Here is a 54,967-nt window from a genome sequence, read left to right on the forward strand (position 1 = left end):
ACGAGCAGGAGAAAGGGCGAGTCCACGGCAGCTCCGCAAAAGAACGAAGCGTGAACCTAAAGCATGGCCGGCGCTATGACAACCGGGCCGGGCCAGTTCTCCGCCGTCACGCCGCCTTGCGCAGCTTTTCCAGCTTCTTGAGCGCCATCTGCCGCTTGAGGCGGGAGAGGTGGTCGATGAACAGGATGCCTTCGAGGTGGTCCATCTCGTGCTGGAGACAGGTGGCGAGCAGGCCTTCCATGTCCTCTTCGTGCACCGTGCCGTCCTCGTCCTGCCAGCGGGCGCGGATGCGCGCGGGGCGTTCGACTTCGGCGTAGATCTCCGGCACCGAGAGGCAGCCTTCGTTGTAGATGGCGTGCTCTTCCGAAGGATCGAGAATTTCGGGATTGATGAAGACCCGCGGTTCCCGCTTGGTCGGCTGGTGCGTGTGGTGGTGGCCGCCGTGCGCGGTGCACACTTCCGGCTCCGCGTCCTCGTCATCGGGCTGGAGATCGATCACCAGCACGCGCAGCGGCACGCCCACCTGGATCGCGGCGAGACCGATGCCGGGGGCATCGTACATCGTCTCGAACATATCGGCGACGAGCGTCTTCAACTCGTCGTCGAACGTCGTGACGGGTGCGGACACCTGCTTGAGGCGCGGATCGGGAACTTCGATGATTTCGCGGATAGCCATGGAGCGCAGATAAGCGCGTTGTGGCGGAGTCGCAAGGGACGCTGCGGTTAGGGGGCGAGGCTTGGGACGACGCGGCTTCGTCCGGCCGCAGTTCGTCGCGAATCCCCGCTATCCCACCGGCCGCCGGGCGCGCAGGGCCTGGGCGAGCGTGCCTTCGTCGAGATAATCGAGTTCGCCGCCGACGGGCAGGCCGTGGGCGAGCTGGGTAACGCGGACAGGAAACGCTTCCAGCCTCTCGGCGATGTAGTGCGCGGTGGTCTGGCCTTCGAGCGTGGCGTTCATCGCCAGCACCACTTCGTCGATCCCGCCTGCCGCCACGCGATCAAGCAGGCTGGCAATGGCAAGGTCTTCGGGGCGCACGCCGTCCAGCGCGGACAGGCGGCCGCCGAGAACATGGTAGCGGCCGGTGAACAGGTGTGCGCGATCGAGCGCCCACAGGTCGGCCACTTCCTCCACCACGCAGATCGCGCGCGAATCGCGGCGGGGATCGGCGCAGATGCCGCAGGGGTTGCTGGTATCCACGTTGCCGCAGGTGTCGCACTCGACGAGCCGGTCGCGCACGGTGACGAGCGCATCGACAAGCTGCGTCAGCGCGGTTTCACGGCGCTTGATCAGCCACAGCACGGCGCGCCGCGCCGAGCGCGGGCCAAGTCCGGGAAGGCGGGCGAGCGCGCCGGCCAGCGCCTCGATCTCTTGCGATGCCATGGCCGCACAGATAGGGCCACCGCAGGCAAACGGAAGGCTTTTCGCACACCATGCGCATCATCTTCATGGGCACGCCCGATTTCGCGGTGCCGACGCTGCGCGCGCTGGTGGCGGCGGGGCATACGGTCGTCGCGGCCTACAGCCAGCCGCCACGGCCCGCCGGGCGCGGCAAGAAGCTCCAGCCTTCGCCGGTGCATCTGGCGGCCGAGGCGCTGGGGATCGCGGTGCGCACGCCGGCCAGCCTGAAAGGCGCGGAGGAACAGGCGGCGCTGGCCGCACTGGATGCCGATGTCGCGGTGGTGGCCGCCTATGGCCTGATTCTGCCGCAGGCGGTGCTCGATGCGCCGCGCTGGGGCTGCCTCAACGTCCACGGCTCGATCCTGCCCCGATGGCGCGGCGCCGCGCCGGTGCAGCGCGCGATCCTGGCGGGGGACGAGGAAACCGGCGTGACGATCATGCGGATGGAGCGCGGGCTGGACACCGGGCCGATGCTGGCGAACGTGTCGACGCCGGTGGACGGGAAGACGGCGGGCGCGTTGACGGAGGAACTGGCCGCACGCGGCGCGGCGCTTATGGTAGAGGTGCTGGCGGACCTGCCGGGGCACCCGCCGGTGACCCAGCCGGAGGATGGCGTGACCTATGCCCACAAGATCGACAAGGCGGAAAGCCGGCTCGATTTCACCCGGGCGGCGGTGGACGTGGAGCGGCAGGTGCGCGCTTTCGCGCCGGCGCCGGGCGCGTTCTTCGAACTGGATGGCGAACGCTATCGCGTGCTGGCGGCGGAGGTCGTGGCTGGCGCGGGAGTGCCCGGAACCGCGCTGGACGATGCGCTGACGATTGCGTGCGGCATCGGCGCGCTTCGTCCATTGATTGTCCAGCGCGCTGGGCGGCCCGCGATGGACACGGCGGCGCTGTTGCGCGGGCGGGCGGTGTCGGCTGGCACGGTGCTGGGCTGATGGCGGCTTGCTGCCGGTCGGGGAGCCATCCCGCATGACTCGTTTCGCGCTCACGCTCGAATGGAACGGCCAGCCCTACATGGGCTTCCAGCGGCAGGCGCACGGGCCTTCGGTGCAGCAGGCGGTGGAGGAAGCGGCGTTCGCGGTCACCGGGCAGGCGGTGACGCTCCACGCCGCGGGGCGGACCGATACCGGCGTCCACGCTCTTGCCATGCGCGCGCATTTCGATCTGGCGCGCGATTTCGACGCATTCCGCCTGTCCGAAGCGCTCAACGCGCGGTTGCGGCTGGCCCGGCACGCGGTGGCGGTGCTGGACGTGCGGGTGGTCGATGCGGACTGGCACGCGCGCTTTTCGTGCCTGGGGCGGGCCTATGAATACCGCATCGCCAACCGCCGCGCGCCGCTGACGCTGGAGGCGGGGCTGGCTTGGCGCATCGCCCGGCCGCTCGATGCCGCCGCGATGCACGCGGCGGCACAGGAACTGGTCGGTCACCACGATTTCACCACGTTCCGGTCGGTTCATTGCCAGGCGGCGAGTCCGCTCAAGACGCTCGACCGGCTGGACGTGCGGCGCGAAGGCGATCACGTGATCGTCGAGGCGGCGGCGCGCAGCTTCCTGCACCACCAGGTGCGCTCGATGGTGGGTTGCCTGGCGCTGGTGGGGCAGGGGATGTGGACCCGCGCCGACCTCGCCGCCGCGCTCGCCGCGAAAGACCGTTGCAAATTAGGACTTAACGCGCCCCCGGAAGGGCTCTACTTCGTGAAGGCGATCTATCCGGGAGAATGAAGATGTCCGATGTCAAAGGCCTGCAACTGCTGTCCACCCTGGGCGAGGATGGCTTGCTGACGGTGGAACTGGTCGAACAGACCGTATCGGCCCCCAAGGGGCGCGAAGTGCTGATTCGCATGGAAGCGGCGCCGATCAATCCGTCGGACCTGGGGCTGCTGTTCGGCCCGGCCGATGTCGAGAACGCGGAATATTCCGAAGGCCGGCTCGTCGCGCGGATGCCTGAAGGCGCGGTGCGCGCGATGAAGGCGCGGATCGGCGAGGCGATGCCGGTGGGTAACGAAGGCGCGGGCACGGTGATCGCCGCCGGCGATGCGCCCGAGGCACAGGCGCTGCTGAACCGGCGCGTGACCTGCCTGCCGGGTGGCGCCTATGCGCAGTATCGCGTGGTCGATGCGGGGGCCTGCATCGCGCTGCCCGATCACGTCTCGGCCGAGCAGGGCGCATCCGCCTTCGTCAATCCGCTGACCTCGCTGGGCTTTACCGAGACGATGAAGCTGGAGGGCTTCACCGGGCTGGTCCACACGGCCGCCGCTTCGAACCTGGGGCAGATGCTGGTGAAGATCTGCCAGGAGGACGGCATTCCGCTGGTCAACATCGTGCGCAGCGCGGCGCAGGAGAAGATCCTGCGCGATCTGGGCGCGCAATATGTGCTGGATTCCACAGCCGCCGATTTCCTGCCGAAGCTGATCGACGCCATTGCCGAAACCGGGGCGATGCTGGGCTTCGACGCGATCGGCGGCGGCACGCTGGCCGGGCAGATCCTGACCGCGATGGAAGCGGCGGCAAGCCGGGGCGCTGCCTATAGCCGCTATGGTTCGTCCACGCCCAAGAAAGTCTATATCTACGGCGCGCTTGATCTGGGGCCGACGGTGCTGAACCGCGCGTTCGGGCTGACCTGGGATCTTGCCGGCTGGCTGCTGACCCCGTTCATGGCCAAGGCCGGGCCGGAGATCGTGGGGCGGATGCGCGCGCGGGTGATGGACAACATCACCACCACGTTCGCCAGCCACTACAAGGCGCGGGTGCCGCTCAAGGACATCCTCAGCCGCGGGGCCGTGCTGGAATACAACGCGCGGCGGACGGGCGAAAAGTACCTGATCCTGCCCAACGGCTGAAGCGGGGCTGATTTCGGCACGCAACTGGAAAGGATGAGAAGCGTCACCCCGGCGAAAGCCGGGGTCTCAGGCGCTTGCGGGAAAATCCCGGCACAGTGCCGCCGAGCCGCACGAGACCCCGGCTTTCGCCGGGGTGACGGGGCGGGCAGGGGTGACGGGACAGGGGGAGCAGGGGCCAAAGGCTCCCGCCCGTCTTACGCCTTGTGGGCAACGCTTTCGGGCAGGTCCTTGCCGAACACGCGCTGGTAGTATTCGGCCACCAGCACGCGCTCCGCTTCGTCGCACTTGTTGAGGAACGAGAGGCGGAAGGCGAAGCCAACGTCGCGGAAGATCTGGCTGTTGTGCGCCCAGGCGATGACGGTGCGCGGGCTCATCACCGTGGAGATGTCGCCGTTGACGAAGCCCTTGCGCGTCAGGTCGGCGACGCGGACCATGTCGGCGATGGTCTGCTTGTCCAGCCCTTCCACCTTGTTGGCCACGACCGCGATCTCGGTCTCGGCCGGCAGGTAGTTGAGCGCGACGACGAGGCTCCAGCGGTCCATCTGGCCCTGGTTGATCGCCTGCGTGCCGTGGTAAAGACCGCTGGTATCGCCCAGGCCCACCGTGTTGGCGGTGGCGAACAGGCGGAACCACGGGTTCGGGCGAATCACCCGGTTCTGGTCGAGCAGCGTGAGCTTGCCTTCGGTTTCCAGCACGCGCTGGATCACGAACATCACGTCCGGCCGGCCGGCGTCGTATTCGTCGAACACCAGAGCGGTGGGCGTCTGCAGCGCCCAGGGCAGCAGGCCTTCGCGGAATTCGGTGACCTGCAGGCCATCGCGCAGCACGATCGCGTCACGCCCGATCAGGTCGATACGGCTGATGTGCGCGTCCAGGTTGATGCGGATGCAGGGCCACTTCAGCCGCGCCGCGATCTGTTCGATATGCGTGGACTTGCCCGTGCCGTGATAGCCCTGGACCATCACGCGGCGGTTGTAGGCAAAGCCCGCCAGGATCGCCAGCGTGGTGTCCGGATCGAAGACGTAGCCTTCGTCCAGATCGGGCACGCGCTCGTCCGCTTCGGAGAAGGCGGGCACCTTCATGTCGATATCGATGCCAAAGACTTCGCGCGCGTCGATCGTGGTGTCCGGCGCGGGAAGCACGGTGGTGGCTCGGCTGTCGGGCTGGATGTTCGGAATATCGGTCATCGCGACATCGCCTATACGCCCGCGCGCGCGGCTGCAACTAGGTTTGCCACTTGGCGCGATTGCGGCATCATCGGGCAACGATTCAGGGAGAGGTCGAATGCAGGTCTATGGTTTTCCGCTGTCGCCGTTCGTGCGCAAGGTGCTGCTGGTGGCGGCGGTGAAGGGGATCGCGGTGGAATCGGTGATCGGCCGTCCGGGAGCGCCATCGCCTGAATTTCTGGAGGCGAGTCCGTTCCGCAAGATCCCGGCGCTGCGTGACGGCGATTTCACTCTGTCCGATTCGACGGCGATCGCCACCTACATGGACGCCTTGCACCCCGAGCCGGCTATCTTTCCGGCGGAGGCGCGGGCACGCGGCAAGGCGATCTGGTTCGAGGAGTTCGCCGATACGATCATCGTGCCGGCCGGCGCCAAGATCGTGTTCAACCGCTTCGTCGCGCCGCGCGTGCTGGGGCGGCCCGGCGACGAGGCGGCGGCCGAGCAGGGCATGGCCGAGATCGCACCCATGCTCGACTATCTGGAAGGCGCGGTTCCGGCGGAAGGCTGGCTGACCGGCGATACGTTCAGCATCGGCGACATCGCGGTGGCGAGCGTCTTGCGCACGTTGGCTTATGCGATGCCATCGCCCGATCCGGACAGGCATCCGGCAACGGCGGCATGGTACGCGCGCGTCGGCGAGCAGCCGTGCTGGCGCGCCGTGGCGGAGCGCGAGGCGGCAGCGGTCGCGACGCTCGGATAGGGCGGAACTGGGGCGGTCGCCTGCAACGACGGCCGCCCAGACCGGAAGCCTCTGCGGTTTTTGTCCAGAGAGGACGGATATTCGTTTGCGCCATACCAACTGGTCGGTATGGTTGGGTCATGGTTCCGAATCGCCCCTTCCGACAGACGCCCACCAACGCGAAGGGGAAGCTGCTGGAAGCGGCAGTGCAGCTGGTGCGCGGCAACGGCTTCGCGGCGACGTCCGTGGATCAGCTTTGCGCGCACGCAGGGGTGACCAAGGGTGCGTTCTTCCATCACTTCGCCTCCAAGGAAGCGCTGGGCGTGGCTGCGGCGGATTACTGGAGCGAATGCACCGGCGCGTTCTTCGCGGAAGCGCCGTTCCATCATCATGCCGATCCGGTTGACCGGGTGCTGGGCTATATCGACTTGCGGCTGTCGCTGATCGGCGGGCCGGTGGAATCGTTCAGTTGCGTGGCGGGAACGATGGTGCAGGAAGCGTTCCGCTCCAGCGCGGCGATCCGCATCGCCTGCGAGGCCAGCATCATGGGCAACGCCAGGGCGCTGGAGGCCGACATCGCCGAGGCCATGGTCCAGCGCGGCGTGACGGGAACGACCGCCGAAAGCCTGTCGCGCCACGTGCAGGTAGTGATCCAGGGCGCGTTTGTCGTGGCCAAGACGCAGGAGGAAAGCGCCGCACCGGACATGGCGCGCGATGCGCTGCGGCACTTGCGGCGCTATTTCGAGTTCCTGTTCCGGGTCCCGCAAGAGAGGAGCGCAGACCAGTGACACGCATGATATTCGTCAACCTGCCCGTGGCCGATCTCGGCCGCGCGCGCCGCTTCTACGAGGCGGTCGGTTTCACCAACGAACCCCGCTTCACCGACGAGACCGCCGCCGCGATGGTGTGGAGCGAGGCGATCTACGTGATGCTGCTGACGCACCAGAAATGGTCATCGTTCACCGACCGTCCGATCCCCGCCGCCGGATCGAGCGAGGTGGCGCTCGCGCTGGCGCTCGATGGGCGTGATGCGGTGGACGCCTTTGTCGAGCTGGCGGGCGCCAATGGCGGCCTGGTCGATGTCAATCCGGTGCAGGACCACGGCTTCATGTACGGGCGCGACGTGACCGATCCGGACGGGCACGTCTGGGGGCCGTTCTGGATGGACCCGATGGTTGCCAGCGGAGACACGCCGCCAATCTGAAACGACGCACGACAAAAGGCCTCAAGCCGGCCGAAATGGGAGAGAGATATGGCCTATGTCGATGGTTTCGTGATCGCGGTGCCTACGGGCAATCGCGAACGCTTTATCGAACATGCCCGCAAGGCGGACGCGCTGTTCATCAAACACGGCGCGACACGAATCTGGGAATGCTGGGGCGATGACGTTCCCGACGGGAAGGTCACGGATTTCCGCCGCGCTGTGCAGGCCACGGAAGACGAGACGGTCGTGTTCAGCTGGATCGAATGGCCCGACAAGGAAACACGCGACAGCGTGTTCGCGCGGATGGAAGACCTGATGCGCGACGATGCCTGGAACCCCGAACTCAACCCGGTGCCCTTCGACGGCAAGCGGATGATTTACGGCGGCTTCACGCCGGTGGTGCGGATGGGAGAATGACGATGGCTGGCGGATTTATCTGGTATGAGCTTATGACCCCCGATGCCGATGCGGCCAGCGCGTTCTACCGCGCGGTGATCGGCTGGACCGTGCAAGGCGGCGGAGAGGCGGCCGGGCCGGTCGATTACCGTCACATTCTCCGGGCTGATGGCGGCAGCGCCGGCGGAATGCTTGCCTTGTCGGCCGACATGGCCTCGCACGGGGCCAAGCCGGCGTGGCTGCCCTATCTCCACGTGACCGATCTCGATGCCTCGCTGGCCGCCGTGACGGCCGAAGGCGGCAAGGTGCTGATGCCGGTGTCGGAACTGCCGGTCGGCCGTATCGCGATGGTCGCGGACCCGCAGGGCGTTCCGGTGTACCTGATGACGCCCGTGCCCCCGCCGGGCCAGGAAAACGCGAAGAGCGACGTGTTCTCGCCAACGGCGGAACAGCGCGTGGGATGGAACGAGCTGGCCAGCCCCGATCTGGAAGCGTCCAAGGCGTTCTACGCCCGGCACTTCGGCTTCCAGTTCAACGAGAAGATGCCGATGGGCGAGATGGGCGACTACTGCTTCATCGATCAGGACGGCCAGCGCGTGGGCGCGATGCTGCCGCTGTTCGAGCCAGGGCGCGCCGCGCTGTGGCGGCTCTATTTCCGCGTTCCCTCCGTCACGGCAGCCAAGGCCGCGATCGAGAACGCCGGCGGCAAGGTGATGCACGGCCCGCATCAGGTTCCGGGCGACGACTGGATCGTGATCGCCACGGACCCGCAAGGGGCGGAGTTCGGCATCGTCGGCGCGCTGGGAGGCTGACCATGACCGGAGCAACGATCTGCCTGTGGTATGACAAGGAAGCGGAAGCCGCGGCGCGGTTCTATGCCGAAACCTTTCCCGACAGCCGCGTGACCGCCGTTCATCGCGCGCCGACGGACTATCCGGCGGGCAAGGCGGGCGATGTGCTGACCGTGGAGTTCACGGTGCTGGGCATCCCCTGCATGGGGCTGAACGGTGGACCGAACGTGACGCACAGCTGGGCGTTCTCGTTCCAGGTGGCGACCGAGACGCAGGATGAGACCGACCGCTACTGGAACGCCATCGTCGGCAACGGCGGGGCGGAAAGCGCCTGCGGCTGGTGCAGCGATCGCTGGGGCCTGTCGTGGCAGATCACGCCGCGCCAGTTGACGGAGGCGCTGGCCAATCCCGATGCGGGCGTGCGCGAGCGGGCGTTCCAGGCGATGATGACCATGGGCAAGATCGACATCGCGGCGATCGAAGCGGCGGTGCGAGGGTAGCATGGCGCTGGAACTCTACGGCCACGTGTTCTCCTCCTATACGTGGAAGGCGTTGATCGCGCTTTACGCCAACGGCACGCCGTTCACCTTCCGGGGCGTGGACGGGGAGCATCCCGAAAACGCCGAGCGGGTTCAGGCGGCCAGCCCGGCGGGCAAGTTTCCTCTGCTGGTCGATGACGGAGTGGAAATCTTCGAATCCACCGCGATCATCGAATGGCTGGCGCTGCGCCATCCCGGCCCCGCGCCGCTGCTGCCGACCGACCCGGCGGAAGCGGTGCGGACGCGGATGCTCGATCGCGTGTTCGACAACTACGTGATGAACGTAATGCAGGAGAGCGTGGCCGAAGTGCTGCGCGACGGTGCCCTTTCGCCCGCGACCCGCGCGCGGGTGGAGGCCCAGCTGGACCGCAGCTATCGCTGGATCGATGCCTGGCTGGAAACCTATGCGGCCAGTGACCCAGCCAGCGATGCGGTCTCGCTGATCGAATGCGCGGCCGCGCCTTCGCTGTTCTATGCCGACTGGGTCTATCCGATTCCTGACCCCTGCCAGCGCCTGCAGGCCTGGCGCGCGCACCTGCTGGCGCTGCCGGCGGTGGCGCGCTGCGTGGAAGATGCGCGGCCGTTTCGCGCCTATTTCCCGTTGGGCGCGCCGGATCGCGATTGAGGAGAAAGAGGATGCACGAACTGTCGATCACCCGCCATATCGCCGCACCGGTGGAGCGGGTGTGGGATGTGCTGGCCAACCGCCAGGAGGAATGGTGGTGTCCGAAGCCGTGGTACGCCAAGATCGTGGAGCAGGATCGCCGGCCGGGCGGGCGGTGCGCGATGGTGATGTACGGCCCCGACGGCGAGGAAATGCCGCAGGAAGGCGTGTTCCTGGCCTGGGATGAGGGGCGGCGCTTCGTTTCGACGGATGCGGTGACGGTGGATTTCCAGCCGGCCGGGCCGTTCATGATCGGCATCTGGGAAGTCGCGCCCGAGGGCGATGGCACGCGCTATACCGCTTCGGCGCGGCATTGGACCGAGGAAGCCATGCGCCAGCATGCGGAGATGGGCTTCGAGGCGGGCTGGAACGCTTGCACCGATCAGTTGCAGGCGTTGTGCGAAAGCGCGTGAGGCGTTGACGGCCGCCGGCGGGCTGCGCATCCTGTCCCGAGAGGGAGAGGATCATGACCGTCTTTGCTGAAGGCCGCTGTGCATGCGGCGATGTCCGTTACCGGCTGCTGGATGCGCCGATCGTCACGCATTGCTGCCATTGCCGCTGGTGCCAGCGCGAATCGGGCAGCGCCTTCGCTCTGAACACGGTGATCGAGACCGATCGCGTGGAAGTGGCGCAGGGCGCGCCCGAACACGTCATGACGCCATCGCAGAGCGGGCGTGGTCAGGAAATCGTGCGGTGTCCGGCGTGCAAGGTGGCGCTGTGGAGCCACTATGGCGGGGCGGGCGACAAGGCCGCCTTTGTGCGCGTCGGAACGCTGGACAATCCCGACCTGTGCCCGCCGGACGTGCACATCTTCACCGAAAGCAAGCAGCCGTGGGTGCTGTTGCCTGACGACGCGGAAGTGTTCGCGCAGTTTTATCGCGGGCCAGACGTGCCGCGCCTCTATGGCGAAGATGGCGCGGCCCGCTGGGGCGCGTTGCGCGGACGATAAGGCAAAGGCGGATCGTCCGCGTTCGAGTGTGGCGGCGCTATTTTCCGGCCGTGCGGATATATTCGTCGATGTTGAGCCCCAGCACGTCGAGCGGAACGTTGCCGCCGCCGACCACCGCATCGTCGAAATCGCGCAGGTCGAAGCGTGCGCCCAATGCCGCCTTTGCGCGGGCGCGCTGGCGCAGGATCTCGCTATGGCCGATCTTGTAGCCGCAGGCTTGCCCCGGCCAGCTGCAATAGCGATCCACCTCGCTCGTCACCTCGTCGATCCCCGATCCGTTGGTCTCCGCGAACCAGCGGATCGCCTGCTCGCGCGACCAGCGGCGGGAATGCAGCCCGGTATCGACCACCAGGCGGCAAGCGCGGAAGGCGATTGACTGGAGATAGCCGAGCTGGCCGACCGGATCGCCATCGTAGGCGCCCAGTTCGTCGCCCAGCGTTTCGGCATAGAGCGCCCAGCCTTCGGTGTAGGCGTTGAATGCCAGAATCGCGCGGATCACCGGCAGTTGCTGCGCGTATTCGCCCTGCCAGACATGGCCGGGCAGGGCCTCGTGATGAACCAGCGTGGGCAGGCTGTACTTGCTGTGCAGGCGCGTGGTGTGAAGATTGATCCACATGCGACCGGGCACCGAGCCGTCGATCGATCCGGGGCCGCCATAGGCGCCTGGCGCGCCCGGTTCCTCGGCCAGCGGCAGCCGGCGGACTTCGACATTGCCGCGCGCCAGCTTGCGGAAGGCCAGCGGCAGCTTCCCGCGGATGAAGTCCAGCCGCTTCTGGATGAACGCGACGATCTGGGCGCGTCCTTCGTCGTTGTCGGGAAACTGGAAGCGCGGGTCGTTGCCCAGCGCGGTCATGCGTTCGCCAACAGTGCCCTTGGTGTACCCGAGCCCGCGCAGGATCGGGTCCATCCGCGCCTGCAGCGCCTTCAGTTCCTCCTGTCCGAGCTGGTGGATCTCGTCCGGCGTCATGCGCGTGGTGGTGCTGGCGCGCAGCGCCCAGGCGTACCACGCTTCGCCGTCGGGCCGGGTGCTCATGCCCGCGTCGGAGGTCGCGCTGGCGCGCTGGCGTCGCAGTTCGGCGATCTGGCGTTCGAGCGCCGGGACGACCTTGCCGGTGGCGATGGAGCGCGCCCGCCCGGCCCAGTCGCCCGCGATGCCTTTCGCCTTCGTGCGCCGGTCGATCGAATCGACCAGTCCGCCACCCTGGCGCGCGTCGGCCAGCGAAGCTTCGAGCTGCGCCAGCGCCTTGTCGAGCAGGAAATCGGGCGCGATCACTCTCTGCGCTGCCGTATCGCGCAGGCGGTCCGTTTCGGCGTCGAGCGTTCCGGGATAGGCGGCGAGGCGCGCGAGATAGGCTTCGGCATCCGCCGCATCGGCGATGGGATGATCCGAATCGAGAAACTTCGGCACGTCGAGATAGGCGCCGACGTTCTGGATCACGACATAGGGCGTGTTGCGGTAATTGCCGACGGTGATGTCGCCATAGGGCAGGGCGAACCCGTCGAGCGCGGTCTGGTAGGCGCTTTTGACCACGGCCAGGCTGGTGCGCGTGGAATGGTCGAGGCCGGAAGCATCGGTGGCGGCGATCCGGGCCAGATCGGCGCGCAGCAGGGCGGCGATGGCACGTTGCGCGGCCGCCGACTTGTCCCCCAGCTTCGCACGCAGCGCGGCGTGCGCGCCCGTGTCGATGCCAAGGCTTGTGGCGGTTTCGGGGAAGAAATCCAGCAGCCGCCACGCGATGCCGTCGAGCAGGGCGTTGGCGTCCGCCGCCGAGGCGGGGGCTGCGCGGGCCGGGATCGCGAAGGCGGCGGCGGTGGCGCCCAGGCCGCCCAAGGCGGCGCGGCGGGTGATTCCGTTCGTTTCGTGCGTAACCATGCCGCAACCCTGTCCGCGCGGCGGTGGGAAGTCAAACAGGGCTTGCCGGCTCCGGCTTTTTGGCTTTGTCCAGCACAACTTACGCTGCGCTGGCGAATGTTGCACTGGAACTGTCGCGTGGTGCCGCTAGGCTGTGGTTCGGAGCCCAATCGCAGGAGTCTTCCCCATGAGCATTTTCGATTCGATTCTCGGCCAGATCAGCAGCAACGTTGATGTGAAGAACCTTGCCGCGAAGGTTGGCATCGATCCCGCGACGGCCGAAACCGCCATCGCTGCATTGGCCGCCGGCCACCAGGCCAAGGGTGACACGATCGAGACCGCCGCTGCCAATTCGGGCGTCGACGCTGGCGTGCTTCAGCAGATCGTGGGCCATATCGGTGGCGAAGGTTCGCTCGGTCAGTTCGCCTCGATGATCGGCAGCCATCCGGAAGCGCTGGGCAAGGTTACCAGCTTTCTCGACAAGGATCAGGATGGCAGCGTGATCGATGATATCGCGGGGATGGCGCAGGGCTTCCTCAAGAGCTAACGCCTATCGATGCTCGATGCTGTCCTGTCCCTGCTCATGCTCGCCGCCATCGCGTTGGCAGGCGGCGCGTTCGTCCTGTTCCGGCGCGGGGAGCGCAAGCGCCCCGTGCTGATGCTGGTGCTGGCGGCTGTGATGCTGGTGAACCTCGGCATCTGGACGCTGCCCGATGCCGGGGGCAATACGCTGGCGCAGAATACGCAGCCGCAATAGGGCTTTGCCCAGCGGACCGGCGGGCCGTGCCTAAGCAGGCCCACCGGTTCCGGTCACTTGATCGGGCAGTCCGGCGAAAGCCGCATGTCCAGATAATTGTCGACCGACTTCATCAGATCGTCGAGTTCGTTCTCGAAGAAGTGATTGGCGCGCGGAATCTCGTCATGGTGGATCGTGATGTGCTTCTGCGTGCGCAGCTTGTCGACCAGCTTCTGCACCGCGTTGGGCGTCACCACCGTATCGGCGTTGCCCTGCACGATGATGCCCGAGGCGGGGCAGGGGGCGAGGAAGCTGAAGTCATACATGTTGGCCGGCGGCGCGACCGAGATGAAGCCCCGGATTTCCGGACGGCGCATCAGCAACTGCATGCCGATCAGCGCGCCGAAGCTGTAGCCGGCGATCCACGTGGTCGAGGCTTCGGGGTGGATGGACTGCACCCAGTCGAGCGCGGCGGCCGCGTCCGACAGTTCGCCGATGCCGTTGTCGAAGCTGCCCTGGCTGCGCCCGACGCCGCGGAAGTTGAAGCGCAGCGTCGCGAAACCGCGCGCCACGAAGGTCTTGTACAGAGCCTGCGTGATGCGATCGTTCATCGTGCCGCCGGCTTGCGGGTGCGGATGCAGGATCATGGCCACTGGCGCGCGCGGCCGGGTGGCGGGCTGGAAGCGGCCTTCAAGGCGGCCTTCGGGACCGGGGAAGATGACTGCGGGCATCGTGTGACCTGGTTATCCTGCTTGCAAAGCCGCGCCGGCGAAAAATGCCGGGGCTGGGAATTGGAACGAAGGGCTATATAGAAACGCCGCCCCCGAAAGCAATGTTTCCGGCGCGATCATAACGGGACACGTGATTCCTTGCCTGCCGAACCGCTCTATCTCGATCATGCCGCCACCACCCCGCTGCTGCCACAGGCGCGCGCCGCGCTGGAGCAGGGCTTCGATGCCTGGGCCAACCCGTCCAGCCCGCACAAACCCGGCCGCGCCGCGCGCGCCTTGCTGGAAAGCGCGCGGGCGCGGGTGAAAGCCGCGCTGGCGTGGGAGCGGGAGGCGGTGTTCACCAGCGGGGCGAGCGAGGCGCTGGCCCTGGCAATCGGCCGCGTCAAAGTGAGGCGAGTTGTTGTCGCGGCGGTGGAGCACGAGGCGGTGCTGCGTCCTGCCGGGGCGGATGCGGAGCGCCTGCCGGTCGATGCGGACGGGCGGGTGGATCTTGCCGTGCTGCAAGCGCTGCTGGCCGATGGTCCACGCGCGCTGGTCTGCGTGCAACAGGTCAACAGCGAGACCGGCGTGATCCAGCCGCTGGCGGAGATTGCCACGCTGGTGCGCCACGCGGGCGGCATCCTGCTGGCGGACGCGGCGCAGGGCGCGGGCAAGATCGCCTTGCCCCAGGCGGACCTGATCGCGCTTTCGGCACACAAGTTCGGCGGGCCGATCGGCATCGGCGCGCTGCTCATTCGCGATTTCTCGCTGCTGGAAGCGCCCGGCGGGCAGGAACGCGGCTATCGCGGCGGCACCGAGAACCTGCCCGGAGCGCTGGCCATGGCGGCGGCGCTGGAAGCCGGCGATGGCTGGATGGCCGAAGCGGGCCGGCTGCGCGGCCTGCTGGACGCCCAGTTGCAGGCGGCGGGGGCGGAGATCGTCGCGTCCGCCGCGCCGCGCTGTCCCACGATCGGCGGCTACCGAATGCCCGGCATTTCATCGGCCGCGCAGCTGATTCGCTTCGACAGCATGGGGATCGCGGTATCGGCCGGCAGCGCCTGTTCCTCGGGCAGCCTGCGGCCCAGCCATGTGCTGTCCGCGATGGGCCTCGATGCGAAGGCGGCCGGCGAGGTGCTGCGCGTGAGCATCGGGCGCGAGACGGACGAGGCCGCGATCGCGCGCTTCGTCGCGGCATGGCGCGACATCGCCGGAAGCATGCGGGCGTGATCTATCTCGACTATCAGGCGACCACGCCCCTCGCGCCCGAGGCGCGCGAGGCGATGATGCCCTGGCTGGCGGGGCCTGAAGCGATGGGCTTCGCCAATCCGCACAGCCCGCACCGCGCCGGGCGCGCCGCTGCGGCGGCCGTGGAGGTGGCGCGTGAGCAGGTGGCGGCCTTGCTGCCGGCGGGCGGGCGCGTGATCTTCACCTCGGGCGCGACCGAAGCGCTCAACCTTGCCATTTTCGGCAGCGGCGCGCGGCGGCTGGCGGTTTCCGCAATCGAACATGCGGCGGTGCTGGATACGGCGCGTGCCGCCGATCCCGGCGTGGCGCTCTTGCCGGTCGATCCGCAGGGGCTGGTCGCTGCCGACGTGCCGTTGCCGGCCGGGGCCGAACTGGTTGCGGTGATGCAGGTCAACAATGAGATCGGCACGATCCAGCCGGTCGCCGAACTGGCGCGGCGCGCCCATGCGCAAGGCGCGCTGTTCCTGTGCGATGCGGTGCAGGGCGCGGGCAAGATCGCACCGCCGCAGGACGCGGACCTGATCGCCATCTCGGCGCACAAGCTTTACGGCCCCAAGGGCATCGGCGCGCTGTGGGTGCGCGACGGGATCGACCTGAAGCCGCTGATCCACGGCGGCGGGCAGGAAGGCGGGCTGCGATCCGGCACGCTTTCGCCTGCGCTCTGCGCCGGCTTCGGCGCGGCGGCGGCCCTGTGCGCAACGCTGCGGGAAAGCGATGCGGCGCATGTGGACAACTTGTGGAAAAGGGCGCGCTCTGCGCTGGCCGGCTGGACGCTGAACGGTAGCGCGACGGCGCGCTGGCACGGCAACCTGAACCTGCGGCTGGCCGGGCTGGATGTGGCGCGGCTGTTGTCGGAATGCCGGAACGTGGCGTTTTCGGCGGGTTCGGCCTGCGCCAGCGGTTCCGGCAGGCCAAGCCATGTCTTGCGCGCGATCGGACTTTCGGACAGGGATACCAAAACCGCGATCCGGCTAGGCTTCGGGCGCTATACGAGGGAAGAGGATCTGGATGAGGGTTTCGCGGCGATCATCGCCGCGGCTGGGTCGCAGGGAGTTGCATTGCCATGGTCCGAGTCACCTTCGTAACGCCCGAAAACGAGCGCGTCGTGGTCGACGGCGCGGAAGGACAGCGCCTGCTGGAACTGGGCCAGAACGCCGGAATGCCGCTGGAAGGCACGTGCGAGGGGCAGATGGCCTGTTCCACCTGCCACGTGATCGTCGCGCCGGACTGGTTCGACCGGTTGCCCGCCGCCGTGGACGACGAGGAAGACATGCTCGATCTGGCCGCCGGCGTCAGCCGCACCAGCCGGCTGTCGTGCCAGATCCTGCTGACCGCCGATCTCGATGGGCTGGAAGTGCGTATCCCGGCCGAGGCGCGGGACATGCAGCGCGTCTGAAACCGCCCGGAAAGCGGGGGATTTCGGCATCCACAGAGTTCCCCTGTCCGCTTCGCGTTGCTAGGACGTTCACATGGCGACCGATACCACCGATACTGGCGAGCCCGATCCGTTCGACGCGATCGTCGATGCGCCTTTCGATTCCGCTCTTTCCGAACGCTATCTCGTCTATGCCCTGTCGACGATCACGGCGCGGTCGCTGCCGGATCTGCGCGACGGGCTAAAACCGGTCCACCGTCGCCTGCTGTGGGCCATGCGGCAGTTGAAGCTCGATCCCACCGGCGCGTTCAAGAAATCGGCGCGCGTGGTGGGCGACGTCATCGGCAAGTATCACCCGCACGGCGATGCCTCGGTCTATGACGCCATGGTCCGTCTCGCCCAGGATTTCGCTCTGCGCTATCCGCTGGTCGAAGGGCAGGGCAATTTCGGCAATATCGATGGCGATAACGCCGCCGCCTATCGCTACACCGAAGCGCGATTGACGCGCACGGCGATCCGCCTGATGGCGGGGCTGGACGAAGGCACCGTCGATTTCGTGCCGACCTACAACGGGGAAGAGGAAGAGCCGGAAATCTTCCCCGGCCTGTTCCCCAACCTTCTTGCCAACGGCGCCAGCGGCATTGCCGTGGGCATGGCCACCAACATCCCTAGCCACAACGTGGCCGAGATTGTCGACGCCACTCTGCTGCTGATCGACAACCCGCATGTCGAACACGCGCAGTTGATGGAAGTGTTCCACGGGCCGGACTTCCCCACCGGCGGTGTGGTGGTGGACAGCGCGGCCGCTATTTCCGCCGCCTATGAAACCGGGCGGGGACCGATCCGTGTGCGCGGGCGCTTTTCCACCGGGCGCGGGGAGGACGGCGCGTGGGAGGAAACCGGCGTGGAGAAGCTGGGCAGCGGGCAATGGCAGCTCGTGGTCAGCGAAATCCCCTACATGGTGCAGAAGGGCAAGCTGATCGAGCAGATCGCCCAGCTGATTGCCGACAAGAAGCTGCCCATTCTGGAAGATGTGCGCGACGAGAGCGACGAGCATATCCGGCTCGTGCTCGTGCCCAAGAGCCGCAACGTCGATCCGGAGCTGCTCAAGGAGTCGCTCTACCGGCTGACCGACCTCGAAACGCGCTTCGGTCTGAACCTCAACGTACTGGATTCACGGCGAACGCCGGGCGTGCTGGGACTCAAGCTGATCCTCCAGGAATGGGTCATCAGCCAGATCGACATCCTGCTGCGCCGCACCACGCACCGGCTGGAAAAGATCGCGGCGCGGCTGGAGCTGCTCGAAGGCTACATCATTGCCTATCTCAACCTCGACCGGATCATCGAGATCATCCGGACCGAGGATGAGCCCAAGCCGGTGATGATGGCGGAATTCGGCCTGACCGACCGGCAGGCCGAGGCGATCCTCAACATGCGGCTGCGCAGCTTGCGCAAGCTGGAGGAAATGGAACTGCGCAAGGAGCGCGACGAACTGCTGGCCGAGCAGGACGATCTCGAGAAGCTGCTCGACAGCCCGGCGCGCCAGCGCACGCGGCTGAAGCGCGATCTGGCCGCGCTGCGCAAGGAATATGGCGAGGATACCCCGCTGGGCCGCCGCCGTACCACCATCGCCGAGGCCGCGCCGACGCGCGAATTCAGCATGGACGCGATGATCGAGAAGGAGCCGGTGACGGTGATCCTTTCGCAGCGCGGCTGGATCCGGGCGGCGAAGGGGCATCTCCCGCTCGATGGCGATTTCAAGTTCAAGGAAGGCGATGGCCCCGCCTTCGCGCTCCACGCGCAGACCACCGACAAGCTGCTGTTCGCGGTGGACAACGGCCGGTTCTATACGCTGGGCGCGGACAAGCTGCCCGGGGCGCGCGGCTTTGGCGAGCCGATCCGGACGATGGTCGATATCGATCCCGACGCGCACATCATTGCCGTCCTGCCCTATCGCGCCAAGGGGCAGCTCCTGCTGGCGGCGAACAGCGGGCGCGGCTTCGCGGCGGAGATGGATGAACTGCTGGCCGAAACGCGCAAGGGGCGCGGCGTGGTCACCACCAAGCCCGGCGTGAAGCTGATCGTGGTGCGCGAAATCGCGCCCGAACACGATCACGTCGCCGTGGTGGGCGACAACCGCAAGCTGGTGGTGTTCGCGCTCAGCGAAGTGCCGATCCTGGCCAAGGGGCAGGGCGTGGCGCTCCAGCGCTATCGCGATGGCGGCCTCTCCGATGCGATCACGCTGCGGCTGGAGGACGGCCTCTCGTGGTCCATGGGCGGCGAAAGCGGGCGGACGCGGACCGAGCGCGACCTGATGCTGTGGAAGGTGGCGCGTGGCGCGGCGGGCCGGATGCCGCCGACGGGCTTCCCGCGCGACAACAAGTTCTGAAGCGGGCGGCTGATACAGCGCATTTCGGATTCGCGGCGGCTCCGCCGATGTGTTAACCGGCCGGTTAAATCATCGGCCTGATGATACATCGGAAGGAGAGGACGTTGGACAAGCCCCGCTATTCGCTCGAAGGCCGTATCGCGCTGGTCACCGGTGCGTCGTCCGGGCTGGGCGCGCATCTGGCGCGGCTCTATGCCACCGCCGGCGCGGCGGTGGTGCTGGGCGCGCGGAGAGTGGAGCGCACGCAGGCGCTGGCCGATGCCATCAAAGAGGCGGGCGGCCGCGCGTTGTCGGTGGCGATGGACGTGACCGACGAAGGCTCCATCGTGGCCGCGTTCGATGCGGCCGAGGCCGCCTTCGGCGCGCCCGACGTGGTGCTGGCAAATGCCGGTCTGGCCGAAGCGGGTCGTTCGATCGATCTTGAACTTGATCGCGTAAACCGCGTGATCGAAACGAATTTCACCGGAGTTTACCTGACCGCGCGCGAAGGCGCCCGGCGCATGATCGCGGCGGGATCGAAACAGAGCGAGCGCGGGCGGATCATCCTGACCGGATCGATCACGGCGGACATGACCGGGCAGGGCGATTCCGCCTATGCCGCAACCAAGGCGGCGGTTGCCCATCTCGGCCGCCAGTTCGCGCGCGAATGGGCGCGGCTGGGGATCAACGTCAACGTGATCCAGCCGGGCTATATCCGCACCGAGATCGATGGCGACTGGTTCGACAGCGAAGGCGGCAAGGCCCAGATTGCCAGCTGGCCGCGCCGCCGGCTGGCCGATGCCACGGTGCTGGACGACATGGCGCTGTTCTTCGCCTCGGACGCTTCCCGCCAGGTGACGGGCGCGCATATCTCACTGGATGACGGGCAGTCGCTTTAGGGCGGCGTTGGGGCAGGTCTACCGCGGTCTGTTCCGCTTTAGCGGAGCCGGGCTCCTGCCAGAACGCGAACCGGATCGCCGTTTTCGCGGAACGACAGAAACAGGAGGTAGGGCAACAGAAAACCGGCCCCGCCAAAGAATGCCACGAGCGCAAGAAACAGCCCCCCTGCCGAAAATCCGTTTCGCCACGCGGTCCAGAGAGCGGAGAGAACGAGAAAGCACAGGAAATCGAGGTTGAACTGGCCGGGCCAGGAAACCGTTGCGATGTCGCCGAAGAAAATAGGCAACAAGCCCATGCCATGGCGCGCAATCACGAATACGGTGTAGCCCGCGAGTGTGACCCAGAGGCCCAGCAGGATAGTGCGGAACGCCTTCATGCCGCCAGCTTGCCATTGGGTGCGGCAGTCCGCAATCCCGCCGTGGCGGTAAGCGCCGATCCGGCGCTACTTCCCCGCCGGCAGCCCGGCGAGCAAATCAGGTGTCAGCACTTGCGGCAACGGACGGGGTTCTCCGCCGCCGGCCGGATACCACAGGTATAGCGGTACGCCAGCCGCGCCCTGCGCGGTGAGGAAGCGGCTGATGGCGGGGTCGCGACGGGTCCAGTCGCCCACCAGCACCACAACGCCGGCCTTGCGGAAGGCATCGCGCGTGGTTTCGCGTTCGATCGCCACGCTCTCGTTGACCTTGCACGAGAGGCACCAGTCGGCGGTGAAATAGGCGAACACGGGCTTGCCCGCCTTGCGCGCCTGCGCGAGCGCGGCTTCGCTGAACGGCTGGGCGTCCAGCAGCCCGGCTTCCGCGCCGCCGCCTGTGGCGCTAACCGTGCGGGGCAACAGGACCACCGCTGCCGCGGTCAGAGCGATCGCGGCCAGGGTGCCGGCGAGCGGGCGGCGTCCGTCCCGTTGCTCGCGCCGCACGAGATAGAGCGCGCCGACCAGCGCCACGGCGAGGGCGATAGCGAGCAGGCCGAAGGTGCCGCCGCCCAGCCGCCAGGCCAGCCAGAACAGCGCGAGCAGGGTAAGGCCCATCGGCACCGCCATGGCGCGGCGGAACGTCTCCATCCAGCCGCCGGGCCTGGGCAGCAGGCGGCGCAACGCGGGAACGAAGCCGATGGCTAGGAACGGCAGGCCAAGGCCCAGACCCAGCGCGGCGAAGACCGCAAGCGCCGCCCACCACGGCAGGACCAAGGCCGCGCCGACCGCCGCCGCCATGAACGGGCCGGTGCAGGGCGTGGCGACGAACGCGGCGAGCAAACCGGTGCCGAACGCGCCTTTGGCGCCGGAGGAACCGGCACCGGGCGCACTTTCGAGCGAGAGGCCCGGCATCTCGTAAAGCCCGGCGAAATTGGCGGTGATCGCGGTGGCGAGCAGGACCAGCAGCGCGACGACCCACGGTTCCTGCAATTGGAACGCCCAGCCCACTTCCTCACCCGCTGCACGCAGGGCGAGCATCACGCCGCCCAGCGCCATGCAGGCGAGCATGACGCCGGCGGTATAGGCCATGCCTTCGACATGGGCCTGATGGTTGTTGCCGCGCGCCAGGGCCAGCGCCTTGAGGCTGAGGATCGGGAAGACGCAAGGCATCACGTTGAGCACGAGGCCGCCCGCCAGCGCGCCGAGAATCGCGGTGAGCAGCGTTGCCAGCGAGAAACCGGCGGCCGCCGTCCCGCCGACCGGCGTGCCGCCTTCGGGCACTGGCCCCGCGCGCGCGACCAGCGCGATGCCGCCCGCGTCTCCGCCCAGTGCCAGAACGCCTGAAAGCGTGGTCGGCTGTTCGGCGGATGGCCCCTTGGCGCGGCCGAGTTCGGCGATCAGCGTATCGCCGTGCCGGTAGAATTTCTGCGGCGCGGCGTAGTCGGCCACCCCTTCTGAGGCGACGAAGAAATGCGGCTGGCCGATCCGCGCGCTGGCCGGGAACGGGATTGCGATGCGCAGCGCCTTGCCGGTGAAGGCAAACGTGCCGGCGCGGTCGAGCGGGGCGGGCAGCGCGGCACGCCAGCCGGCGAAGCGGGTGTCGGCCGTGCCGGCGGTCCCCACGGTCACCGTGCCTTGCAGGTCGGCCTCTTCGGGCACGCAGATCTGGTCGGTGCAGGCCAGCCAGCGCGCCTTGGCGGCGATGGGCAGCGTGGTGCCGGGCTTTGCGTCCCGGGGCAGCGTCAGCGGCACGAGCACGGCATAGTCATGCTCGTAGACGTGGTTCATCAGGCCGGAAAGCAACAGCGTCTGCGGCACGGGGAATTCGGGCGCCTCGGCCTTCGCGCCGGCGGGCAGCGTCCAGTCGAGCGAGAGGCCGAAGCCGGCATCGCCCGGATTGGACCAGTATCCGTGCCAGCCTTTTTCGGGCTGCATCAGCAGCGCGAGCGTGACCGTCTCCCCCGGAGCGGCTGGCTTTTCCGCCAGTAGCGAAGCCTGGATGTGGTTGGCCAGCGCCGCAGAGGGCGCGCCCAGCAGGGCAAGACATACCGCCGTCACAAAAGCGGTTATGGTACGCAGGGTTAGCAACGAAGCCACGGGACGCATGGACCGACCGGACAAGAGGGAACGAGCATGTCTCAGCCCCCTTGCGCCGCAGCCGGCGTGGGGCCTAGACGGGGGTCTAGGGTCAGTGCCTGTCCAAGTCCAGTGCGCCCCCTTCTGGAGTTCCTGAGTGCCCATGATCCGCTGCAACAAGATCGCCCTGCTGCTCGCTGCCGCCGCGCTGCCGTTCTCGCCCGCCGCCATGGCCCGGCCGGCCAAGGCGCCCAGGCCTGCTTCGGCCCCGGCCCCGGCCCCGGTCGAAGCGCCGGCGCCGGCCCCGAAAGGCCCGCCGCGCCTGCTGGTGGCGATCGCGGTGGACCAGTTCTCGGCCGACCTGTTCGCGCAGAACCGGCAGACCTTCACCGGCGGGCTGGCGCGGCTCGAACGCGGCATGGTGTTCCCCGCCGGATACCAGTCGCACGCGGCGACCGAGACGTGCCCCGGCCATTCCACGATCCTGACCGGCAATCGCCCGGCGCACACCGGGATCATCGCCAACAACTGGATCGACCTGTCCGCCGCGCGCGACAACAAGGTGATCTATTGCGCCGAGGACGAGACCAGGACGGCGGCGAATCCCAAGGACTACGTCGCCTCGGTGGGGCACCTGATGGTGCCGACGCTGGGCGAGCGGATGAAGCAGGCCAACCCCGCCAGCCGCAACGTCGCGGTTTCGGGCAAGGACCGCGCCGCGCTGATGATGGGCGGCCATGTGATCGATCAGGTCTATTGGTGGAAGGGCAACGCCTTCACCACGCTGGAAGGCCGTTCGCTCGGCCCGACGGCGGTGGCGGAGAACGCGGCGGTGGCCAAGGTGCTGGCCGCCGGCGCGCCGGCGTTCGATCTGCCGGCATGGTGCGTGGCGAAGGACCGCGCGATCACCGCCGGCACCGCCACGGTCGGCACCGGCCGCTTCCCGCTGGCGAAGGACGATGCCACCGGCTTTCGCGTCTCGCCGCGCCTCGATCGCGCAACGCTCGATCTGGCGACGAAGCTGGTCGACGAACAGAAGCTGGGGCAGGGCAGCGCGCCCGACATGCTGGCGGTGAGCCTTTCCGCCACCGACTACATTGGCCACGGCACCGGCACGCAGGGCGCGGAAATGTGCATCCAGGTCCACCAGCTCGATCTGGCGCTGGGCGATTTCTTCGCCGGGCTGGACAAGCGCGGGATCGACTATGCCGTGGTGCTGACCGCCGATCATGGTGGGTTCGATATGCCCGAGCGGCAGGATGAACAGGCCATGCCGCAGGTGACGCGCGTTGATGCCGCGCTCCAGCCCGATGCCATCGGCAAGGCGGTCGCGGAAAAGCTGGGGCTCGATCCCAAGGGGCTGATCCGTTCCGACGGGCCGGCGGGCGACATCTGGTTGCGCCGGGATCTGACGGCGGAGCAGAAGGCCCGCGTTACCGAGGAAGCCAGGGCGATGTTCGCCGCGCATCCGCAGGTGGCCGCCGTGTTCACCGCCGCCGAAATCGCTGCGACGCCGATGCCATCCGGCTCGCCCGAGACGTGGTCGCTGATCCAGCGTGCCCGCGCCTCTTACTATGCGCCGCGGTCGGGCGATCTGCTGGTCCTGCTGAAGCGCGGCGTGGTGCCGATCGCCAAGCCGGGGCCGGGATATGTGGCGACGCACGGATCGCCGTGGGACTATGACCGGCGCGTGCCGATCCTGTTCTGGCGCAAAGGCATGACGCCGTTCGAGCAGCCGGGGCCGGTCGAGACGGTCGATATCGCGCCGACTCTCGCCGGTTTGATCGCGCTCAAGGCGCCCGAGGGGGCATTTGACGGAAGGTGCCTCGATCTCGATGCTGGACCGGGTGACACATGCGGAGCGAATCGTTGAGCGCAAGCGAATCTGAAATGGCCCCAATGACGGCCCCGGAGATGCCACCGGTGACGGCTGATGTCGTGATACTGGGCGGAGGCCTTGTCGGCATGACGCTGGCGATCGGGCTGGCGCAGGCCGGCATCGCCAGCGTGGTGGTGGACAGCTCCGACCCGGCGGCGCAGACCGCCGACGGATTCGACGGCCGCGCCTCCGCCATCTCCACGGCAAGCTGGAACCTCTACACCAACCTCGGCATGGGTGAGGAACTCGCGGCCAAGGGCTGCCCCATCGACGCCATTGCGGTGACCGACGCAATGAAGCCGGGCCGGATCGATTTCCGCCCCGGCGCTGCCGATGGCTCGCTGGGCCGGATGTACGCCAACCGCGATCTGCGCATCGCGATGTACGCCGCCGCCGCGCGCGAGAAGGCGATCACGTTCCTGCCCAACGCCCATGTCGCCACGCGTGAACGCGGCGAACACGGCGTGGCGGTGACGCTGACCGACGGGCGCGTGCTGAAGGGGCAGTTGCTGGTCGCCGCCGAGGGCCGCCGTTCGCCCACGCGCGACGAGGCGGGGTTCACGCCCGCACGCTGGGACTATGGCCACCGCGCGATCATCACCGGGCTCTATCACGAAAAACCGCACGAGAACGTGGCCTGGGAAGTGTTCTATCCGGCAGGTCCGTTCGCGCTGCTGCCGCTGCTGGACGAAGCGGACGGCACGCACCGTTCCGCGCTGGTCTGGACCGTGGCGGAAAAGGATGCGGCGGGCGTGCTGGCTCTGCCCGAAAGCGCGTTCCTGTCCGAAGTGGAAAAGCGGATGCACGGCATCTTCGGGAAGATCCGCCTCGCTTCGCCGCGATCGTCGTACCCGCTGAACTTCCACCACACCGCGCGGATCGTGGACACGCGGCTGGCGCTGGTGGGCGATGCGGCGCACGGGATGCACCCGATCGCGGGGCAGGGCCTCAACGTTGGCCTGCGCGACGTGGCGGCGCTGGTGGAAGTGCTGTCCGATGGTATGCGGCTGGGGCTGGACGCGGGCGACGCGCAGCTTCTGGCGCGCTACGAACGCTGGCGCGCGGCAGATACCTTCATGGTGGCGGCGGCGACCGATGTGCTGACCCGCTTGTTCGGCATTCCTGGGCGCATTCCCAGCGCGATCCGCCGCTTCGGCATGGCGGGCGTGCAGCGCGCCGCGCCGCTCAAGCGCTGGTTCATGGACGAAGCGCGCGGGATGAGCGGGGCCTTGCCGGCACTGCTGCGCGGCTGAGGTCTAGCCCGCGGTTCCGGTAGAGGCTGTCGCCGCCGGTTGCGGCGCGGACGGCGGCAGGATCGGCCGTGACGGAACGATCGTGGCGGGCGGTGGCGGAGTGGGCGTGACCAGCGCGGCGGTTTCCAGCTGGTCGAGCGCGTGCTGGGTCATCACATAGTCGCGCGCGTGCGCCAGCCATTCGGTTGCCGCATCGTGGCCCGGCATCCGCTCCACTTCGATGATCGCCATGTCCACGCGGTTGCCGGCCAGGAAGCTGCGCACGCGGTCCACCCGCCGTTCGGGAGAGGGCGAGGGCATGTCGTCATGCCGGATCACGAACAGGTTGCCCATCTCGCGCTTGAACCACTGCCAGCCGCCTTCATCGGGCGAACCGCCGGTCAACTGGGGGCGCAGGCGTTCGAAGTCTTCGGACAGCGATCCCAGCGTCACGGGCTTGCCCGCCGCCGAGATCACACGGTCCACCGCATTGGGCTGGCTATCGCCGAAGCGGATGCGCAACTGGGTTTCCAGATAGCCAAGCTGCTGGCCGCGTTCGATGGCGCGGCGGGCAGCGAAGGCCGCCAGCAGCGCTTCCGCATGCGTCGCCTGCCCCGATGCGGCAGAGGCTTGCTGGTTGAGTTCGGCCAGCCGCTGTTCCAGCGCGGCAAGCTTGGCGGTTGCTCCGGCCACGGCGGCATCGTTTGCGGCTCTTTCACCGGCGCTGACGAGCGGCAGCGGTGTTGGCGGCGTGGCAGGCGCTGCGGGGGAAGGGCCGAAATTCACGCCGTTGGCGCCGAGCGTCAGCAGCCCGTTTTTCCAGGCCAGCCAGCCGACGGCCACGGAAACAGCGACGAGTAACAGCAGCCCGACCAGAACGGTTGTCCAGCCACGCCGTCCGCGGCGCGGAATGCTTCCCGGCTGCATGGTTGTCGTATCCTGCATTTTACTTTTTCGTTTGTCCGTTGCCCCGATGTCACACGGTCTGGCACATTTGCAAGGCCAGCGCCAGCAGCGCGTGATCGGTTCTTTCCGGCGCTATTCCGGTCTTGAGCCAACCTTTCCCCGCCATTTCGCCGATTCGTGGTGCAAGGCAGGCAATCGCGATGGCGCGATGGTTTATATTCGATTCGGTTGTTTCTTTCGCGAAATGCCCCGCCGCTTCGCCGGAATGCAGCGCAACGATCGCGCCTTCCCGCAGGATCGCCTGCAAGGCCGGGGGCAAGGGGAGCGCGCGGACGGCATAGACCACCCGCGTTTCCAGCAAGACTCCGGCCGGCTGCAGCAGCGGCACGCGCTCCTCTCCGGCAAGGCGCAGATACCGGCCGGCGGCAAGGCGCTCCACCACGGGTTGCAGCCCCCCGGAGCCGGTTTGGGCGACTTCAAAGCCGGCGGCGCGCGCCGCGTCCGCCGTGGCGGCGCCCACGGCATGGACGGGCAGGATGCGCAATGGCTCCAGTGTTGGCCCGCCGTGCCGGAAGACGTTGGCGCTCCCGGCGAGCAATCCCGTGAAACCATCGGGTGATGGCGCATCCCATGACAGCGGCGCGACCTCGAACAGGGGAAAGCCGCGCGCGTCGATGCCCATGGCGCGTGCGCGGTCCACGGTTTCGCGGTTACCCGGTTCGGGGCGGATCACGATGAGCGGCAAGCCGGCCATGCCTTGTCCGTCCCGTTCAGTGCAGCGCCGTGCCATGGAAGTGGGCGCGGATGCCTTCGGGCGCTTCGGCTAGCAGGCGGTCGGCAAGGCGGGCGGGGGCGGTTTCGTCGCCGACGGAGAAGCGCTCCGTCGCCTCCACGCGTAGCGCGCCGTCTGGACTGAACAGCGCCGCGCGCAGCGTCAGCCCATCGCCATCGGCCTGCGTATGAAGTGCGATGGGGCTGTGGCAGTTGCCGCCCAGCGCCAGCAGCAGCGCGCGTTCGGCGCGGACGGCGGCATGGGTCGGCGCGTGATCGATCGCGGCCAGCCAGCCGCGCAGATCGGCTCGCGCGGTCAGGCATTCGATGCCGATCGCGCCTTGCGCCGGAGCCGGAAGCCAGTGATCGGTGGGCAGCGGATGGCCCACGCCCGTCTGGTTCAGCCGCGCGAGCCCGGCGGCGGCCAGCAGCGTGACGTCGGCTTCGCCGGCCTGCAACTTGGCGAGCCGGGTGGCGACGTTGCCGCGGAACGGCACGATGGAAAGGTCGGGCCGGGCGTGGAGCATCTGCGCTGCCCGGCGCGGCGCGCTGGTGCCCACCCGCGCGCCGGGGGGGATCGCCGCGACGCTTTCCGCGCCCACCAGCACGTCGCGCACGTCGGCGCGGGGCAGCACGGCGGCGATCGTCAGTTCCGCCGGGCGGATGGTTTCCACGTCCTTCATCGAATGGACGGCGAAATCGATCTCGCCCGAAGCCAGCCAGCCATCGAGTTCCTTGGTCCACAATGCCTTGCCGCCGATCTCGGCCAGCGGCCGGTCCTGGATGCGATCCCCGCTGGCGATGACGGGCACGATTTCCACCGTTTCCGTGGGCCATCCATGCGCCGCGCACAGCCGGTCGCGCGCCTCGTGCGCCTGCGCCATGGCTAGCGGAGACTGGCGCGTGCCCAGCCGGAGTGCGGTTGCCGGAGCCTGCGCGGGGCTGTCTTGGAGGAAAGTCTGGATCATGCGCCGCTTGCCGTACCTGCGTTTATCTCTAAGGGAAAGCTCCCCATGGCCCTGATCCTCGGTATCGAATCTTCCTGCGATGAAACCGCCGTCGCCATCATCGATGGCAGCGCCGGTTCGCTGGAGGCGCGCATCGTCGCGCAGCGCATTGCCTCGCAGGACGCCGAACACGCGCCCTATGGCGGCGTGGTGCCCGAGATCGCCGCGCGCGCGCATGCCGAAGTGATCGCGCCGATGGTGGGCGCGGTACTCGCCGACGCGGGCCTGACGCTGGAGGACATGGACGCCATCGCCGCGACCGCCGGGCCGGGCCTGATCGGCGGCGTGATGGTGGGGCTGGTCACCGGCAAGGCGCTGGCCATGGCGGCGGACAAGCCGCTGATCGGCGTGAATCATCTGGAAGGGCACGCGCTGTCGCCGCGCCTGGCCGATCCCGATCTGGCCTATCCCTATCTGCTGCTGCTCGTTTCGGGCGGGCATTGCCAGATCCTGGAAGTGCGCGGACTGGGCGATTATCGCCGGCTGGCCACGACGATCGACGATGCGCTGGGCGAAGCCTTCGACAAGACGGCCAAGATATTGGGCCTCGGCTATCCGGGCGGACCGGCGGTGGAGCGCCTGGCGCGCGAGGGCGATCCGCGCGCAGTGCTGCTGCCGCGCCCGCTGGTGGGCAGCGGGGAGCCGCATTTCTCGTTCGCCGGCCTGAAGAGCGCGGTGATGCGCGCAAAGGATTCGGGCCTTCATGCCGATGCCGATATCGCCGCCTCGTTCCAGCAGGCCGCGATCGATTGCGTGATCGACCGGACCCGGCTGGCGCTGGAGTCGGTGCGGGATTCCGGAGCGGCGGGCATGAGCGCGCTGGTGGTGGCGGGGGGCGTGGCGGCCAACGCCGCGTTGCGCGGGGCGCTGGAAACGCTGGCCGCCGGTTTCGGCCTGCGGCTGGTGGCGCCGCCGGGCAAGCTGTGCACAGATAATGCCGCGATGATCGGCTGGGCTGGCGCGGAACGCTTCGCTTTGGGATATACGGACCCGCTCGATCTGCCGGCGCGCCCGCGTTGGCCGCTCGATGCCAATGCCGCGCCGGTGCGCGGCGCGGGGGTGAAGGCATGAGCCAGGGAGTGGGGGCCGGGGACAGCGCCGCGATCGGCGTCGTCGGCGCAGGGGCATGGGGCACCGCGCTGGCGCAGACTCTGGCCAGCGACGGGCGCGCTGTGCTGCTTTGGGCGCGCGAGGCCGAACTGGTCGATCAGATCAACACCGAACGGCGCAACGCGCTGTTCCTGCCTTCGGCGACGCTGCATCCCACCATCCGCGCCACCGGCGATCTGGCGGAACTGGCGGCACTTCCCGTGCTGCTGGTGGTGACGCCGGCACAGCATCTGGCGTCGGTGCTGGGCGCGATGGCGCGCAAGGGCGGCGATCTGGTGCTCTGCGCCAAGGGGATCGAGGCGGGCACGGGGCGGCTGATGGCCGACGTGGCGCGCGATGTGGCGCCCGATGCCGAGATCGCCGTGCTGTCCGGGCCGACTTTCGCGCACGAGGTGGCGGCGGGCCTGCCCACTGCGGTCACGCTGGCCTGTGCGGGCGGCGAGGCGCAGTGGCAGCGGCTGTCCGCCGCCATCGCCCGGCCGACGTTCCGGCCTTACTATTCGGACGACGTGACCGGAGCGGAGATCGGCGGCGCGGTCAAGAACGTGCTGGCCATCGCCTGCGGCGTGGTCGATGGGCTGCAACTGGGCCAGAATGCCCGCGCCGCGCTGATCAGCCGGGGCTTTGCCGAAATGCAGCGCTTCGGCATGGCGATGGGCGCGCAGGCGGAAACGCTCTCGGGCTTGTCGGGCCTTGGCGATCTGGTGCTGACCTGTTCGTCCACCTCCAGCCGCAACTTTTCGCTGGGCAAGGCGCTGGGCGAAGGAACCAGCGCGGCGGCGGCGCTGGCGGACCGCGCCACGGTGGCCGAAGGCGCGTTCACCGCGCCGGTGCTGGCGGACCTTGCCCGAAGCAAGGGCATTTCAATGCCGATCGTGGAAGCCGTGGCGGCGCTGCTCGATGGCCGGATGCCGGCGCGCGAGGTGGTCGCACACCTGCTGTCTCGCCCCCTGCGCGCGGAAAACCCGCTTGGCTGACGACAACGAACAAAACGATATTGCCGCGCTGGCCAAGGGCGGGAGGACGAATTTCTTCGGCTTCCTGCTGCGACTGGCGGCGCGCATCCCGTTCCTGTTCATCGCCGGACGCCTCTATGGCGCGGACGAGCTGGGGCGCTTCGCCTCGGCCACGATCGCGGTGGAACTGGCCGCGCAACTGGCGACGCTGGGGCAGAAGCGCGGGCTGGCGCAGCAACTGGCCAAGGACGATCGGCCCGCCGCGGCGGTGGTGGCCGATGCCCTGCTGCTTTCCGGCCTGGTTTCCGCGGTGCTGGCGGTGCTGCTTTATGTTTTCCCGGCGCCGATGTTCCCCAGCGGCGAATTCACGCCGCTGCAACGGCTGCTGCCGTTGACGATCCTGCCGCTGGCGCTGGGCGATATCGCGCTGGCGGCGCTGGCCTATCGCTTCGACGTGGGCACCACGGTCCGCGCGCGGGCGGTGGTGGAGCCGTGGACGCTGTCGATCGCGGCGGGCGGGCTTTGGCTGGCGGGCACCTATTACTTCCCGCTGCGCGAAAGCGGGCTGATCCTGTCCTATGTCGCGTCGATCTTCGGGGCGACGCTGACGGCCTTCGTGCCGCTGCTGCGCAGCTATGGCCTGCCGCGCGTGTGGTCGCCGCGCCCCGGCGATCTCCTGCGGTTGGCGGGGCGCAACCTGCCGCTGGCCGGTGCGGACGCGGTGGAATGGGGCACCCGCAAGCTCGACATCTTCATCCTGGGCACGTTCGCGCCGCCGGCGGCGGTGGGCGTGTACTATGTGGCGCAACAGGTCGCCTCGCTGCCACAGAAGCTCAAGACCAGCTTCGAGCCGATTCTAGGCCCGGTCATCACCCGCAATCTGCGCGAAGGCAATTATGCCGCGATCGCCCGGCAGGTGTGCCAGGCCGGATTCTGGATCACCGCCGCGCAGGCCGGCATCGCGCTGGCGCTGGGCATTCCGGGGACCGGCGTGATGGGGCTGGTGGGGCCGCATTTCGTGGCCGGCACCGGCGCGCTGGCATTGCTGCTGACCGCCGAGGTCGTCGCGGCGACCGCGGTGGTGAGCGAGGCCGCGCTGATCTACGTCGCGCGGGTGCGCAACCTGTGGATCAGCCTGGGCACGATCGGTCTGCAGGCCGCGCTGACTGTGGGCTTGATCCTGCTGGCGAAGAACATGGGCTTCAACACGCTGGTGCAGGCCGCGGCCGCGGCCGCCGCGCTCGCCCTGTCGCTTGCGCTGTCATCCCTGCTCAAGGCGCGGCTGCTTTCGCGCATTCTGGGCGAGAGCATCAACAACTGGCGCTGGGCGCTGGTGTGGGCGGCGGTGCCGGCGGTGCTGGTCGGCTGGTTCGTCAAGATGCTGCCGGAATGGGCGGAACTCGCCTTCGGCATCCCGGCCATCCTGGGCGTCTATTGCCTTGTCATCTGGAAGCGCGGATTCGGGCCGGAAGACCGCGTGCTGTTCCGCAAGCAGACGGCCTGAGCCCACCAGTAACGGCCCGGCAACGTCCCGCAACGTTCAGTCACCATTCACGGCGCGGACGGTGTTCTTCCCTTCGAGGATCGGATGGAGAAGGGGACCGTAGCATGAGAGGATTCAAGGCCGCCGTGGCGCTTTCGACCGCCGTTGCCCTGCTGGCCGGGTGCGCCGCGAAGCAAGCCGCGCCGGAGAAGGCCGTGGGCGCCGCGCAGGGTGTGGACGAGACGGTGAACGACGTCGTGGTAACCGCGCAGCGCGCCGGTCCCGTAGCCAACCTCCAGTCACCGCCAGCATCACCGCCGCCGCCTCCGCCGCCGATGTATGCGCCAGCGCCGGCCATTGCCCGCGCCGAAGCGGTGCGGGGCAAGGGATTCGTCCCGCCGGTGGTGGTGCCGTCCGATCCGGGCAACGAGCGCTATGACGGCAAGGAGGTCAGCCCGGTCCATCTGACGCGGGCCGAGCCGGTCTCCACGTTCTCGATCGACGTCGACACGGGCGCCTACGCCAATGTCCGCCGCTTCCTGTCGCAAGGCCAGATGCCGCCGAAGGACGCGGTGCGGACCGAGGAACTGATCAACTATTTTCGCTACGATTATCCGCTGCCCGAAAAGCGCGAGGCACCGTTCAGCGTGACGACCGACGTGGCGGTCACCCCATGGAACCCGGATACGCGCCTGCTGCGCGTGGGCTTGCGCGGCTATGACTTGCCCCGTGCAAGCCGCCCGCCGGCGAATCTGGTGTTCCTGGTCGACGTTTCGGGCTCGATGAGCGATCCGGACAAGCTGCCGCTGGTCAAGAGCGCGATGGCCGGGTTGGCCGACGAACTGGGCGAGAAGGACCGCGTCTCGATCGTGGTCTATGCCGGCGCGGCGGGCATGGTGCTGGAGCCGACCAACGACAAGGCCAAGATCCGTGCCGCGCTCGACCGGCTGAACGCGGGCGGTTCGACGGCGGGCGGCGCGGGGCTGCAACTGGCCTATCAGGTGGCGCGCGGATCGTTCATCGACGGCGGCGTGAACCGCATCCTGCTGGCCACCGACGGCGATTTCAACGTGGGCGTGTCTGACACCAAGGCGCTGCTGCAGATGGTCGAGCGCGAGCGCGACAGCGGCATCACGCTGACTACGCTGGGCTTCGGGCAGGGCAACTACAACGAAGCGATGATGGAGCAGGTCGCCGATCACGGGAACGGCAACTACGCCTATATCGACAGCGCGCTGGAGGCCCGCAAGGTGCTGGCCGAGCAGATGGCGTCCACGCTGTTCACCATCGCCAGCGACGTAAAGATCCAAGTGGAGTTCAATCCCGCCGTGGTCTCGCAATACCGCCTGATCGGCTACGAGAACCGCGCGCTGCGCGAGGAGGACTTCGACAACGACAAGGTCGACGCGGGCGAGATCGGCGCCAGCCATCAGGTCACCGCGATCTACGAGGTGGTGCCGACGGGCGGCAAGGGCTGGATCGCGCCGCGCAAGTACGAGGATGCGCCGGCGGTGGCCGCCACCACCAAGGCGGGCGAAATGGCCACGGTCAAGCTGCGCTACAAGCTGCCGCGCGAAACCGCCTCGCGCCTGATCGAGCGGCCGGTACCCACGCGACTGCTGGCGGGCGCCGCCGCCCCTTCGGGCGACATGGCCTTTGCCGTGGCGGTGGCCGCGTTCGGCCAGAAGCTGCGCGGCGATACCATGCTGGGGGCATGGTCCTGGCCCGATATAGTCCGGCTGGCGGGGCCGCAGCGCGATTACTGGCGGCAGGAATTCGGCAAGCTGGTGTCGGTCGCCGGATCGCTGCAGAAGGAATAGCGTGCTTGACCGGCCCGCTCACCCGTTGATCTGACTTGGCAACACGCCCGCGCCGTGGGAAAGGCGCGGGCGTGTAAGGCTTGCCGGGGGATGCCCGGTTCGCCGGGTTGGGGAGCGTTTCATGGTCGATTGGATCGAGGCGAACTGGATTGTGGCGGGCGCGGCCGTGGTGCTGGCGCTGCTGGTCATCTGGTGGCTGTTCGGGCGGGTAAAGCCGGCTCCCACCCGGCGTGAATTCGATGACGTTCTGTCCGAAGGCGCGGCGCCCGCGCAGCGCAACACCGCGCTGATCGATGCGCCGCCCGCCGCCGCCATTCCCGCGATCACGCCTCCGCCGGGCGTGGAGCTGATGGCGGGTCTGGGCGAAGTGGTGGCCGCCGCCGCGACCAGCGAACTGACGCAGGTTGCGGCATCGGCTGATGATGAAGCGGACGACCTTTCGAAGATCAAGGGCGTAGGCCCCAAGTTGCGCGCAGCGCTGACCGAACTGGGCGTGACCCGCTATGCCCAGATCGCCGCCTGGACCGACGAGGATATCAAGGCGATCGACGCGCGCCTGGGCACGTTCGCCGGCCGCGCGACGCGCGACAACTGGGTGGAGCAGTGCAAGTTCCTCGCCAATGGTGACACCGCCGGCTACGAGGCGAAGTTCGGCAAGCTGTAGGCGGGCGCTACTTGCGGCGCAAGGTGAGCCACAGCGCGGTGCAGACCGCACCGACGGCGGCGCAGGCCATGTCCTTCTGCGCGTCCCACATATCGCCCTGCTGACCGTTATAGGCGTCCGCGTCAGCGCCGGCCATGACGACCGTCAGCAGCCATTCGAAGATTTCGTAGAAGGCGCTGGCGCCCAGCACGAATTCGACGGCGAGATAGACCGACAGGCCGCGTCGCACGCCGCCGTGGCGCGCGAGCCATGCCGATACGGGTGGCACCATCAGCAGCCCGAAGCTGAAATGGACCAGCCGATCATAGCTGTTGCGGCGCAGGCCGAACAGGTCACCCGGCGCGGGCAGGCCCAGCGCGCGCGCCCAGGCATCGTATGGCACGTTGGAATAGATGTAGCGGCCGCCCAGCGTGTGCAGCGCGAGGAACAGGCAGATGCAGGCCACGGCGCCGGTCGGGATCGGCCAGCGGCGCAGCGCCAGCGCCAGGCCGCCGGCAATCACCAGCGTCGGCAGGTTCTGCAGCGGAGCAAGGTGCGGGAAGGGCGTATCGATCAGGCTGAACAGCGCGCCCGCCGCTGTCAGTAGTAGCAGCGCGGCCTGCGGCCGGGGCAGGCGCGCGCCGTTCACCGGATCAGTACTTGCCCCAGACGAACTTGGACGAGAGCGCGAAGTTCCACACCGAACCCAGCACGATGCCGACGATCACCGCGACGAAATCGTGGAAGCCCATGGCCTTGAGCGCCGCCGCCGAACCGACGTTGGTGAGCAGGCCCAGCGAGCAGGTCATGGCGAACTTGGCCCAGCCGCGCATCAGCGGGACGAAGCCGCGCAGCCGCTTGTCGGAATAGGTCAGCTCGTTGTTCAGCACGAAGTTGAAGGTCATCGCGATCACGGCGGCGATCGTGTTGGCCACGTTGAAGGTCACGTTGCTGGACCAGTGGCCATAGACGAAGCGTTCGCCCAGCAGCAGGTGCAGCACCAGCCACAGCGCGCTCATCTGTACGCCCACGCCCAGCGCGCCCACAGTGCCGAACAGGGCGAAGCGGGTGGGGATGAAGCGGCCCAGCCACTTGTCGTAAAGGCCGATGAGGAATTCGAACACGACCGTCTGGTCGAGCTTGGATTCCCCGTCCAGCCGGGCCGCGAAATGCAGCGGCAACTCCTTGACGCGCAGCGGCGCATCGACCGTGGCGAGAATGTCGAGCAGGATCTTGAAGCCCACGCCGGAAAGGCGGTGCGCATCGGCGCGCAGCGTTTCGGCGCGCAGCATGAAGAAGCCGCTCATCGGGTCGGACAGCTGCACGCCGGTCACTTTGCGGGCGATCCGGTTGGCGAGGCCCGATGCCTTGACGCGATCGGGCCGGCCCCAGGCATCGACGCTGGCGCCTTCGGCGAAGCGCGAGGCGTAGGCGAGGTCGTATTCCCCGCTTTTCACCGCCGCGAGCATTTCAGGAAGCAGGGCGGGATCGTGCTGGCCATCGGCGTCCATCACCGCGACGATCGGGGCAGCGGTGGCACACATGCCCTCGATCGCGGCGGAGGCAAGGCCACGCCGCCCGAAGCGCTCGATTACGCGGATGCGCGCATCCTGCTGCGATATGGCGCGGGCTTCGTCTGAGGTGCCGTCCGGGCTGTTGTCGTCGACGAAGATGGCTTCCCACGCGATGCCGGCCAGCGCGGCGTCGAGCCGGGCGACCATGGGGGCAAGGTTCTTGCGTTCCTTGAACGTGGGCAGGATGACAGCGAGTTCGATCATAAGGGGCGGGCCTTTACAGCCTTGCCAGCACGGCGTCACCAATTTCCGTCGTGCCCGCCGTTCCGCCAAGATCACGGCCGAACACGCCGTCTTCCAGTGCGCGCGCCACGGCGCGTTCGATACGGTCGGCCTGTTCGGCCAGGCCCAGCGAGTGGCGCAGCAGCATCGCGGCGGACAGGATGGTGGCCATCGGGTTGGCCAGGCCTTTGCCGGCGATGTCGGGCGCGGAGCCGTGAATCGGTTCGTACAGGCCGAACGTGCCGTATTCGGTCTGGCGCTCGCCAAGCGAGGCCGAGGCGAGCATTCCGATCGAGCCGACGCACATGCTGGCCTGATCGGACAGGATATCGCCGAACAGGTTGCCGGTGACCATCACGTCGAACTGGCCGGGGTTGCGCACCAGCTGCATCGCCGCGTTGTCCACGTACATGTGATCGAGCGTGACGTCGGGATATTCCTTTGCGACTTCGACGATCACGTCGCGCCACAGCTGCGAGGTTTCGAGCACGTTGGCCTTGTCCACCGAGCAGACGCGGTGCGCGCGGGTGCGCGCGGCGCGGAAGGCGACGTGGGCGATGCGACGCACCTCGCTTTCCGAATAGGACATCACGTCATAGCCTTCGCGTTCGCCGCTGGCGGTGGTGCGGAAGCCCTTTTCGCCGAAATAGACGTCGCCGTTGAGTTCGCGCACGATCAGCAGATCGATGGCGGAAGCGACTTCGGGGCGGAGCGCGGAATGATCCTCAAGGCCCTTGAACACCTTGGCCGGGCGCAGGTTGGCGAACAGCGTCAGTTCCTTGCGCAGCCCCAGGATCGCCTGTTCGGGGCGCAGATGCCGGTCCAGCGCGTCGCAATCGGGATCGCCCACCGCGCCGAACAGGATGGCATCGGACTGGCGCGCGATCTCCAGCGTCGCAGGGGGCAGGGGATGGCCATGGGCCTTGTAGGCCGCGCCGCCGACCGGGGCCTGCTCCATGGCGATATCGCCCAGGCCAAGCGCTTCGATCACCCGTACCGCTTCGTGCGTCACTTCGGGGCCGATGCCGTCGCCCGGCAGAACTGCGATCTTCATGTGCATCCCTCAATCAAGCGTCCATGCGTTTCAGCCGGTCCAGCAGAATCGCGCGGGCCGCCATAACATCGCGGTGGCGATCGGCAAGCAGGCGGTTCCCGATGGCCGTGCCATGCCGGTCCAGGCGGTTCAGGAGCGCCGGCCAGTCCTCGTCCGCCGGCGGGGCGGGGGCTGCTCCATAGCCCACTTCCCGCAGCAGCAGCGCTTCATACCCCGCCAGCGCCCGTGCCCAGCCGCGCGCGGAAGGAGCATGGCATATCGCATCGAGCGACGCCCCCAGCGCGGCGTGAAGCGCGGGATAGGGATAGCCTTCGGGCAAGGTCGCGGCGGTCAGCGCGCAGGCCCAGCCGATCGCCGCGCTGGGCAGCGGTTCGGTCAGCCATGGCCCCCGGCTGGTGACGAGTTCGATCCGCGCGGAGGGAAGCTGGCTGTCGTTGCGCGCGCGCAGATCGGCGTCCAGCACGTTACCCGGGATCAGCAAGGGTCGCATTTCCCGTCCGCGCGCACCCGCGACATAGGCGGCGACAAGCCCGTGATCGGCGGTCAGCAGGCGCACCACGGCCCCGTGTTCGCCGTGGGCGCGGACGGCGCAGAGGATGGCGGGCGCGCGAATGTGCATCGCGTTTTCCTGTGGGGGCCAAATCGCATTCCGGCAAGCGCGACAATTCCTTGATTGGAACCGGAGCCGATGTACGATAGGCTCCCAAGGTATGAAGCAGCTCTTCCAGCATGCCGCAGTGACGGAGGGCGTGACCGTCCGGGTCGCGGTCAATTTCCTGCCCGAACAATCCCGCGTAGATGCGGGCAAATGGTTCTGGGTCTATCACATCCGCATCGAGAACGACTCGGCGCAGCGGTTCCAGCTTCTTTCGCGCCACTGGCGGATCACCGACGGGCGCGGCAACGTGAACTTCGTCGATGGCGAAGGCGTGGTTGGCGAACAGCCGTTGCTTGAACCGGGGCAGACGCACGATTACGTTTCCGGCTGTCCGCTCGGCACGCCGCAGGGCAGCATGGAAGGGCACTACACCATGCAGCGCCCGGACGGATCGCTGTTCGAAGTGGCGATCCCGTTCTTCCCGCTGGCCGCTCCGGCCACCGCGAACTGACGCAGGGAAGGAAACGAGGATGAAGCGGACGCACCTGCCGCTCAATGGCCTGCGCGTGCTCGATGCGGCGGCGCGGCACCTTTCGTTCACCCGCGCGGCCGATGAGCTGGCGGTGACGCCGGCGGCCGTGGGGCAGCAGATCCGCGCGCTGGAAGACCTGCTTGGCGTGGTCCTGTTCCGTCGCACCTCCAAGGGTCTGGAACTGACCGACGAGGCGCTGGCCGGGCTGGATGCGATCCGCGAAGGCTTTCTGCGGTTCGAGGAAGGCGTGCAGGCGATGCAGGCCGGCCAATCGAGCCATGTCTATACCATCGCCTGCCCGCGCGACGTGTTCGCCGCCTGGCTTTCCCCACGCCTTGCCAGCTTCCGCGCAAGCAACGACCAGTTGCGCTTCGCGCTGGTGGGCGGTGATGTGGACATCGATTTCACCGAGGCCAATCTCGATCTCGCCGTGCGCTGGGCCGAAGGGCCGGGCGATCTGGAAGGCATCGCGCTGGGCGAAGCGGCGGTGATCGTCGTGACGGCCGTCGGCAGCGATGGCGGCGACGCGCCGTGGATCGGCTGGCCGGGCGATCCCGTGCCGGGCGGTGAAGGTGCGGACGTGGCATTTTCGGTCGGCGACGCCGGCACCGCGATCAGCGCTGCCGCCGCCGGGCTGGGCAAGGCGCGCGTGCCGGTGCTGCTGGCGCAGACCGCCCTCGCCGAAGGGCGTGTCGCCGCCGTGGGCGAAGCCGAGCCGAGCCGGCGCGGCTATTGGCTGGTCGCGCCGCTGCCGCAATGGCGGCAGAAAAAGGTCAAGGCGCTGATCGCCGCGCTGACGGACTGATCCGCGTCGGGCGCGAAGCCTGCTGCCTCAGTGGTCGACGATGATGCGCGGCGTTCCGGGCGGGTGCAGGCGGCGGAACAGGCGTCCCTTCTCGCTGAACAGCACCAGCATCAGGGCCAGAATGCCGGCGGCCAGGAAGGAAACCGCGAGCGGGCGTGCGGTGCCGTCGAACGCCTGCCCGATAATCATGCCGATGAACGAGCCGAGCGCCATCCGCATGAACGCCTGGACCGAACTGGCCGCGCCGGCGATCTTGGCGAAGGGCTGGAGCGCGATCGAGCTGAAATTGGCGCCGACGAAGCCCATCAGGCACATGTTCATGGCGATCAGCGGCATGAACTGCCACAGCGTCTGGTGCGGGCGCGTGGCAAAGAACACCTGCAGACAGCTTACGCCGATATAGACGAACAGCGCCGTGTGCGACACGCGCCGTGCGCCGAAGCGTTCGACGATGCGCGAGTTGGAGAAACTGGCGCAGGCCATCGTCACCGCCGTCGCGCCGAACAGCAGAGGGAACGCGCTGCCCGCGCCGAAGTGTTCCGCGACCAGCTGTTGCGAGGAATTGATGTAGCCCAGCAGCGCGCCGAACATCAGCGATCCGCCAAGGACATAGCCGATCGACGCGCGGTTCGAGGCGGCGGCGATCATGTTCACCACGATCGCCGTCGGATTGATCGGCTGCCGGAATTCCGGCCGCAGCGTCTCGTCGAGCCTGAGGGCGACCCACAGCCCGACCAGCGCGGCCATCACCGCCAGCATGATGAAAATCCAGCGCCAGCCCGCGAACAGCAGCACGAACTGCCCCACGCTGGGCGCCAGCATCGGCACGACCATGAACACCACCGAGATCGTCGACAGCATTCGCGCCATGCGATCGCCGCTGTGGCGATCCCGGATGATCGCACCGGGCAGAACCGTAACGCCCGAGCTGCCGACCGCCTGCAGCGCCCGCAGCACCAGCAGCGTATCGAAATCCCGCGCCATCGCGCAGGCCAGCGAGAACGCGATGTACAGGCCCAGGCTGGTCAGCACCACGGGGCGCCGGCCGAAGCGGTCCGCCAGCGTGCCGGGCAGCAGCGCTCCCACGCCGGCGGAGAGCAGGAAGACGCCCACCACCAGTTGCCGTCGGTTGGGGTCGGTCACGTTCAGGTCGTGCGCGATCTGGCCCAACGCCGGCAGCATGCCGTCGATCGCCAGCGCCTGCAGCGCCATCAGCATGGCCATCATCGCCACGAATTCGCGTCCCCTGGGCGTGCCTGGCGTTTCCTCTGGCTGGTGGTGGTTCTCGCTAGTCATTGAAATCGGGGTAGTCCGTTCGGGGGATTCACCCCAGCCCTTTATGCCCTGGGGCGAAATAGGCTAGCCTGCAAATCATGGAACCGGCGCGAAACGATCCCGGCGAGGAAGAGTCCGGCGACGGGCTGCGCAAGATCATCCATGTCGACATGGATGCCTTCTATGCCAGCGTCGAACAGCGCGACGATCCTGCCCTCAAGGGCAAGCCGGTGGCGGTCGGCGGTTCGTCGGAGCGTGGGGTTGTCGCGGCGGCAAGCTACGAGGCGCGGGTATTTGGCGTGCGCTCCGCCATGCCATCGGTCCGGGCGGCGCGGCTGTGCCCCGGCCTGATCTTCCGCAAGCCCCGGTTCGATGTCTATCGCGGTGTATCGCAGCAGATCCGCGCGATCTTTCACGACTACACGCCGCACGTCGAACCGCTGGCGCTGGACGAGGCCTATCTCGACGTCACCGACGACATCCGCGGGATCGGCTCCGCCACGCGCATCGCCGAATTGATCCGCCAGCGCATCCGCGCGGAAACCGGGCTGACCGCGAGCGCGGGCGTATCGTACAACAAGTTCCTGGCCAAGCTGGCGAGCGACCAGAACAAGCCCGATGGCCTGTGCGTGATCCGGCCGGGCGAGGGCGCGGCCTTCGTCGCCGGCCTGCCAGTGCGCCGCTTCCATGGCATTGGTCCGCGCGGCGCGGAGAAGATGGCGGGGCTGGGGATCGAAACGGGCGCGGACCTGCTGGCGAAGGACCTGGCGTTCCTGCGAAGCCATTTCGGCAGCCTGGCGGACTACCTCTATCGCGCCGCGCGCGGGATAGACCTGCGCCGGGTGCGCGCCGACAGGCCACGCAAATCGGTGGGCGGCGAGCGGACGTTCGATCGTGACCTGTCTTCCGGCCCTGCCTTGCGGGAGGCGCTGGAGCGGATCATCGACATCGTATGGGACCGTATCGAACGGGCGGGCGCGCAGGGCCGAACAGTCACGCTCAAGATGAAGTCCATCGATTTCACCAATATGACGCGGGCGAAATCGTCCCCGCGCGCGGTGGCGGACAAGACCGTCTTCGCCTCCATGGCGCGCGATCTGCTGGAAGCCGTGCTGCCCCTGCCGCAACCGATCCGGCTGATGGGCCTCACGCTCTCCGCGCTGGAAGGCGATCACGACGACGACGATGCGGAGCCGCAGTCCGGGGAGGCGGGGCGGCAGCAGGCGGAACTGCCGTTTTGAGGGGGCGACGGGGTGAGTGATATGGTGGGACGGTTACAGTACAACGATAGCGTTCAGAACGCCCATTAGGGCAAGCATGAGCATGAAAGTGCCGACCACAAGGCAGCCAAACGTGGTTCGATCAGGCTTTCGGCGATTGGTCATCGCGCCTCGCTTCCTAGAACCAGCTTCGGACGCCGATCGCCAGGCTGACGGTCGAGGCCCTTTCGCCGGCCAACGCGCCAAGGCGGGCGGTTTCACCGAGCCGGCGTTCCCAGTGGACGCCGATGTAGGGCGCAAGCTGGCGTGTGATCTGGTAGCGTAGCCGCGCCCCGGCTTCGAGCCGGTCGAAGCCCGCGCCGGTGCGCAGTTCGGGCACGTCCTGGAACGCGGCGTCAAGTTCCACGGCGGGCTGGAGGATGAGGCGGTTGGTCAGCCGCAGGTCGTAGCTGCCTTCGACGCGGGCGTGGACATCGCCCTTGTCCGAGACCAGCAGCTGCGCTTCCACATCGAACCAGTAGGGGGCCAGGCCGTCTATCCCGAACGTGGCGTACGTGCGTTGCGGGCCGGGCTGGAAATCGTGGCGGACCCCGGCTTCCACGTTGAAATAGGGTGCGATGGCGTGGCGCCACAGGGCGCGCAGTTCGATCCGCTCCGCCGTTTCGCCGAACGCGCCTTCGCCTTCGCTGGCGATGACCAGCTTGTCCAGATCGGCGCCGATCCAGGCCTCGCCTTGCCAGCCATAGCCGTCACGCCCGCGGACGGCGCGGTATTCCAGCCGGTCGACGATCAGCGCGTTGCCGAAGAAGCGGCCTTCCCTTGCCAGATCGGCACGCGCGGCGGCCATGCGCGCGGGATCGAAGAAGCGGTCGGCCGGATGGTCGGTGGGGACGGGGGGAGGCGGTGCGTCGCCGGGCGTGTCGGCATCGTCTTCATCCGAGGCGGGCATGGCGTGCCCCGCGTGCGGATCGCTCTGCTCCATGCCCTGCATCGGGTGGCCCGAATGATCCATGGCGCCCATGTCGTGTCCCGCGTGAACATCCTGGGCGTGCGCATCCTGTGCGTGGGCGGGCATGGCCAGCGTGAACGTGGCGGCGGCGAGCAGGAGGGGCAGGGCGCGCACGGTCACGCCTCCCCTTCGCGGCGCACGGTGACGACGCGCATCATCCCCGCGTGCATGTGCAGCAGCATGTGGCAGTGGAACGCCCAGTCGCCCTCGGCATCGGCGGTGAGATCGAACGCGACCTTGCCGCCCGGCAGGACGTTGACCGTATGCTTGCGCGGGCGATGCCCCGGATCGCCGGTGACGAGTTCGAAGAAGTGGCCGTGCAGGTGGATCGGGTGCGGCATCATCGTGTCGTTGATCAGGGTCACGCGCACCCGCTCGCCCAGCCGGAACGGAATAGGCTTCGCGCCGCCGGAGATCGTCTGGCCGTCGATCGACCACATGTAGCGTTCCATGTTGGCGGTCAGGTGGACGTCGATCTCTCGCGTGGGCGTGCGCTTATCCGGGTTGGCATCGCGCGCGCGCAAGTCGGCATACGTGAGGACGCGGTGGTCCACGTCCTCCAGGCCGGTGGGGCGGTCGGCCAGCCGGTTCACCGGCATCGGCGCGATCATGGCGACGCCCGGCCCCATCTTCACCGACGGCGCGTTGGCGCCATCGCGCATGGCCATCGAATGGTGCATTTCGCCCATGCCCTTCATATCCATGCCCATATCGCGCATGGTGAGGACGGGCCGGGAGCGGATCGGCGGGATCGGCGCCACCATTCCCGGCTGGGTGGCCAGCGTGGCGCGTACCTGCCCGCTGCGGTCCAGCGCCTCAGCCACGATCGCATGCGGGCCGGCGTCTGCCGGCGTGACGATCACGTCGTAGGTTTCGGCGATAGCGATCTGTATTTCATCGGTTTCCACCGGCTGAACATCCAGTCCGTCGGCGGCGATCACGGTCATCGCCAGGCCGGGAATGCGCAAGTTGAAGTTGGTCATGGCGGATGCATTGATCACGCGCAGGCGCACCCGTTCGCCGGGGGCATAGAGCGCGGTCCAGTTCGCCGCGCTGTCATGCCCGTTGACGAGGTAGCTGTAGGTGGAGCCGGTCACGTCGGAAATGTCGGTCGGGTCCATGCGCATCCCGGCCCAGGCGAAGCGGTCCTTCGCGCTTTGGTCGCGTCCGGCGAGCAGGCCGGACAGCGTCTGCTTGCGCATGTTGAACGTGCCGCTCATCGCCTTCAACTGGCGCATGATCGCGTGCGGATGGAGCGGGCTCCAGTCGGCCAGCATCAGCACGTATTCGCGATCGTATGTCACGCCGGAGGACGTGGCGGGATCGATCACGATCGGGCCGTAGAGGCCGACTGCCTCCTGCATGCCCGAATGGCTATGATACCAATAGGTGCCGGCCTGGCGCACCGGGAATTCATAGGCGAACGTCTCGCCCGGATCGATGCCGGGGAAGCTGAGGCCGGGCACGCCGTCCATCTGGAACGGCACGAGCAGCCCGTGCCAGTGGATCGAGGATTGTTCCCGCAACTGGTTGGTCACGTCGATCCGCACGGTCTGCCCTTCGCGTAGGCGGATGAGCGGGCCGGGAATGGAGCCGTTGATGCTGACGGCGGCGGCCGCGCGCTTCCCGACCGAAAACCGGCTTTCCCCGATCGTCAGCGCGATCCGATCACCGCTGAGCGCCTCGCCGATGCCGGCCGTTGCGTCGGGGCCGACCGCCATACCATGATGACCGCCGTGCGCGCCGCGCGCCCAGGCGGGGAACAGCGGAGCCAGCGTAGCGGAAAGCGCCAGCGCGCCTTGTCCCATGAGCAGGTCACGGCGGTTGAAAACAATAGGTTCGGCCATGGACCGGGAGATAGGCGCTGCTGGCCCATGTCGTCCAGCGGCGCAATGCACGCCCTGTGAAAGAACGCGGTTTAGAGGCTCTCGCGCCAGCGGGCGAGACGGAGGACGGCTTCTTCCAGCATCGCCGCCGGCTTGCAGTGGCACAGGCGCAGGATCGACGTGGGGCCGTCGGGGCCTTCCCACAGCGCGGAGAGCGGGATCGAGGCGACGCCCGCCTCGCGCACCGCGCGCTCGCTGAACGCGCGATCGTCGAGCGCGATGCCCGACGCCGCAAGGTCGATGCAGGCGAACCATGTCGCCGCGTTGTCGAGCACCGCGAAGCCTTCACGGCGCAGGCCGTCGATCAGCACGGCGCGCGAGGCGCCCCAGCTGGCCTGACGCCCGGCGGCGATGGCGGGATCGGCCAGCGCTTCGGCCAGCGCCCACTGGAGCATCGGCGGTGTGGTGAAGGTCAGGAACTGGTGCGCGCGGCCCAGCACGGTGGCCATGGCCGGCGCGGCGACCATCCAGCCGACTTTCCAGCCGGTGGCGCCGAAGATCTTGCCGGCCGATCCGATCTTGATCGTGCGCTCCGCCATGCCGGGCAGGGCCAGCAGCGAACGGTGCGGCTTTCCGTCGAACCGCACGTTCTCCCAGACTTCGTCGCAGATCGCGATCAGGTCGTGCGCCACGCACAGCTCCGCCAGCGCGGCGAGTTCCGCGTCGGACGCGACCGTGCCGGTGGGGTTCAGCGGATCGTTGAGAACGAGCGCGCGGGTGCGGGGCGTGATCGCGGCGGCGATGGCGTCGCGGGAATAGCGCCAGTGCGGCGGGCGCAGCGGTACGAACACCGGTATCCCGCCGGCGCGGCGCACCAGTGGCGCATAGGCGTCGTAAGCCGGGGCGAACAGGATCACCTCGTCGCCGGGGCTGACCACGGCCAGGATCGCGGCGGCTACGGCTTCGGTCGCGCCGGAGGTGACGATCACGTTGTCTCGCGCAAGGGGCAGCCCTTGGGCACGGGCATAGAAGCCGGCCACGGCATCGCGCAGTTCGGCGAGGCCGGCCATCGGCGGATACTGGTGCGAACGTTCGCGCGTGGCGCGGACGACGGCCTCGACCAGTTCGGGCGGCGGCGTATCGTCCGGAAAGCCCTGGCCCAGATTGATCGCGCCCTGTTCGCGGGCAAGGCCGGACATATGTTCGAAGATGGTGACGGGCATCCCGGTATAGACCGGACTGAGGCGTTGCGCGGGCGTGGTCATCGCCGATCGGTCTAGCTTGGAGGCGCGGCGGAAGAAAAGCGCCCTTTCAATGAAAATCACGCGAACGCGGCAGAATGCGGACATCGCGCGGGTGCCGGCGGGCGGCGCCGGGCGGATTGGGCATGGTGGGCCGGATGGCCTCGTCGGCGCGGGAAGGCGGGCCAAGCGCGGCCTGCGTTTCGGACAGATGGGCGAGCATGGCGGTCACGTCGGTCACCCGGCTGGCCATCAGATGCACGACGCCTTCCTTGCTGCGCTGGATTTCGCCTGCGATCACCATCAGCCGCGCGGCCATGACGGCGCGGCGCTGCTTTTCGAAATCGCGCGCCCACAGCAGCGCGTTGACGATTCCCGTCTCGTCCTCAAGCGTGATGAACACCGCGTTGCCCTTGCCCGGCCGCTGGCGGACCAGCACCGCGCCGGCGCAGCGCACGCGCGCGCCGTCCTTCGCGGCGTTGACATCGGCGCAGGAAAGCACGCCCCGCCGGGCAAAGCGCGCGCGCAGGAACTGCATGGGGTGGCCTTTCAGCGACAGGCGGTGCGTCTGGTAATCGGCCGCCACTTCTTCCGAAAGCGGCAGCGCGGGCAGGGCGGGATCGCGTTCGCGGCCCAGTTCGGGCGCGTCCATCGCGGCGAACAGTGGCAGTTGCACCGGCGGCATCCGGCGCACTTCCCACCCCGCCTCGCGCCGGCCATGGCCCAGCGAACCGAGCGCATCGGCATCGGCCAGCAGATGCAGCGCGCGGGGCGGCAGATCGGCGCGGTGGGCCAGCGTCTCGATCGAGACGAAGGGCGCGTCGCCGCGCACGCGGGCGATGGCTTTTGCCCAGTCCTGCCGGAAACCGTCGATCTGGCGCAGGCCCAGCCGCAGCACCCGCGCGCCTTCCAGCGTATTGTCCCACGTGCTCGCGCCCACGTCGATCGGGTGGACGGTAACGCCGTGTTCCCGCGCATCGCGCACGATCTGCGCGGGGGCATAGAAGCCCATCGGCTGGCTGTTGAGCAGCGCGCAGGCGAAGACCGCCGGATAGTGGCATTTCAGCCAGGCGGAGACATAGGCGAGCGAGGCGAAGGCCTGCGCGTGGCTTTCGGGAAAGCCATAGTCGCCGAAGCCCTTGATCTGTTCGAAGCAGCGTTCGGCGAAATCGCGTTCGTAGCCGCGCCGGACCATGCCTTCGACCAGCTTTTCCTCGTAGTTGTGGATCGTGCCGTTGCGGCGGAACGTGGCCATGGCGCGGCGCAGGCCGTCGGCTTCGGCCGGGGAGAACCCGGCGGCGACAATAGCGAGCTTCATCGCCTGTTCCTGAAACAGCGGCACGCCCAGCGTCTTGCCCAGCACGTCGCGCAACTCGCCCGGCGGGCCGGGGAAGACGACGGCTTCCTCGCCGTTGCGCCGCCGCAGGTAAGGGTGGACCATGCCGCCCTGGATCGGACCCGGCCGCACGATGGCAACCTGGATGACAAGGTCATAGAGGGTGGCCGGCTTCATCCGGGGCAGCATGGCGATCTGCGCGCGGCTTTCGACCTGGAAAGTGCCGATGCTGTCTCCCTTCTGGAGCATGGCATAGGTCGCCCCATCGTCCTGCGGCACGGTATCCAGCCGGTGATCGCCCAGCTGCCACTGGCGCATCAGGTCGAAGCTCTTGCGGATGCAGGTGAGCATCCCGAGCGCGAGGACATCGACCTTCATGATCTGCAGTTCGTCGATGTCGTCCTTGTCCCATTCGATGAAGGTGCGATCGGGCATTGCAGCATTGTGGATCGGCACGAGTTCGTCGAGCCGACCCTGGGTCAGCACGAAACCGCCGACGTGCTGCGACAGGTGGCGCGGGAACTGGAGGATCTGGCCGACCAGATCGCGCAGGCGGGCGAGTTCGGGATTGGCGGCATCGAAGCCGGCTTCGCCCAGCCGCGCCTCGGGCAGTTCTCCGCCGCCCCAGCTTCCCCAGATCGTGCCCGAGAGCCGCGCGGTCACATCCTCGGTCAGCCCCAGCGCCTTGCCGACTTCGCGGATCGCGCTGCGCTGGCGATAGTGGATCACCGTGGCGGCGATGCCGGCGCGCTCGCGGCCGTAGCGTTCGTAGATGTACTGGATCACTTCCTCGCGCCGCTCGTGCTCGAAATCGACGTCGATGTCGGGCGGTTCGTTGCGGTTCTCGGACAGGAAGCGCGAGAACAGCAGCTTTTCTTGCACCGGATCGATCGGCGTCACGCCCAGCAGGTAGCAGACCAGCGAATTGGCCGCGCTGCCGCGCCCCTGGCACAGGATCGGCGGATCGAGGCTGCGCGCATGGCGCACCACGTCATGCACGGTCAGGAAGTAATAGGCGTAGGCCCGGTCGCGGATCAGGCGGAATTCCTCGTCCAGCGTCCGGCGGTAGGCGTCGGGCAGGCCATCGGGGAATTTCCGCATGGCCGCTTCGTGGACCAGATGTTCCAGCCAGGCCTGCGGCTCCCAGCCTTGGGGAACGGGTTCGTGCGGGTATTCGTAGCGCAAGTCGTTCAGCGTGAAGGCGATGCAACCGAACAGGTCGCGCGTCGCCGCCAGCGCGTGCGGACAGGCCTGGAACAGACGGGCCATTTCCGCCGGGGGCTTCAGGTGCCGTTCGCCGTTGGCGGCCAGCAGGCGTCCGGCAGTCTGCAAGGTCCGCCCCTCGCGGATGCAGGTCAGCACGTCGTGCAGCGGCCGCGTGTCCGCCGTGGCGTACAGCGCATCGTTGCTGGCGATCGGGGGAACGCCGGTTTGCGTGGCCAGCGCCAGCCGCCGCGCCAGCAGCCGCGCGTCGCGCCCGGCGCGGGGCATGGTGACCGCCAGCCACAGATGCGGGGTGGCCTGCCGCAGCGTGCGCAGCAGCGCGGCATCGCCGTCCATCGCGATCAGCGCCATATCCTCGCAATGGTCGAGCAGATCGGCCAGATTCAGGTGGCACGATCCCTTTTCGGCGCGGCGGTTGCCGACCGTCAGCAGGCGGGTCAGCCGGCCCCAGCCGTGCCGTGTGGTGGGATAGGCGACCACGTCGGGCGTGCCATCGGCAAAGACCAGCCGCGCACCGACGATCAGGTGGAAGCCGCCGCCCGGCCCGCCGACCTGCTTCCACGCGCGATGGGCGCGGACCACGCCGGCCACGGTATTGCGATCGGCGATGCCGATGCCGGCCATGCCGAGCGCGTGCGCCTGCGCCACCATGGCTTCGGCGGACGAGGCACCGCGCAGGAAGCTGAAATTGCTGGCCGCGACCGGTTCGGCGAAAAAGGGCGGCACGGTCATGCGAACAGGCCGTGCAGGAACCAGCGCGGATCGCTTTTTTCGTCGAACAGGCCGTGGCGAAACATCCAGTAGCGGCGGCCTTCGCTATCCTCGATCCGGTAATAATCGCGGGTGAGGCCGCCCAGCTTGCCGAGGTGCCCATCCTGCCGCCGCCACCATTCGGGCGCGATCCGTTCCGGGCCTTCCGCCAGCCGCACCTCGTGGACCTTGCGCCGCCAGCGGAAGCGCTGCGGCGGTCCGTCCGGCACGCCGGCGATCACGGCGACCGGCTGGGGCGGATCGAACAGGGTGAGGGGGCGGAGCGCCACGTCCCTTCCTGAAGCGAGGGGCCATGTCGAAACCGGGGCCGATACCGTGTTCTCGATGGCCGGGCGCAGGCGTTGCGCGGCTTCGGGAATATGCGTGTCGGCGGGGTGCAGGCGCGTGACCCGGTCCGCGCCCAGCCGCACGCTGAGCCGATCGATCAGGGCATCGAGCGTATCATCGGCCGCTGCACGCCCGCCTTCCAGCGCATCCTGCCGGGGGGCAAGCGGTTCCACGCGGGGGACATCGAGCAGGATCGCGTCGAAGCCGAAACCGGGATCGAGCGGATCGGCCAGCGTATCGATGCGTTCGCGCATCAGGCGCAGCACCGTGGCGGGATCGCGCACCGGGTTGCCGGTATCGATCGCGAGCCGCCGCCGCGCGCCGTCGCTGCGCTCCAGCGTGACCGCGAACCGGCGCCCGCCCGCGTGCCGCTGCTCCATCTGGCGCGCGGCCTGCCGCAGCAGGTCCTCGATCACCTCCAGCGCATCGTCGGTGCGGATCAGCGGCTCGGCGAAGCGGGCCTCGGCCCGGACCGGGACGGGGGGCAGGCGCGGGGCGACGGGGCTGGCCGTTTCGCCCAGCAGCTGCCGCAGACGCATGACCGCGCTTTCGCCGAAGCGCGCCGCCAGCCCCGCCTGTGGTCGTCGGGCCAGATCGCCGATCGTGCGCAGCCCCGCGCGGCGCAGCGCGGTCAGGGCATCATCGGGCAGGTCGAGCGCGTTGACGGGCAGGGCGTGGATGTCGCCCCGGTTCCCGTCCGCGCCATGCCGGGCCAGCGCGCGCGCGGCCATGGCGTTGCCGGCGAAAGCATGGCGGGTGGTGGCCCGCGTGGCGGCGAGGACGCGGCGGGCGAGCGCGTCCTCTCCGCCGAACAGGTGCGCGCAGCCGGTCACGTCGAGGATCAGCCCGTCGGGCGGATCGGGCGTGACCACCGGGGTGAAGCGCAGCATGGCCCGGGCCAGGTGATCCAGCGCCTGCCGCTCGGCGGCGGGATCGCACGGCAGCGTCGCCAGCGTGGGGCAGCGCGCCCGTGCGTCCGCCAGCGTCATCCCGGCGGAAAGACCGGCCTTGCGGGCATGGCTGTCCACCTGCGCCAGGCGCAGGGCGTTGCCCGTGCGCATGACCAGCGCGAACGGCTCAGGCGGCGCGGGGAGGGACGAAGCCGCCGCTTCCCGCGCCCGCTCGCACGCCAGGTACGGGAACCACAGTGCCAGACAGCGCCGGTCCGTGATGGAGGGCGCGCTCCGCTTCCCGGAAGGTTCCATGTTCCGCATTCCATTCCAGCCGCCAGCGCAGGCCGCCCATGCCGCCGCGCTGGCGCAACAGTTCCGCTTCGATGGCCGGCCAGCCCGGCGCGTTCGCTTCCAGCGCCGTGGAAGGCGCGCTGGTGATGGCCCAGCGGGTGCGGGCCGCGCTGGGGCGGGGCGGGGCATCGCCACGCAGCACGATCACTCCCTTGCCATCCTGTTCCGCCGCCAGCGCCAGGCGCCGGCTGGTGGTGAGATCGTAGCGCGCCAGCCGGCCCTGCGTTTGCAGCAGGACCGTGCCGACGCCGGGGCAACGGGCCGCTTCCAGCCCCGCACGCAGCAGGTCCAGCTCGCTGGCCGTCCGCACGATTACCAACTGCTCTGGCGCAAGGCCCAGGGCCGCTAGCCCTTCCGCGCAAGGCAGGACGGGAAAAGCCGCGGGGCCGGGGCCGCCGATCAGGAAGATCGCCTGCCCGTGCCTGCCTACCTCATGCCTGTCTTGTGCGCTGTCCCGGCGGATCGTGGAAAACAGGGCGAAGGCCATGGCCGCCGCCCAGTCTTCCGGCGCGGCGTGGATTTCATGGAGCCCACCCGCATCGAGCGGTGGCATCCGTGCGGAAACCCGTTCCCTTGCCTCGGGCCGCAAGGGCCGGCCGAGTGGAAAGACGTTGCCAGTCATACTCCGAATCACATAATTGTTCTCTTTATGTTCCAACTTTGAGGGGGATTTGTCCATCGCCGATGATGGAGTGGGGACGAACGTCTAAAGCAGCGCCCAGCCGGCCAGCGCCGCACCCGATGCCACCAGCGAAGCGGCGAGCGGCAAGGCGGCGCGCACGCCGCCGGCGCGCCAGCCGATTACCGCGGTCATGCCGGCCTTGACCGCGGTATTGGCCAGGATCGGGGCGGAAAGGACAAGACCGGCGGTGCGCCCGTCCAGCGCGTCGGCGGGAAGGTTGGCGAGCGTCAGCACGGCCGCGTCCACGTCGGACACGCCGATCAGTCCCAACACCACCGCGATGCCGCTGCTGCCGAAGCGGGACAGCGCCCAACGCGCCGCCAGCGACAGCACGGCGACCAGTCCCGCCAGCAGCAGAGCGGGGGTAAAGCTAAGCGGATTGCCCAGCGTTACTTCCCCGGTTCGCGTTTCCTGTCTGCGCCAGGCGATCAGCGCCAGCAGCCCGGCAACGAGCGTGGCAGGCGCCATGGCTACCGCAAGCGAGGGCAGGGCACGCGGCACGAGTGCCAGCACCAGCAGCTGCACGCGCACGAACATGACGATGGAAGCCAGCGCGATTCCGGCGGTCAGGGCCCCGCGCGCTTCGGGTTCGGAACGCAAACGGCGCGCATATTCCGCCGTCACCGCCGTCGACGAGACGATGGCCCCGGTCAGCGCGACGAACAGGATGCCGCGATTGGTCCCGTAGCGCCGCGTCACGACATAACCCGCGAACGACAGTCCGGTCACGAAGACCACGACCAGCCAGATACGGCGCGGGTTCCACGCCTCGTAGGGGCCATAGGCAGCATCCGGAAGCAAGGGGAGCACGACCAGCGCGACCAGTACGAAGCGGGCGGCCGCCTCCACCTCCTCGGCGTTCAGGCCCCTGAGCAGCGCATGCATCGATTGCCGGCCACTTAGGATCGCGAACATTGCCGCCGCCGCGCCGAGCGCCACGGTCGGCGAAATACGCACCGCGACCAGCCCAACGCCGAATGTCAGCATCGCCGCGATCGTCGTCGTGGCGGACAGCCGGTTTTCGCGCATGGTGCGGACATAGCCGACGACAAGGACCGCCAGCGTGCCGAGGCCGATGACCGCAGCCAGGCCATCGCCCAGCAATCCCGCGATGCCGCCCAGCAGACCGATAAGCCCGAACGTGCGGAACCCCGCGACCCGGTTGCCTTCGCCTTCTGCGCGCTGGCTGAAGCCGCGTTCGATCCCCACCAGCAGCCCGGCGGCAACCGCGGCAAGCAGGCCGATGAGGGAAGACGGCGCCGCCATCAACGGGTCAGACGCTCGCGCCCACCAGTCGGCCGATCCCGGCGGTAATGGCCATGGCCAGCGCCCCCCAGAACACCACGCGCAAGACCGGCCGCGCCGGGCTGGCCCCGCCCGCCCGCGCACCGATCCAGCCGAGCAGGGCGAGGAACAGGATCGACCCCACCGCTTCGCCCGCCACGGTCACGCCTGCGGGCAGAACCGCGGCAAGGATAACCGGCAGCAGCGCTCCGGCGGTGAAGGTCGCCGCAGAGGTGAAGGCGGCCGTGACCGGGCGCGCGGTCGTCAGTTCGGTGATGTGCAGTTCGTCGCGGGCATGGGCGCCCAAGGCATCCCGCGCCATCATCTGCGCGGCGACGCTGCGCGCCAGATCGGGTTCCACCCCGCGTTCGACATAGAAGCCGGCCAGTTCATCGAGTTCGGCTTCGGGCTGGGTCGCCAGTTCCTGCCGTTCGCGATCCAGGTCGGCGCGTTCGGTGTCGGACTGGGAGCTGACAGAGACATATTCGCCAGCGGCCATCGACATCGCCCCGGCGACCAGCCCGGCGATTCCCGAAACCAGCAGCGAGGAGCGTGAAGCGCCCGATGCCGACACGCCGATGATCAGGCTGGCGGTGGAGACGATGCCGTCGTTGGCGCCCAGCACGGCCGCGCGCAGCCAGCCGATCCGGGCGACGAGATGGCTTTCGCGATGATGTGGCATCAGGGGACGGCGCAAGGCGGTTCCTTTCCTTTGGTTGCGACGGTCTTACACCGCCATGGAGGGGCGTGCCACGTCGCATACGTCCTATAACCCCAGGTTATAGAGGGCGCCCCTCTTTGGGCTTGGCGATGGCGCCACAACCCGCGAAACCGGCGGCGCAGCGAAGCGAGGAAACAGCATGATACCCGGCCCCTATCTGGTCTATCTTGGCGCGGTTACCGATCCGCTGGCCGCCAAGACGGCGCGTGGCATCGCGTTCTGGCGTCCCGGCATGGCGATTGCCGAAATGGCCGAACCGGGCTGCCCGGTCACGGTGGGCCTGCCCCGGATGAGCCTTGCCGAAGCCGTGGCGGCCGGCGCGCGGACGGCGGTGCTGGGCTATGCCAATGCCGGCGGGGTGATGGACGCGGGAACGGTTGCCTTCTGCCTGGAAGCCCTGCGCGCCGGGCTGCATGTCGCTTCGGGCCTGCACGCGCGCCTTGCCGGCAATCCGGCGATACGGGCCGCGGCGCAAGCCGCCGGGCTTTCGCTGTTCGACGTGCGCGAACCGCCCGCTTCGCTGCCGCTCGGCACCGGGCGCAAGCGGGCGGGGAACCGGCTGATAACGGTGGGCACCGACTGTGCGGTCGGCAAGATGTATTCCACGCTGGCGATCGAGCGCGAACTGCGCGGTCGGGGTGTTGCGGCCGATTTCCGCGCCACGGGGCAGACCGGCATCCTGATCGCCGGCTCGGGCGTGCCGATCGATGCGGTGATCGCCGATTTCATCGCCGGTGCCGCCGAATGGCTTGCGCCGGATCGCCACGATGGCGGCTGGGATCTGATCGAGGGGCAGGGCTCGCTGTTCCATCCCGCCTATGCCGGCGTTTCGCTGGGCCTGCTGCACGGCGCGCAGGCGAGGGCGCTGGTGTTGTGCCACGAGGCGGGGCGCGAGACGATCCGCCATGCTGGGGACTATCCGGTGCCGGTGCTGGCCGAATGCCTGGCGCGCAACCTGGAAGCCGCGCGCCTGACCAGCCCGGATGTGATCGCGGTGGGCGTCGCGGTCAACACGTCGGCGCTGCCAGCGCAGGAAGCGCAGGCATACTGCCGGCGCGTGGAGGATGAACTGGGTCTTCCGTGCCAGGACCCGGTGGCGATGGGTGTGGATCGGATCGTGGATCGGCTGCTGGCATGTTGCGCAGCGTAGATATTCGCGTCGAATGCTGGCCCTTGCGCGCGCCGTTCCGGATAGCGCGGGGCACGCGCACGGACATCGCGGTGGTGGTCGTCACGATCGGCGAAGGGAGCGTGGCCGGGCCGGGCGTTGTCGGGCGGGGCGAGGGCACGCCGTCCGCCCGCTACGGCGAGACGCCGGAATCCGTGCGTATGCAGATTGAAGCCGCGATACCGGCGCTGCAGGCCGGTTGCGACCGCGCGGCGCTGCGCACGCTGATGCCGCCCGGCAGCGCGCGCAATGCGATCGATGCCGCGCTGTGGGATCTGGAGGCACGCCATGCCCGAAACATCGCGCCCGTACTGCCGCCTCTCACCAGCGCGCAAACCGTCTCGATCGACCGGCCCGAGGCGATGGCGCGGGCGGCGCACAAGCTGGCGCGGGCGCGGCTGGTCAAGGTCAAGGTCGATACCGCTGATCCGGAAGCCTGCCTGCGCGCGGTGCGGTGCAGTCTGCCGGACACGACGCTGATCGTCGATGCCAACGAAGCCTGGACGATGCCGCTGCTGGTGGCGATGCAGCCGGTGCTGGCGGAACTGGGCATTGCGCTACTGGAACAGCCGTTGCCGGCCGGGCAGGATGGCGCGTTGGCAGGCTTCACGGCGCAGGTGCCGATCTGTGCCGACGAATCCTGCCACGTCGCTGCCGATATCCCTCGGTTGCGCGGGCTTTAC

At 68.4% G+C, this 54,967-nt stretch carries 55 protein-coding genes (2 of these 55 running past the window's edge); 31 read left to right on the plus strand and 24 right to left on the minus strand.

The genetic code is table 11. From position 1 onward, the window contains the following. From rmuC to recR, 3 genes are all read right to left on the minus strand, one after another. Positions 1 to 26 carry the beginning of a DNA recombination protein RmuC gene (gene rmuC / locus EH199_RS06255; RefSeq protein WP_124808420.1) on the minus strand. 1,522 nt of this gene lie to the left of the window's left edge, so 26 of the gene's 1,548 nt are visible here — the first part of the coding sequence; the start codon lies at positions 24 to 26; its stop codon lies off the left edge, out of view. Positions 27 to 106: 80 nt separating this feature from the next. Next, positions 107 to 676 (minus strand): peptide deformylase, encoded by a 570-nt coding sequence (gene def / locus EH199_RS06260; RefSeq protein WP_124808421.1) that lies wholly within the window; start codon positions 674 to 676, stop codon positions 107 to 109. 108 nt (positions 677 to 784) lie between these two features. After that, the gene (recR, locus tag EH199_RS06265; protein WP_124808422.1) at positions 785 to 1,381 is read right to left on the minus strand and encodes a recombination mediator RecR; all 597 of its coding nucleotides are present in this window, start codon (positions 1,379 to 1,381) and stop codon (positions 785 to 787) included. A 50-nt stretch (positions 1,382 to 1,431) separates the two neighbouring features. Here recR and fmt point away from each other — a divergent pair, with 50 nt between their 5' ends. From fmt to EH199_RS06280, 3 genes are read left to right on the plus strand one after another with little or no spacing between them, the layout of a single operon-like run. Further along, positions 1,432 to 2,337: a methionyl-tRNA formyltransferase gene (fmt, locus tag EH199_RS06270; protein ID WP_124808423.1), complete on the plus strand. Its 906-nt coding sequence runs from the start codon at positions 1,432 to 1,434 to the stop codon at positions 2,335 to 2,337. A 34-nt stretch (positions 2,338 to 2,371) separates the two neighbouring features. Further along, positions 2,372 to 3,124 (plus strand): tRNA pseudouridine(38-40) synthase TruA, encoded by a 753-nt coding sequence (gene truA, locus EH199_RS06275; protein ID WP_124808424.1) that lies wholly within the window; start codon positions 2,372 to 2,374, stop codon positions 3,122 to 3,124. A gap of 2 nt (positions 3,125 to 3,126) precedes the next feature. Further along, a complete protein-coding gene (locus EH199_RS06280) occupies positions 3,127 to 4,242 on the plus strand; it encodes a zinc-binding dehydrogenase (RefSeq protein WP_124808425.1) in 1,116 nt (371 codons plus the stop codon). 194 nt (positions 4,243 to 4,436) lie between these two features. Here EH199_RS06280 and cobS read toward each other — a convergent pair whose 3' ends face one another. After that, complete coding sequence (cobS, locus tag EH199_RS06285; protein ID WP_124808426.1) at positions 4,437 to 5,429, minus strand: cobaltochelatase subunit CobS; 993 nt, start codon at positions 5,427 to 5,429, stop codon at positions 4,437 to 4,439. Between the two features lie 97 nt (positions 5,430 to 5,526). Here cobS and EH199_RS06290 point away from each other — a divergent pair, with 97 nt between their 5' ends. The 9 genes from EH199_RS06290 (at position 5,527) to EH199_RS06330 (ending at position 10,690) form a co-directional block, all read left to right on the plus strand. After that, positions 5,527 to 6,168 (plus strand): glutathione S-transferase family protein, encoded by a 642-nt coding sequence (locus EH199_RS06290; RefSeq protein ID WP_124808427.1) that lies wholly within the window; start codon positions 5,527 to 5,529, stop codon positions 6,166 to 6,168. 119 nt (positions 6,169 to 6,287) lie between these two features. Further along, positions 6,288 to 6,935: a TetR/AcrR family transcriptional regulator gene (locus EH199_RS06295; RefSeq protein ID WP_124808428.1), complete on the plus strand. Its 648-nt coding sequence runs from the start codon at positions 6,288 to 6,290 to the stop codon at positions 6,933 to 6,935. Beyond that, on the plus strand, positions 6,932 to 7,351 hold the full coding sequence (locus EH199_RS06300) for a VOC family protein (RefSeq protein WP_124808429.1): 420 nt from the start codon (positions 6,932 to 6,934) through the stop codon (positions 7,349 to 7,351). Before EH199_RS06295 ends, EH199_RS06300 begins: the two co-directional genes overlap by 4 nt. A gap of 48 nt (positions 7,352 to 7,399) precedes the next feature. Then, positions 7,400 to 7,768 (plus strand): DUF1428 domain-containing protein, encoded by a 369-nt coding sequence (locus EH199_RS06305; RefSeq protein WP_124808430.1) that lies wholly within the window; start codon positions 7,400 to 7,402, stop codon positions 7,766 to 7,768. 2 nt (positions 7,769 to 7,770) lie between these two features. Beyond that, positions 7,771 to 8,559: a VOC family protein gene (locus tag EH199_RS06310; RefSeq protein ID WP_223806500.1), complete on the plus strand. Its 789-nt coding sequence runs from the start codon at positions 7,771 to 7,773 to the stop codon at positions 8,557 to 8,559. 2 nt (positions 8,560 to 8,561) lie between these two features. Then, positions 8,562 to 9,038, plus strand: a complete 477-nt coding sequence (locus EH199_RS06315; protein WP_124808432.1) for a VOC family protein — start codon at positions 8,562 to 8,564, stop codon at positions 9,036 to 9,038. Between the two features lies 1 nt (position 9,039). Further along, positions 9,040 to 9,702 carry a glutathione S-transferase family protein gene (locus EH199_RS06320; RefSeq protein ID WP_124808433.1) on the plus strand — a complete coding sequence of 221 codons (663 nt, stop codon included), beginning with the start codon at positions 9,040 to 9,042 and terminating at the stop codon, positions 9,700 to 9,702. 11 nt (positions 9,703 to 9,713) lie between these two features. Continuing rightward, positions 9,714 to 10,154 (plus strand): SRPBCC family protein, encoded by a 441-nt coding sequence (locus tag EH199_RS06325; protein ID WP_124808434.1) that lies wholly within the window; start codon positions 9,714 to 9,716, stop codon positions 10,152 to 10,154. Positions 10,155 to 10,207: 53 nt separating this feature from the next. Then, positions 10,208 to 10,690 (plus strand): GFA family protein, encoded by a 483-nt coding sequence (locus EH199_RS06330; protein WP_124808435.1) that lies wholly within the window; start codon positions 10,208 to 10,210, stop codon positions 10,688 to 10,690. Between the two features lie 37 nt (positions 10,691 to 10,727). On the opposite strand, the gene EH199_RS06335 is transcribed toward EH199_RS06330, so the two are convergent. Next, the gene (locus tag EH199_RS06335; RefSeq protein ID WP_124808436.1) at positions 10,728 to 12,563 is read right to left on the minus strand and encodes a DUF885 family protein; all 1,836 of its coding nucleotides are present in this window, start codon (positions 12,561 to 12,563) and stop codon (positions 10,728 to 10,730) included. Positions 12,564 to 12,729: 166 nt separating this feature from the next. Here EH199_RS06335 and EH199_RS06340 point away from each other — a divergent pair, with 166 nt between their 5' ends. Further along, positions 12,730 to 13,089, plus strand: coding sequence for a hypothetical protein (locus EH199_RS06340; RefSeq protein ID WP_124808437.1), 360 nt, complete (start codon positions 12,730 to 12,732; stop codon positions 13,087 to 13,089). A 9-nt stretch (positions 13,090 to 13,098) separates the two neighbouring features. Continuing rightward, on the plus strand, positions 13,099 to 13,299 hold the full coding sequence (locus tag EH199_RS06345) for a hypothetical protein (RefSeq protein WP_124808438.1): 201 nt from the start codon (positions 13,099 to 13,101) through the stop codon (positions 13,297 to 13,299). A gap of 53 nt (positions 13,300 to 13,352) precedes the next feature. On the opposite strand, the gene EH199_RS06350 is transcribed toward EH199_RS06345, so the two are convergent. Next, complete coding sequence (locus tag EH199_RS06350) at positions 13,353 to 14,009, minus strand: alpha/beta hydrolase (protein WP_124808439.1); 657 nt, start codon at positions 14,007 to 14,009, stop codon at positions 13,353 to 13,355. Between the two features lie 138 nt (positions 14,010 to 14,147). On the opposite strand from EH199_RS06350, the gene EH199_RS06355 reads away from it, so the two are divergent. The 5 genes from EH199_RS06355 to EH199_RS06375 all read left to right on the plus strand — a co-directional run bounded on the left by EH199_RS06355 (position 14,148) and on the right by EH199_RS06375 (position 19,875). After that, the gene (locus tag EH199_RS06355) at positions 14,148 to 15,215 is read left to right on the plus strand and encodes a cysteine desulfurase family protein (RefSeq protein ID WP_124808440.1); all 1,068 of its coding nucleotides are present in this window, start codon (positions 14,148 to 14,150) and stop codon (positions 15,213 to 15,215) included. Continuing rightward, positions 15,212 to 16,318, plus strand: coding sequence for a cysteine desulfurase family protein (locus EH199_RS06360; RefSeq protein ID WP_124808441.1), 1,107 nt, complete (start codon positions 15,212 to 15,214; stop codon positions 16,316 to 16,318). Before EH199_RS06355 ends, EH199_RS06360 begins: the two co-directional genes overlap by 4 nt. Next, positions 16,297 to 16,629: a 2Fe-2S iron-sulfur cluster-binding protein gene (locus EH199_RS06365; protein ID WP_124808442.1), complete on the plus strand. Its 333-nt coding sequence runs from the start codon at positions 16,297 to 16,299 to the stop codon at positions 16,627 to 16,629. Before EH199_RS06360 ends, EH199_RS06365 begins: the two co-directional genes overlap by 22 nt. Before the next feature lie 73 nt (positions 16,630 to 16,702). After that, positions 16,703 to 18,997, plus strand: coding sequence for a DNA topoisomerase IV subunit A (gene parC, locus EH199_RS06370; RefSeq protein WP_124808443.1), 2,295 nt, complete (start codon positions 16,703 to 16,705; stop codon positions 18,995 to 18,997). A 104-nt stretch (positions 18,998 to 19,101) separates the two neighbouring features. Next, the gene (locus tag EH199_RS06375; RefSeq protein ID WP_124808444.1) at positions 19,102 to 19,875 is read left to right on the plus strand and encodes an SDR family NAD(P)-dependent oxidoreductase; all 774 of its coding nucleotides are present in this window, start codon (positions 19,102 to 19,104) and stop codon (positions 19,873 to 19,875) included. Between the two features lie 38 nt (positions 19,876 to 19,913). On the opposite strand, the gene EH199_RS06380 is transcribed toward EH199_RS06375, so the two are convergent. Further along, a complete protein-coding gene (locus EH199_RS06380) occupies positions 19,914 to 20,252 on the minus strand; it encodes a hypothetical protein (protein ID WP_124808445.1) in 339 nt (112 codons plus the stop codon). A gap of 66 nt (positions 20,253 to 20,318) precedes the next feature. Beyond that, complete coding sequence (locus EH199_RS06385) at positions 20,319 to 22,394, minus strand: protein-disulfide reductase DsbD (RefSeq protein ID WP_124808446.1); 2,076 nt, start codon at positions 22,392 to 22,394, stop codon at positions 20,319 to 20,321. Positions 22,395 to 22,527: 133 nt separating this feature from the next. Here EH199_RS06385 and EH199_RS06390 point away from each other — a divergent pair, with 133 nt between their 5' ends. Together EH199_RS06390 and EH199_RS06395 are read left to right on the plus strand one after the other, a co-directional pair. After that, the gene (locus tag EH199_RS06390; RefSeq protein WP_124808509.1) at positions 22,528 to 24,237 is read left to right on the plus strand and encodes an alkaline phosphatase family protein; all 1,710 of its coding nucleotides are present in this window, start codon (positions 22,528 to 22,530) and stop codon (positions 24,235 to 24,237) included. Between the two features lie 26 nt (positions 24,238 to 24,263). After that, positions 24,264 to 25,496, plus strand: coding sequence for a UbiH/UbiF/VisC/COQ6 family ubiquinone biosynthesis hydroxylase (locus EH199_RS06395; RefSeq protein WP_370449669.1), 1,233 nt, complete (start codon positions 24,264 to 24,266; stop codon positions 25,494 to 25,496). A gap of 3 nt (positions 25,497 to 25,499) precedes the next feature. Here EH199_RS06395 and EH199_RS06400 read toward each other — a convergent pair whose 3' ends face one another. Genes EH199_RS06400 through hemC form a run of 3 tightly spaced genes read right to left on the minus strand, consistent with a single transcriptional unit; the run spans position 25,500 to position 28,120 of the window. Next, on the minus strand, positions 25,500 to 26,420 hold the full coding sequence (locus EH199_RS06400) for a hypothetical protein (RefSeq protein WP_124808447.1): 921 nt from the start codon (positions 26,418 to 26,420) through the stop codon (positions 25,500 to 25,502). A gap of 31 nt (positions 26,421 to 26,451) precedes the next feature. Then, positions 26,452 to 27,135 carry a uroporphyrinogen-III synthase gene (locus EH199_RS06405; protein WP_124808448.1) on the minus strand — a complete coding sequence of 228 codons (684 nt, stop codon included), beginning with the start codon at positions 27,133 to 27,135 and terminating at the stop codon, positions 26,452 to 26,454. Positions 27,136 to 27,151: 16 nt separating this feature from the next. Further along, positions 27,152 to 28,120, minus strand: a complete 969-nt coding sequence (hemC, locus tag EH199_RS06410) for a hydroxymethylbilane synthase (protein ID WP_124808449.1) — start codon at positions 28,118 to 28,120, stop codon at positions 27,152 to 27,154. Positions 28,121 to 28,165: 45 nt separating this feature from the next. Between hemC and tsaD the strand changes: the two genes are divergently transcribed. The 5 genes from tsaD to EH199_RS06435 all read left to right on the plus strand — a co-directional run bounded on the left by tsaD (position 28,166) and on the right by EH199_RS06435 (position 34,192). Then, a complete protein-coding gene (gene tsaD, locus EH199_RS06415; protein WP_124808450.1) occupies positions 28,166 to 29,230 on the plus strand; it encodes a tRNA (adenosine(37)-N6)-threonylcarbamoyltransferase complex transferase subunit TsaD in 1,065 nt (354 codons plus the stop codon). Further along, on the plus strand, positions 29,227 to 30,246 hold the full coding sequence (locus EH199_RS06420; protein ID WP_124808451.1) for an NAD(P)H-dependent glycerol-3-phosphate dehydrogenase: 1,020 nt from the start codon (positions 29,227 to 29,229) through the stop codon (positions 30,244 to 30,246). The genes tsaD and EH199_RS06420 overlap by 4 nt, the downstream gene beginning before the upstream one ends. Continuing rightward, positions 30,239 to 31,729: an oligosaccharide flippase family protein gene (locus EH199_RS06425; protein ID WP_223806502.1), complete on the plus strand. Its 1,491-nt coding sequence runs from the start codon at positions 30,239 to 30,241 to the stop codon at positions 31,727 to 31,729. Before EH199_RS06420 ends, EH199_RS06425 begins: the two co-directional genes overlap by 8 nt. A 104-nt stretch (positions 31,730 to 31,833) precedes the next feature. Continuing rightward, entirely contained in the window at positions 31,834 to 33,528 is a 1,695-nt protein-coding gene (locus EH199_RS06430; protein WP_124808453.1) for a VWA domain-containing protein, read from the plus strand. Positions 33,529 to 33,649: 121 nt separating this feature from the next. Further along, complete coding sequence (locus EH199_RS06435; RefSeq protein ID WP_124808454.1) at positions 33,650 to 34,192, plus strand: helix-hairpin-helix domain-containing protein; 543 nt, start codon at positions 33,650 to 33,652, stop codon at positions 34,190 to 34,192. A gap of 7 nt (positions 34,193 to 34,199) precedes the next feature. Here EH199_RS06435 and EH199_RS06440 read toward each other — a convergent pair whose 3' ends face one another. The 4 genes from EH199_RS06440 to EH199_RS06455 are packed head-to-tail and all read right to left on the minus strand — an operon-like array spanning position 34,200 to position 37,640. Further along, entirely contained in the window at positions 34,200 to 34,820 is a 621-nt protein-coding gene (locus EH199_RS06440; protein ID WP_124808455.1) for a DUF2238 domain-containing protein, read from the minus strand. A 4-nt stretch (positions 34,821 to 34,824) separates the two neighbouring features. Next, entirely contained in the window at positions 34,825 to 35,949 is a 1,125-nt protein-coding gene (locus EH199_RS06445) for a glycosyltransferase family 2 protein (RefSeq protein WP_124808456.1), read from the minus strand. A gap of 13 nt (positions 35,950 to 35,962) precedes the next feature. Continuing rightward, complete coding sequence (gene leuB, locus EH199_RS06450; RefSeq protein ID WP_124808457.1) at positions 35,963 to 37,021, minus strand: 3-isopropylmalate dehydrogenase; 1,059 nt, start codon at positions 37,019 to 37,021, stop codon at positions 35,963 to 35,965. A gap of 13 nt (positions 37,022 to 37,034) precedes the next feature. Continuing rightward, positions 37,035 to 37,640, minus strand: coding sequence for a DNA repair protein RecO (locus tag EH199_RS06455; protein WP_124808458.1), 606 nt, complete (start codon positions 37,638 to 37,640; stop codon positions 37,035 to 37,037). A gap of 91 nt (positions 37,641 to 37,731) precedes the next feature. On the opposite strand from EH199_RS06455, the gene apaG reads away from it, so the two are divergent. Next, positions 37,732 to 38,130 (plus strand): Co2+/Mg2+ efflux protein ApaG, encoded by a 399-nt coding sequence (apaG, locus tag EH199_RS06460; RefSeq protein WP_124808459.1) that lies wholly within the window; start codon positions 37,732 to 37,734, stop codon positions 38,128 to 38,130. A gap of 19 nt (positions 38,131 to 38,149) precedes the next feature. Further along, complete coding sequence (locus EH199_RS06465) at positions 38,150 to 38,956, plus strand: LysR family transcriptional regulator (protein WP_124808460.1); 807 nt, start codon at positions 38,150 to 38,152, stop codon at positions 38,954 to 38,956. Positions 38,957 to 38,983: 27 nt separating this feature from the next. On the opposite strand, the gene EH199_RS06470 is transcribed toward EH199_RS06465, so the two are convergent. Next, a complete protein-coding gene (locus EH199_RS06470; protein ID WP_124808461.1) occupies positions 38,984 to 40,252 on the minus strand; it encodes a multidrug effflux MFS transporter in 1,269 nt (422 codons plus the stop codon). A gap of 77 nt (positions 40,253 to 40,329) precedes the next feature. Between EH199_RS06470 and dinB the strand changes: the two genes are divergently transcribed. Beyond that, the gene (gene dinB, locus EH199_RS06475; RefSeq protein WP_124808462.1) at positions 40,330 to 41,472 is read left to right on the plus strand and encodes a DNA polymerase IV; all 1,143 of its coding nucleotides are present in this window, start codon (positions 40,330 to 40,332) and stop codon (positions 41,470 to 41,472) included. A gap of 157 nt (positions 41,473 to 41,629) precedes the next feature. Here the strand turns inward: dinB and EH199_RS06480 are convergent, their stop codons facing one another. From EH199_RS06480 to EH199_RS06510, 8 genes are all read right to left on the minus strand, one after another. Continuing rightward, positions 41,630 to 42,574: a copper resistance protein B gene (locus tag EH199_RS06480; protein WP_223806503.1), complete on the minus strand. Its 945-nt coding sequence runs from the start codon at positions 42,572 to 42,574 to the stop codon at positions 41,630 to 41,632. Between the two features lie 2 nt (positions 42,575 to 42,576). Beyond that, on the minus strand, positions 42,577 to 44,307 hold the full coding sequence (locus EH199_RS06485) for a copper resistance system multicopper oxidase (protein ID WP_124808463.1): 1,731 nt from the start codon (positions 44,305 to 44,307) through the stop codon (positions 42,577 to 42,579). A gap of 71 nt (positions 44,308 to 44,378) precedes the next feature. Continuing rightward, complete coding sequence (locus tag EH199_RS06490; protein WP_124808464.1) at positions 44,379 to 45,551, minus strand: aminotransferase; 1,173 nt, start codon at positions 45,549 to 45,551, stop codon at positions 44,379 to 44,381. A gap of 46 nt (positions 45,552 to 45,597) precedes the next feature. Beyond that, a complete protein-coding gene (locus EH199_RS06495; protein ID WP_124808465.1) occupies positions 45,598 to 48,819 on the minus strand; it encodes an error-prone DNA polymerase in 3,222 nt (1,073 codons plus the stop codon). Further along, the gene (locus tag EH199_RS06500; RefSeq protein WP_255420444.1) at positions 48,816 to 50,246 is read right to left on the minus strand and encodes a DNA polymerase Y family protein; all 1,431 of its coding nucleotides are present in this window, start codon (positions 50,244 to 50,246) and stop codon (positions 48,816 to 48,818) included. The genes EH199_RS06495 and EH199_RS06500 overlap by 4 nt, the downstream gene beginning before the upstream one ends. Positions 50,247 to 50,262: 16 nt before the next feature. Continuing rightward, positions 50,263 to 51,051, minus strand: a complete 789-nt coding sequence (locus EH199_RS24620) for an ImuA family protein (protein WP_223806504.1) — start codon at positions 51,049 to 51,051, stop codon at positions 50,263 to 50,265. Positions 51,052 to 51,135: 84 nt separating this feature from the next. Further along, on the minus strand, positions 51,136 to 52,377 hold the full coding sequence (locus EH199_RS06505; RefSeq protein WP_124808467.1) for a DUF4010 domain-containing protein: 1,242 nt from the start codon (positions 52,375 to 52,377) through the stop codon (positions 51,136 to 51,138). 7 nt (positions 52,378 to 52,384) lie between these two features. Then, positions 52,385 to 53,077: a VIT family protein gene (locus EH199_RS06510; RefSeq protein ID WP_190287168.1), complete on the minus strand. Its 693-nt coding sequence runs from the start codon at positions 53,075 to 53,077 to the stop codon at positions 52,385 to 52,387. Positions 53,078 to 53,255: 178 nt separating this feature from the next. On the opposite strand from EH199_RS06510, the gene dgcN reads away from it, so the two are divergent. Together dgcN and dgcA are read left to right on the plus strand one after the other, a co-directional pair. Next, a complete protein-coding gene (gene dgcN, locus EH199_RS06515) occupies positions 53,256 to 54,266 on the plus strand; it encodes an N-acetyltransferase DgcN (RefSeq protein ID WP_124808468.1) in 1,011 nt (336 codons plus the stop codon). Beyond that, positions 54,251 to 54,967 carry the 5' portion of an N-acetyl-D-Glu racemase DgcA gene (gene dgcA / locus EH199_RS06520; protein WP_124808469.1) on the plus strand. Its footprint extends 276 nt past the window's final position, so only the first 717 of its 993 coding nucleotides appear in the window; its start codon is at positions 54,251 to 54,253; the stop codon falls past the right edge of the window. The genes dgcN and dgcA overlap by 16 nt, the downstream gene beginning before the upstream one ends.

This window comes from Novosphingobium sp. LASN5T (assembly GCF_003856955.1).
Classification (GTDB): Bacteria; Pseudomonadota; Alphaproteobacteria; order Sphingomonadales; family Sphingomonadaceae; genus Novosphingobium.

Excerpts from the sequence above, each read along its gene's own strand:
- EH199_RS06280 (WP_124808425.1), top strand. The coding sequence starts at position 3,127 with ATGTCCGATGTCAAAGGCCTGCAACTGCTGTCCACCCTGGGCGAGGAT.
- EH199_RS06350 (WP_124808439.1), bottom strand. The coding sequence starts at position 14,009 with ATGCCCGCAGTCATCTTCCCCGGTCCCGAAGGCCGCCTTGAAGGCCGC.
- fmt (WP_124808423.1), top strand. The coding sequence starts at position 1,432 with ATGCGCATCATCTTCATGGGCACGCCCGATTTCGCGGTGCCGACGCTG.
- hemC (WP_124808449.1), bottom strand. The coding sequence starts at position 28,120 with ATGATCCAGACTTTCCTCCAAGACAGCCCCGCGCAGGCTCCGGCAACC.
- EH199_RS24620 (WP_223806504.1), bottom strand. The coding sequence starts at position 51,051 with ATGACTGGCAACGTCTTTCCACTCGGCCGGCCCTTGCGGCCCGAGGCA.
- cobS (WP_124808426.1), bottom strand. The coding sequence starts at position 5,429 with ATGACCGATATTCCGAACATCCAGCCCGACAGCCGAGCCACCACCGTG.
- EH199_RS06340 (WP_124808437.1), top strand. The coding sequence starts at position 12,730 with ATGAGCATTTTCGATTCGATTCTCGGCCAGATCAGCAGCAACGTTGAT.
- apaG (WP_124808459.1), top strand. The coding sequence starts at position 37,732 with ATGAAGCAGCTCTTCCAGCATGCCGCAGTGACGGAGGGCGTGACCGTC.
- EH199_RS06380 (WP_124808445.1), bottom strand. The coding sequence starts at position 20,252 with ATGAAGGCGTTCCGCACTATCCTGCTGGGCCTCTGGGTCACACTCGCG.
- truA (WP_124808424.1), top strand. The coding sequence starts at position 2,372 with ATGACTCGTTTCGCGCTCACGCTCGAATGGAACGGCCAGCCCTACATG.
- EH199_RS06470 (WP_124808461.1), bottom strand. The coding sequence starts at position 40,252 with ATGACTAGCGAGAACCACCACCAGCCAGAGGAAACGCCAGGCACGCCC.
- EH199_RS06505 (WP_124808467.1), bottom strand. The coding sequence starts at position 52,377 with ATGGCGGCGCCGTCTTCCCTCATCGGCCTGCTTGCCGCGGTTGCCGCC.
- EH199_RS06290 (WP_124808427.1), top strand. The coding sequence starts at position 5,527 with ATGCAGGTCTATGGTTTTCCGCTGTCGCCGTTCGTGCGCAAGGTGCTG.
- EH199_RS06385 (WP_124808446.1), bottom strand. The coding sequence starts at position 22,394 with ATGCGTCCCGTGGCTTCGTTGCTAACCCTGCGTACCATAACCGCTTTT.
- EH199_RS06295 (WP_124808428.1), top strand. The coding sequence starts at position 6,288 with ATGGTTCCGAATCGCCCCTTCCGACAGACGCCCACCAACGCGAAGGGG.
- parC (WP_124808443.1), top strand. The coding sequence starts at position 16,703 with ATGGCGACCGATACCACCGATACTGGCGAGCCCGATCCGTTCGACGCG.
- EH199_RS06485 (WP_124808463.1), bottom strand. The coding sequence starts at position 44,307 with ATGGCCGAACCTATTGTTTTCAACCGCCGTGACCTGCTCATGGGACAA.
- EH199_RS06495 (WP_124808465.1), bottom strand. The coding sequence starts at position 48,819 with ATGACCGTGCCGCCCTTTTTCGCCGAACCGGTCGCGGCCAGCAATTTC.
- EH199_RS06400 (WP_124808447.1), bottom strand. The coding sequence starts at position 26,420 with ATGCAGGATACGACAACCATGCAGCCGGGAAGCATTCCGCGCCGCGGA.
- leuB (WP_124808457.1), bottom strand. The coding sequence starts at position 37,021 with ATGAAGATCGCAGTTCTGCCGGGCGACGGCATCGGCCCCGAAGTGACG.
- EH199_RS06420 (WP_124808451.1), top strand. The coding sequence starts at position 29,227 with ATGAGCCAGGGAGTGGGGGCCGGGGACAGCGCCGCGATCGGCGTCGTC.
- EH199_RS06490 (WP_124808464.1), bottom strand. The coding sequence starts at position 45,551 with ATGACCACGCCCGCGCAACGCCTCAGTCCGGTCTATACCGGGATGCCC.
- EH199_RS06510 (WP_190287168.1), bottom strand. The coding sequence starts at position 53,077 with ATGCCACATCATCGCGAAAGCCATCTCGTCGCCCGGATCGGCTGGCTG.
- EH199_RS06325 (WP_124808434.1), top strand. The coding sequence starts at position 9,714 with ATGCACGAACTGTCGATCACCCGCCATATCGCCGCACCGGTGGAGCGG.
- EH199_RS06465 (WP_124808460.1), top strand. The coding sequence starts at position 38,150 with ATGAAGCGGACGCACCTGCCGCTCAATGGCCTGCGCGTGCTCGATGCG.
- def (WP_124808421.1), bottom strand. The coding sequence starts at position 676 with ATGGCTATCCGCGAAATCATCGAAGTTCCCGATCCGCGCCTCAAGCAG.
- dinB (WP_124808462.1), top strand. The coding sequence starts at position 40,330 with ATGGAACCGGCGCGAAACGATCCCGGCGAGGAAGAGTCCGGCGACGGG.
- EH199_RS06310 (WP_223806500.1), top strand. The coding sequence starts at position 7,771 with ATGGCTGGCGGATTTATCTGGTATGAGCTTATGACCCCCGATGCCGAT.
- EH199_RS06365 (WP_124808442.1), top strand. The coding sequence starts at position 16,297 with ATGGTCCGAGTCACCTTCGTAACGCCCGAAAACGAGCGCGTCGTGGTC.
- EH199_RS06390 (WP_124808509.1), top strand. The coding sequence starts at position 22,528 with ATGATCCGCTGCAACAAGATCGCCCTGCTGCTCGCTGCCGCCGCGCTG.
- EH199_RS06405 (WP_124808448.1), bottom strand. The coding sequence starts at position 27,135 with ATGGCCGGCTTGCCGCTCATCGTGATCCGCCCCGAACCGGGTAACCGC.
- EH199_RS06445 (WP_124808456.1), bottom strand. The coding sequence starts at position 35,949 with ATGATCGAACTCGCTGTCATCCTGCCCACGTTCAAGGAACGCAAGAAC.
- EH199_RS06320 (WP_124808433.1), top strand. The coding sequence starts at position 9,040 with ATGGCGCTGGAACTCTACGGCCACGTGTTCTCCTCCTATACGTGGAAG.
- EH199_RS06430 (WP_124808453.1), top strand. The coding sequence starts at position 31,834 with ATGAGAGGATTCAAGGCCGCCGTGGCGCTTTCGACCGCCGTTGCCCTG.
- recR (WP_124808422.1), bottom strand. The coding sequence starts at position 1,381 with ATGGCATCGCAAGAGATCGAGGCGCTGGCCGGCGCGCTCGCCCGCCTT.
- tsaD (WP_124808450.1), top strand. The coding sequence starts at position 28,166 with ATGGCCCTGATCCTCGGTATCGAATCTTCCTGCGATGAAACCGCCGTC.
- EH199_RS06335 (WP_124808436.1), bottom strand. The coding sequence starts at position 12,563 with ATGGTTACGCACGAAACGAACGGAATCACCCGCCGCGCCGCCTTGGGC.
- EH199_RS06455 (WP_124808458.1), bottom strand. The coding sequence starts at position 37,640 with ATGCACATTCGCGCGCCCGCCATCCTCTGCGCCGTCCGCGCCCACGGC.
- EH199_RS06345 (WP_124808438.1), top strand. The coding sequence starts at position 13,099 with ATGCTCGATGCTGTCCTGTCCCTGCTCATGCTCGCCGCCATCGCGTTG.
- EH199_RS06330 (WP_124808435.1), top strand. The coding sequence starts at position 10,208 with ATGACCGTCTTTGCTGAAGGCCGCTGTGCATGCGGCGATGTCCGTTAC.
- EH199_RS06395 (WP_370449669.1), top strand. The coding sequence starts at position 24,264 with ATGACGGCCCCGGAGATGCCACCGGTGACGGCTGATGTCGTGATACTG.
- EH199_RS06305 (WP_124808430.1), top strand. The coding sequence starts at position 7,400 with ATGGCCTATGTCGATGGTTTCGTGATCGCGGTGCCTACGGGCAATCGC.
- EH199_RS06435 (WP_124808454.1), top strand. The coding sequence starts at position 33,650 with ATGGTCGATTGGATCGAGGCGAACTGGATTGTGGCGGGCGCGGCCGTG.
- dgcN (WP_124808468.1), top strand. The coding sequence starts at position 53,256 with ATGATACCCGGCCCCTATCTGGTCTATCTTGGCGCGGTTACCGATCCG.
- EH199_RS06315 (WP_124808432.1), top strand. The coding sequence starts at position 8,562 with ATGACCGGAGCAACGATCTGCCTGTGGTATGACAAGGAAGCGGAAGCC.
- EH199_RS06500 (WP_255420444.1), bottom strand. The coding sequence starts at position 50,246 with ATGCGCACGGGCAACGCCCTGCGCCTGGCGCAGGTGGACAGCCATGCC.